The following is a 53,204-nucleotide window of genomic DNA, read 5'->3' on the forward strand; positions in this document are numbered from 1 at the left end:
CCCCAGGGGCGGGCTGGCGCCCTGGCAGATCATGTTGTTGACCAGCATGCTGACGAGCCTGGTGGTGCTTTCGCCGCTTATCTGGTGGATGTCGCAGCGGTTGGCTCGTCCGATCCGGCGCTTCGCCCATGCGGCCGAGCGCCTGGGCGCCGATCCGGACGCGCCGCCGCTGAAGCCGACCGGTCCCAATGAGGTCCGGCTGGCTATCACCGCCTTCAACGACATGCAGGCAAAGCTGAGGGAGCATATCGAACGCCGCACCCACACGGTGGCGGCGATCGCGCATGATCTGCGCACGCCCCTGACGCGGCTGAGGTTCCGTATCGAGATGATGCCGCCGGAACAGCAGAGGCAGGCCATTCGCGATATCGAGGAAATGGATCAGCTGGTCGCCCAGGCGATGCAGTTCGTGAAGGGCCAGTTCGACGTCGGTCACGCCGAAAGCCTGGACTTCGGCGAACTGGTTCAGGACATGGCTGAGCGCTATACCGACACGGGGGCCCATATCGTCGTCGTGGCCCAACCGGGGCTGGAGGTTTGCGGCGATCCGGGCGTTTTGAGGCGCGGGCTGTCGAACCTGTTGGACAATGCGATCGCGCACGCCGGCGCGGTCACCGTGCGGGTCGAGGCCGCAGACGGGCGCGCTGTGGCGCGGATCCAGGATAGCGGTCCGGGTATCCCCGAGGCGGACCTGGAACGGGTGTTCGAGCCCTTCTTCCGGCTGGAGGCGTCGCGCAACCGCACGACGGGGGGCGCGGGTCTGGGCCTTTCCATCGCCCGTCACGCCGTGCGCGCTCACGGCGGTGATCTCACCCTGGCCAATGCGCCCGAGGGCGGGCTTGTCGCCACCCTGTCTCTGCCGCTGATCGAGGCCGAAGCGGCGTAGCCGATCCTCCCGTCTGTGATCCCGCCGTCTGTCAGGCCGCCGCCGGCAGGCGGACCTCTGCGGTCAGGCCGTCGTTTGACTTCAGCCGGATCGCGCCGCCGTGAGCGAGGATGATCGAGCGGCTGTTGGCCAGACCCAGGCCCATGCCTGAGGCGTCGCTGGCGACCGCATGGGGCGCGCGGTAGAAGGGTTTGAACACCCGTTCCAGTTCGCTGTCGGGCAGGCCGGGCCCAAAGTCACGGACGGTGGCGATCGCCTCCGCCCCGTCCTTGTCCAGTCGCACCACGGCGCGGCCGCCGTATTTGACGGCGTTGTCCAGCAGATTGGCGAACACCCGGTTCAGGGCGACGGGGTCGGCCTGAACCTCTATGCCCTCGCCGGGCTCCAGGGCGACATCGGCGCCGCCGGCGACGGCGTTCTTCACCGCCTCGTCCAGCAGGGTGCGCAGGTCGAGGCGTTCGCGCGCGCCGCCCTCCGCTTGATCGCGCATGAAGGCGAGGACCGAGCTGATCATGGCCTCCATCTGGTCCATGTCGCGCTCGAAGCCCGGTTTGAGCGTGTCAGGGGCGGCCTCCAGCCGGAACCGCATCCGGGTCAAGGGGGTGCGCAGGTCGTGGGAGATGGCCCCGATCATGGCGGTGCGGTCGTCGACATAGCGCTTCAGCCTGGCCTGCATCAGGTTGAAGGCGGCGGCGGCGCGGGTGATCTCGGCCGAACCGCCCTGGACGGTGGCCGGTGCGGACGGGTCGCGGCCCAGCCGTTCGGCGGCGTCGGCGAAGCTGCGCAGGGGGGCGGTCAGGCGACGCACGAACAGCCAGCCCAGAGGGCCGACCAGGACGAAGGACAGCACGAACCAAAGCATGACGCGGCTTTGCCAGGCGGTGGGGAAGCCCTCTGGCTGGGGTTTGACCACGATCCAACGGTCTCCGACCCGCTGCGCGGCGATGAAGTCGCCCTCGATATAGCCGGCGGAGACCGGGGCGAAGAGGCCGCGTCGCACGGGCGTCGGGGGCGCAGCCTCGGCCGCCGGGATCAGGTTTGCGGTCTCGACCTGGGAGGCGGAGGGGCGGGGGGGCGCGGCTGGCTGAGGCGAGCTCGTCGGGGCGTCTACAGATCCGGCGGCGGGCTGGACCGAGACCCGGGTCTTCGTGGGTTTAGGAGAGGCGACCGGCGGCGTCCGGTCTGGGGCCGGAGCAAGGGCCGCGGGGGGAGAGGAAGAGGCGGGCGAAAGGGTGGTCGAGGCGCTCGCCATCGTCATGACGCCATAGGTCGGGACAGAGCTGTGGCGGCGGGCCACCATGGCGGCCGCGAGGGCGCGGCCCATGCCGACCCCGCCCGGCTGCAGCGCCGCGCCGTCGCCCGTACGTCCGTTGGGGCGCGCCAAGCCGGCGTCGCCGGTGGTCGGCAGGCTGAGGCGCGAGGCCGTGGGGCGGCTCAGGCGGGTTTGGTCGCCGGCCCAGGGCGAGGTCCGCGCGCCGCTCAGGGTTCGGTCCGCAACGGGGCGCGAGCGGTTCCAGGCTTGGCGTCCCGCCGAGGCGTTGAAGCCGCCGGACTGAAGGCTGGCCCCGGAGCGGCTGAGGAATGGGGCGGTCTGAGCGCTGGGCTGGCGGTTGCGGATCAGAGCGGGATTGCCGAGGCCGACGGGCAGGAAGGCGGCTGCGACGATCCGCGGCTCGGCGGCCTGCGACGGCTTGCTCTCCGGGCGGCCCTGGGGCGGTTGCGGGGCCATCGGCTGGGCGCCGGCGGGAAGCGGCACATAAAACATCAGGACGACGTCCGACGGATCAGCGTTCAGAAGGTCGGCCAGGCGGTCTCGTGGGCCGACAGGGCTAAGCCAGCCCGGCCCTTCGGCGTGCGGCGCCTTGTCAGTGACTTGGCGCATCAAGGGGCGGGCGTTCTCTGCGGCGACGGACTGACCCCGCATCGCCTTGGCGATATCCTCAAGGCTGTGCTGAGGCGGCGGCTGGGGCGGAAAGGCCAGGGTCAGGACCAGGGTCGCGCCCTGGGCGACGATCAGAACCCCGACGACCAGCATCATCGCATGCCCGGCGATCGGCATCGGGGGCAGACGGAACCTGTCCCTCATGCGCGCACGATCCTGAACTGGTTTCGGACTGCCTGCCATCCCCTAACCTTCACCTTGGCGCCCCTCGGCGATTCAAACGAAACAGCCGGGCCTCGACCATTGCAGAAAAGCGTGGCCTTGCGTCAGGGTGAAGGCCGGTTTGATGCGTAGTTGCAATGAATCGGCGCCGTTGTGCGGCGCAACAGAGAGCAGGGTTCATCCACAGCCGGGCGAATCTGGTGTGTTCCGTCTTTGTTCTCTTTGTGCTCTAAGGCCTCACGGTCGGCGGCGCGACGGAGGAACAGATGAACGACGGAATTCTGGCCGACATGATGGCCGAGTTGGATGCGGAACTGGCGCGGGCCGAGACGTCCCTGCCGGAACATCCCGAACAGACACGCCAGATCGAAGTCATGCGCGCCCTGGCCCTGGGCCTGGGCAACTTCGAGCGGATGAGGGCGCACGAGGTGCATCTGCTGGCGGCGCGGCTGTCGCCCCGCCGGGGGTGAGGGAACGGCTGTCGGGGAACTGGCGGAAAGCAAGTTCCTCTATCAGGTGGTCCTGTCGGACGACTTGGTGAAGTTCCCGACCGATGCGGCGGCCCTGTCGCCCGAAGCCGAGCAACTCTAAAGGCCGTCGAAGAAGGCGGGCAGGACTTGCGTCGCAGGGCCATAGACCCCCTCGTCGAACAGGCGCGCGCCCTGCGTCGGCTCCAGATTGATCTCCACCGTCCGCGCCCCGGCGTGACGGGCCAGCTGCACGAACCCCGCCGCCGGATAGACCGCGCCCGACGTGCCGATGGAGATGAACAGGTCGCAGGCCTCCAGCGCCCGCTCGATCCGCTCCATGGCCAGCGGCGTCTCCCCGAACCAGACGATGTGCGGTCTTATCCGTCCCTGCGGATGATTCGGCGAGGCCTCGTCCGCCGCCATGTCGCCGGGCCAGTCCATCACCACCCCCGAGCGGGTGCAGCGGCCTTTCAGCAGTTCGCCGTGCATATGGATCAGTTCGAACCCCGCCGCCGGCGGGATCTCGGCGTGCGCCCGATCGTGCAGGTCGTCGACGTTCTGCGTCACCAGCAGGAAGTCGCCGTCCCACCGCGCCGCCAGCTCGGCCAGGGCGACATGCGCCGCATTGGGTTGCACGTCCGCCAACTGCCGCCGCCGCTGATTATAGAAGTCCTGCACCAGGGCGGGGTCCGCCGCATAGCCCTGCGGCGTCGCCACATCCTCGACCCTGTGCCCGCACCACAGACCGTCTTCGGCGCGAAAGGTGGGCACGCCGGACTCCGCCGATATGCCGGCGCCGGTCAGGATGACGAGGTTCATGGCTTGGCTTTTCGAGAACGACGCTTGTGGCTCATGTAGCTTTCGGACGCGGCGTATTCGGGCGGGAGCAGAAACTTGCCTCTCCGGTCGTAATCCCGCGCGCTCTTATAGTTGCTGGCGCGGATAAGGCGGGCGGCTCTCCAGCCGACGAAGGCGATCCACGACACCCAGAATGCTGCGGCCACGACCAAGGAAGACGAGACGGCCCATCGGGGGACAAAAGGCGCCCAGCCCAGCAGCGCGGGAATGAAGAGGATGATGAGGCTGACGATAAAAGGACGTTCGCGGACGTGCCGGCTTTCGCTGGAGAGCTGGGCATCAACCCAATGTCGCATCTTAAAATAGGTGGCGCGCGGGTTCATCGCTGGTCAATCTAGGGGTTCGTCCCAGCTTGTCGATAGCGACAGCTGGGAGTGTTCATCGCCTGACCTTTGGCTCGCTCAGCAAGCACCGAAGTTCGCCAGATAGGCGGCATAGTCGGGCCAACGAAACCCCATCGGCGCGCGACGGTGTTCCAGCCGTTCCGGGTCTTCCGTCGGAGCGGGGACCATACGGCCAGCGACGCACTGCATCTGTGTGCCGTATCGCTGCGGGCGGTTTTCGGCGACGGCGATGCGGTCGTACATCATCGCATACTGCCACTTCAGCGCCTCTCCACGGTCAGCCATCGTTTCCAGCGCAGGCAGAAACCTTTTTTGCAACGTCGTGTCGGCGTGCTGGATGACCAGGAAGGCCCCGGTCGCCGCCTCCTGGCCGTAGGTGGCGTTGGAGAACCAGCCTTCGGGCGGAACCAGCGACAGGACGGTGGCCACAGTCTCCTCGCTGATGGCGTCCAGTCGCGCCTCCGCCTCGGTTCGGGCGGCGAGCCGATCCGCCTTGGAAAGGGCCGAGAGGTCAACCCTATGCATCGCCATCAGCGGTTCCTGATCCAGGCTTAGCGCCAGCTCCAGCCGGTCGCGGGGCGTGGGATGCTCGGGCAAGGCCGCCTGTTTGGCGCGCGCGGTCGCGATGGCCTCGGTCAAGGGACGAAGCGCCGCTTCGGCGGCGGGGGACAGGTCGCCCAAGCTCAAGGCGGCGGCGAGGACCCAGGCCAGCATGAAGCGCTTCTCCGTTGCCGGGTCAGACTATCCTTGAATGTGGGTGATGCAATCTCGTCGTGTTTCAAGCCGCCAGGCTGGCGCGCAGATGTTCGACCATCAGCCGCACCTTGGGTGGAACATGGCGGCGGTGCGGATGGACGGCCCAGACGCCTTCATCGGGCGGGCGGTGCTCTGTCAGCAGGGCGGTCAGGGTGCCGGCGCGAAGCGGCTCGGTGACATAGAAGTCCGGCAGTTGGCACAGGCCCAGCCCTTGGATCGCAGCATCCAGCACGGCGGCGCCCGAGTTGCAGCGCCATCGGCCCTGGGGGCGGAAACTGGTCTCGCGCCCGCCCTCGCTGAAGCGCCAGTGTTCCGATGATCCGGTCAGCAGATCATGGGCCGGCAGTTCGGACAGGTCGCGCGGCGCGCCCCGCTGGGCCAGGTAGGCTGGCGCGGCGCACAGGATCAGCCGCCGTGACGCCAGTCGGCGGGCGATCAGTCGCGAGTCCGTCAGATGCCCGAACCGGATCGCCAGATCATAGCCGTCGCCGACAAGGTCGCGTAGCCGGTTGTCCAGGTCCAGTTCGATCGACAGCTCGGCATGATCGCGGGCGAACCGGTTGACCGCCGGGGCCACGAAACGCTCGCCATAGGAGACCGAACAGGTCATCCGCAGCAGGCCGCGCGGGGCGCTGTCATCCGGCTGAACGGCCGCCAGGGCCTCGTCCCTTTCGTCGATCAGTCGGCGACACCGCGCCAGGAAGTCGCGTCCCGCATCGGTCAACTCGACCCGGCGGGTCGTGCGGTTCAGCAGCCGGGTCTGTAGTCGGTCCTCCAATCGCGCGATCTCTCGACTGACCGCCGAGGTCGACAAGCCCAGCCGCTTTGCTGCTGCCGAGAAGCTGGCCTGTTCGGCCACCGCCGTGAATTCGTCGATCCCGTCCCAACGACTGCTCATGCGGAAGGTGCAGCACGATTGTCCCTGATGGGTAATAATGTTTTGCGTTTATCGCCGTTTCATCGATGCCCGGAGCGGCCTAGAACAGGCTCAAATTATCCCGCCTTATCCCTGATGCAGCGAGCCGCCGTGCGGCGAGCGATAGGGATGTCCTAAGGACCAGAAGCATGAAGACCCGCGCCGCCGTCGCCTTTGAAGCCAAACGCCCGCTTGAGATCGTCGAGGTCGATCTGGAGGGGCCGCGCGCGGGCGAGGTCCTGGTCGAGATCAAGGCCACCGGCATCTGCCATACCGACGCCTATACGCTGGACGGCCTGGACTCAGAGGGCCTCTTCCCCTCGATCCTGGGCCATGAGGGCGCGGGCGTGGTGGTCGAGGTCGGGCCGGGCGTGACCTCGGTCGCCGTCGGCGACCATGTCATCCCGCTGTACACGCCCGAGTGCCGCCAGTGTAAGTCGTGCCTGTCGCGCAAGACCAACCTGTGCACCTCGATCCGCGCGACCCAGGGCAAGGGTCTGATGCCCGACGGCACCAGCCGCTTCAGCTACAAGGGGCAGGCCATCGCCCACTACATGGGCTGCTCGACCTTCTCGAACTTCACCGTTCTGCCCGAGATCGCGGTCGCCAAGATCCGCAAGGACGCCCCGTTCGACAAGGCCTGCTACGTCGGCTGCGGCGTGACCACCGGCGTCGGCGCCGTGGTCAACACGGCCAAGGTCGAGCCGGGCGCCAACGCCGTGGTCTTTGGTTTGGGCGGCATCGGCCTGAACGTCATCCAAGGGCTGAAGATGGTCGGGGCCGATATGATCATCGGCGTCGATCTGAACCCGGACAAGGAAGAGTGGGGCCGTCGCTTCGGCATGACCCATTTCGTCAATCCGAAGGAGGTCTCGGACGTGGTCGCCCACCTGGTCGAACTGACCGGCGGCGGCGCCGACTACACCTTCGACTGCACCGGCAACACCGTGGTCATGCGTCAGGCGCTGGAGGCCTGCCACCGGGGCTGGGGCGAAAGCATCGTCATCGGCGTGGCCGAAGCCGGCAAGGAGATCGCCACCCGACCCTTCCAGCTGGTCACCGGCCGCGTCTGGCGCGGTTCAGCCTTCGGCGGCGCGCGCGGCCGCACCGACACGCCACGCATCGTCGACTGGTACATGGACGGCAAGATCGAGATCGACCCGATGATCACCCACACCTTCGGTCTGGAGGACATCAACAAGGCCTTCGACCTGATGCACGCGGGCGAGAGCATCCGGTCGGTGGTGGTGTTCTGATCCAACGCATCCACGTCACGGGTAATGCCGGCAGCGGCAAGACCACCCTAGCCTCGGAGATCGGCCGATTGTTCGATCTGCCCGTCTTCGGGCTGGATGCGGTTGTCTGGGAGGCCGGATGGCGCAAGGCTTCGTCGGAGAAGCGCGAGAAGGCCGAGCGAGATTTGATCGCTAGGCCGGCCTGGGTGATAGACGGCGTGTCCGCGCGAGTGCGCGAGGCGGCGGATGCCGTCATCTTTCTGGATGTGCCGCGCCGGACCTGCCTGCTGCGCTGCGCCAGGCGGAACTGGCGTTATCTGTTTCGCAGTCGCCCCGGTCTGCCGGACGCCTGTCCTGAAATCCTGATCGTTCCGCAACTGGTCAGCATCATCAGGAGGTTCCCTGAGCGCGTGAGGCCGGGCATCCTCTCGGACATCGAAAAACGGCCTGACGCGAGATTTCATGTCGTGACGGCAGCGGACCGAACGGCTGCACTCCAATCTCTATCGGCGCGGATCGCCTGAGCGCGGCTTGCGTCCAGGTCAGTTAGTTGTCTAAGAAGACGGACTTGGATCGGGAGGTTTGACCATGTTCACCCACGTCACCGTCGGCGCAAACGACATCGAGGCGTCGCGCCAATTCTATGATGCGGCGCTTGGCGCCTTGGGAGTCGACCCTGGGCAGGGCCCGGACCCCAAGGGCCGCTACTGGTGGCGCACGCCGCGCGGCGCCTTTGCGGTCGGCGCACCGATCGACGGCGAGCCGGCCTGTCACGCCAACGGCGGCACCATCGGCTTCGCCGCCCAGACGCCCGAGATGGTCCAGGCCTTCCATGACGCCGGCGTCGCCGCCGGCGGTCGCGCCATCGAGGATCCGCCTGGCGAGCGTCAGGGACCGTTCGGCACGCTGGTGCTGGCCTATCTGCGCGATCCCTCGGGCAACAAGATCTGCGCCATGCACCGGGTAGGGTGACCGGCTTGTCGGGATGATAGCGCTGCGCTATCATCCCGACATGGCTCAGGTTCTCGTCCGCGATCTGGATGACAGTATCGTCGCCCGCCTCAAGGTGATGGCGAAGGCTGAGAACATCTCCCTGGAGCAGAAGTTCAGAGACATGGCGGCGCGCGAGGCCATGGACATTGAGGCCCGCTTTGAGAGAGCCTCCCGACAGTCCCGCGAGCAGACTCGAGGCTCGTCGCTCGACTCCACTGCTCTGATCCGCGAAGACCGTGATCGGTGAGCGCGGTCTTCGACGCCAGTGTCGTCGTCAAATGGTTCGTCGATGATCCGCTTGCGGATGCCGCGATAGAGGCGCGTCGGACCCACGGTCCGGCGGTTGCGCCTGATCTGATGATGATCGAGGTGGCGAACGCCTTTCGTCGTTATGTCGTTCGTGGCGAATTGCAGTCGTCGTCCGCAGCGGAGAACCTGTCCATCATCCCGCAGGTGGTCGATCTGGTGGATCACCGGGGGCTGATCTCCGAGGTCTTCACCCTGGCCTGCGACCTGAACCATTCGATGACCGACTGCCTGTATGCCGTTATGGCGCGGCGGCGGGGTCTGCCGCTCATCACAGCCGACCTCAAGCTGGCTCGAAAGCTGGCCAAGGTCGAGGGGATGGATGTTCGCCTCTTGAGTTCGCCGGAAACCGCCGCATGACCCTCGAAACCACCAAGACCCATATCGTCCACGGCGGAACCCTGCGCTATCTGAAGCACGATAGCGCGACCACGGGCACGCCGATGACCCTGTCGGTCTTCGTTCCAGGCGGGGAGGGGCCGTTCCCGGTGTTGATCTGGCTGTCGGGCCTGACCTGCACCGAGGACAACTTCACCACCAAAGCCGGCGCCTACCAGGCCGCCGCCGAACATGGCGTCATCATCGTCGCGCCGGACACCAGCCCGCGCGGCCTCGATCTCAAGGGAGGGAGCGTCGCCGATGACCCCGCCTATGACCTGGGCCAGGGGGCGGGCTTCTATCTGGATGCGACCCAGGCGCCCTGGGCGGCGCACTTCCGCATGGAAACCTATGTGACCGGCGAACTGATCGATTTGATCGACGCCCAGTTCCCGACGACCGGCGCCCGCTCGATCAGCGGCCATTCGATGGGTGGGCACGGGGCCCTGACCCTCGCCTTGAACCATCCGGACCTGTTCCGATCGGTCTCGGCCTTCGCACCGATCTGTTCACCGACCCGCTGCCCCTGGGGCGAAAAGGCCTTCACCGCCTATCTGGGCGAAGAGCGGGCCGCATGGGACCGCCACGACGCCGCGAAACGGATCGAAGCGGGCGCCGCGCAGGGCGTCTATGACGACATCCTGATCGACCAGGGCGACGCCGACAGCTTCCTGACCGATCAGCTTAAGCCCGAACTGCTCCAGGCCGCCGCCGACGCGGCCGGCCAGAAGGTCACGATCCGGATGCAGCCCGGCTACGATCACTCCTATTTCTTCATGACCAGCTTCATCGCCGACCACGTCGCCTTCCACGCCAAACGTCTGAAGGCCTGAAACGATGACGCGCTGGGGTTCCGTCCTGCGGGGACTGGGGCTGCTCGCTGTCTTGGCGGCGTGGCCCGTTGCGGCGCAGGAACAACAGGGCGATCTCGATTGGCGCCCCCAAGTCGCCTCTCCGGCCTATGCAACTGACGGGCCGCTCATCCGCGTCGATGAAGGTCATGGCGGCGTCCAGACCATTGACGGCCGCTATGCGGGGTTCGCCGCCCTGATGCGGGCGGACGGTTATCGGGTCGATGCGTGGCGTGGAAGGCTGGATGCTCCCGGTGCGCTGGACGGTATCGCGGTGCTGGTGATTTCTAACGCCGCGAGTCCTGCTGACGGCTCGCGGATCTCTGCTTTTGACGAAGCCGAGATCGAGGCCGTGGCGCATTGGGTTGAACGGGGCGGCGCTCTGCTGCTGGCGGCCGATCATGCACCACATGGGACTGCGGCGGAGGCGCTGGGTGCGCGGTTCGGCGTGACGATGGGCAAGGGTTACGCCTTTCAGCCCTCGCGAGGCGACGTCACCGCCAATCTGGTCTTTCCGCGACAGGCTTTGGGTGATCATCCGATCATCGCCGGTCGCAACGAGAGCGAGGACATACAGGTCGTGGAGACTTTCACCGGCCAGTCTATCGCTGGGCCGGAGGGGGGCGCAGTGTTGCTGGCAATGAGCGACAATGTGCTGGAGGCGCCTGACCTAGCGGCCCTTCAGACCATTCGCAGGCGTCTGCGTGCGGGAGAGAAGACGGATCTGGTAATGGCGGAACTGGCGCGCCCCGCCTTGTCGGCCCAGGGGGTGGCCTTTCCATTCGGCGGTGGCCGGGTCGTGGTTCTGGGCGAAGCCGGCATGCTGACTGCCCAGATCGTCCGGTTTCCAGACCAGCCGGAGCGCGAACCCTACCGCTTCGGGTTGAACACTGAGGGGCATGACGACCAGCAGTTCGCTCTCAACTTGATGCACTGGCTGTCGCGCATCCTGCCGTAATGCTAGAGCGACGGCATGAACGCCCCTGATCCCTATGAACCGATGTTTTCCGCCCTTTGCCGCGAGGTGGGTTATTGCCTGCACGAGAAGGGGCAGAAGCGCGTCATCGCGGCCCTGCCGAACGGGCTGGACGCCGCCGTGCGCGCGGTGTTCGCCGCCGAGGGCGTGGACGAGCCCAATGCGCCGGGCGACGTAAAGCGGGCCGTGCGCGAATGCCTGAAGGCGAACTTGCCAGCTTAACCGTTCCGGGCCGATAAATCGTAACCAATCCGGGCGATGGTGCTTGGGTTATGCAAACGGGCGCCTAGATGAAGGGCGTCGGAAATCTGTCGCGAGAGGAAACTCCCCATGGCCTTCACCCTGCCCCCGCTGCCCTACGCCTATGATGCGCTGGAGCCGGCCATCGACAAGGAGACGATGACCTTCCACCACGACAAGCACCATCAGACCTATGTCGATAACCTGAACAAGGCCGTCGACGCGGATTCGGAACTGCAGGGCAAGTCGCTGGAAGAAATCTTCACCAGCATCTCCACCGCCCCCAAGGCTGTGCGCAACAACGGCGGCGGTCACTGGAACCACAGCCTGTTCTGGGAACTGCTGGCCCCCGTCGATCAGGCCGGCCAACCCTCGGCCGCACTCGCCGCCGCCATCGACAGCGACTTGGGCGGCATGGACAAGTTCAAGGAAGACTTCAACGCCGCCGGCGCCGCCCAGTTCGGCTCGGGCTGGGCCTGGCTGATCGTCCAGAACGGCAAGCTGAAGATCACCTCCACGCCGAACCAGGACAATCCGCTGATGGACGTCGTGGAAGAGCGCGGAGAGGTCGTTCTGGGCGCCGACGTCTGGGAACACGCCTATTATCTGAAATACCAGAACCGCCGCGCCGACTACCTGAAGTCCTTCTGGTCGGTGGTGAACTGGAACAAGGTCAACGAACTGTACGCCGCCGCCGTCTAAGGCGACCGGCTTGCGACATGACGACGCCCGCCGGATGGACCGGCGGGCGTTTTTCATGGGCTAGACTCTACGACAGAGCCTGATCAGATCGGGGCCGACCCTCGCGCTCTTTCGGCCATGCGCTGCTCATGATGATGCCGCAGGGCTCTTCGTTGGCGCAGCATCTCGTGGATGCCGTCGGCCAGATCCAGCAGTTGACTGTCGGACAGGGATTCGACCAGGTCGGTCAGGGTCTTCTTCAAATCGTCGAACGCGGCCCTCGACAGGCCTGTCGTCGTGACGGATTGCGCCATTTCGTCCTCCATGATGGGATGGGACAGGCTCCACCGAGTATTAGAAGACCGACCTGCGATCTACGGTTCCGGCCCATCGTGCTTAACGCGCCGCACGGCTTGACTCTGGCCGGTTGTGTGGCGATAAGCGCCGCCTTCCACGTTTCCGGTTCGCCGGACGCGGGGATTGATGACGGAAGATGCGTGGACCGCCGTTGAGATCGCATTCCCAATCGAGGGGATGCCGGGCCGTATCGTCGAAAAGAGAATAGAATGTCCAAGCGCCACAGCGCCAAATACAAGATCGACCGGGCCATGGGTGAGAACCTGTGGGGCCGCGCCAAGTCGCCGGTCAACAAGCGTTCTTACGGTCCCGGCCAGCACGGTCAGCGTCGCAAGTCGAAGGTTTCGGACTTCGGTCTGCAACTGAAGGCCAAGCAGAAGCTGAAGGGCTACTACGGCAACATCACCGAGAAGCAGTTCGCCAAGACCTATGACGAAGCTGCGCGCCGTAAGGGCAACACCTCGGAAAACCTGATCGGTCTGCTGGAATCGCGTCTGGACGCCATCGTCTACCGCGCCAAGTTCGTCCCGACCGTCTGGGCCGCCCGCCAGTTCGTCAGCCACGGCCACGTCCTGGTCAACGGCAAGAAGGTCGACATTTCTTCCTACCGCGTGAAGCCGGAAGACGTCGTCACGGTGAAGGAAAAGTCACGCAACATGGCTCTGGTGCTCGAAGCCCAGCAGTCGTCGGAACGCGACGTGCCGGATTATCTGGAACTGTCGGATCGTTCGTTCTCGGTCCGTTACGTTCGCGTGCCGGAACTGACGGACGTCCCGTACGCCGTGAAGATGGAACCGAACCTGGTCGTCGAATACTACGCCTCGTAAGGCAGGTCTTTCTGATGCGACGGTCGTCCGACGGACGACTTCGGTCGCGGCAGAGATATTGAGTTTTAAAGGGCCTCGGACTCGTCCGGGGCCCTTTATCTTTCGGCCGGTTCCCCTTCGGGGCGAACAGGTGCATTCTCGGGCTATTCAGGGTTCGACAGAAGCAGGGGAGGCCGCTCACGCCATGCGCGCCGTCTTCAAATCTCTAGCGGTCATCGTCGGATTTTCGGCCGCTGTGTCGGCCTGCGCGGGCGGCGTCGAAGCGCCCAGCGTCTCGACCGCAGGAATGCCGGGCGCGCTTGAGCCGATCCACGCCGCCGCCTTCACCAAGGACGCGGCCGTCTTCTGGGTCAGCTCCAATGGTTGCACCAGCAAGGACGATTTGATCCCCATCGTCAGCATCAAGGACGGTGATGCGGTCATCACCCTGCGTCGGATTGATGAGGACACCTGTAAGGAGACCTTGGCGGACGGCGTGGAGGTGAAATGGTCGTTCGAAGAACTGGGCCTGGCGCCCGGCTCGCCGGTCAGCGTCAACAACCCCTACCAACTGCCCCAGACCTGAGAAACCGCCCGGCAGAGGCCCGACCGCCTCAGCGGCCGTAGCCCGGCCAGTGCCCCTTGCCGGCGCGCGCATATGGCGGCGGCAGATCTTCGTCTTGCTCCAGGGCGACGGCCGCATGGTGGGCCCAGTTGGGGTCGTCCAGCGCCGCGCGGGCGATGGCGACGAAGTCCGCCTGACCCGAAACGACGATGTCTTCGGCCTGTTGAGCGTCCACGATCATGCCCACCGCCATGACGGTGGCCTCGGGGACAGCCGTCTTGACGGCCTCGGCGAACCGAACCTGGTAACCCGGTTCCGCGCCGGGAATGTCGGCGCGCGCGACGTTGCCGCCTGAGGTCAGGTGCAGGTAGTCATAACCCATCTCGTGCAGGGCGCGGCCAAAGCCGATCACCTCGTCCAGCGCCACCCCGCCCTCAACCCAGTCCGAGCCGTTGAAGCGCACGCCCAGGGCCTTGGTTCGGGGCCAGGCGTCTCGCAAAGCCTGGGCGACACGCAGCGGGAACCGCGCCCGCGCCTCCGCAGACCCGCCGTAGGCGTCAGTGCGATGGTTGGACAGCGGCGACAGAAACTCGCTCAGCAAATAGCCGTGGGCCGCATGAAGCTCGACCAGATCGAAGCCGGCGCGATCAGCGCGACGGGCGGCGTCTTCGAAGGCGGTGACGACGCGATCCATGTCGGCCTCGGTCATTTCCTTCGGCGTATGCCAATCGTCCCGGAAGGGCAGGGCGGACGGGCCGAAGGTCTGCCAGGCGCCGTCTTCCGCGGTCAGGGCGCGACCGCCTTTCCACGGCGCAGAGGTCGAGGCCTTGCGCCCGGCATGGGCCAGCTGAATTCCGACAGGGGTCTGGGAATAGGTGCGCAGACCCTTCAGGAGGTCGGCGAGTACGGCTTCCTGCGCGTCGTTCCACAGTCCGAGGTCGTCGGGGGTGATGCGGCCGGCGGCCTCGACCCCGGTCGCCTCTATGATCACCAGGCCGGCGCCCGACAGGGCTAGGCGCCCCAGGTGTTGGACGTGCCAAGGCTGGGCCACGCCATCGACCGCCGAATACTGGCACATGGGCGCAATGGCGATACGGTTCTTCAGCGTCAGGGGGCCGATGCTGCGAGGCGAGAAGAGCTGGCTCATGGGGGGGCGTCCGGGGGAAGGGGACAGTAGCTATGCCTGTTGCTGTCCCGATCAAGGACCGACCTTTCCGATTGTTCACCTGGCTTGCTGAAAATTCACGTGCCTGAACGCCCGCCGCGCGTCACAAAAGCCTCAAGCTTCATTAGGGGATCACACCAATGCTTCGTCTCGCTCTCGCTCTCGCCATCGCCATCGCCGCCCCCCTGCTGTCGGGCTGCATCATCATCGCCACTGAAAAGCCGACCACCCGCGTCATTACCGCGCCCCCGGCCGAGGCCCAGTGATGACGGGGGCGCTCAAGGTGCTGGCGGCGGCGGCCATGGCCGCTCCGCTTCTGTCCGGTTGCTTGATCTACAGCAACGAGGCCGGGGAGAATGTTCGCGTCAATCTGAAGGACAAGGACACGCCGCCGTCCGAAGCGATCCGTTCGGCCCGATTTGAGGATGGCGCCCTGATCGTCCGCGTCGATTCCAACGGCTGCACACAGGCGTCGGATTTCGAGGTCGCCGTACACGACGGTTCGCCGGCCGAGATCACCCTGCGCCGCACCAAGGAAGACATGTGCCGCGCCCTGATTGCGGACGGGGTTGAGTTGCGTTGGACCTACGCGGATCTGGGGATCGAGCCCGGCGCCCCGACGCGGGTCCTCAATCCGCTGAAATAGCGCTGAAGACCGTCGCCATGGCGGATGGGATGCGCTGCGGCCTCAGGGTCGCGGCATCGACCAGGCACCATTCGGAGACGCCCTGGGCGCAGACGCGGCCCTGGGCGTCCTCGATCCGGACATAGCGGTTGAAACGCGGACCCTGGGGGTCGCCGACCCAGGTGCGGGCGACCACACCTGTCGCGCCCGGCTCGATGGCGCGCAGATAGTCGATCTCGTGCCGCAGAGCGACCCACGAGCATCTTGCGCGCGTCTCTGCGTCGAACCGGGCCGTCCAGTGCGCCGTCCCCACGTCCTGAAGCCAGCCGACATAGACGACGTTATTGACGTGGCCATTGTCGTCGATGTGCTCGGGACGGACCTCAAGCGGGACGACGAAAATCTCGCGGTCCTCTCGTGGCGTCAGGACCGGCCGGGCCATCAGGCTTCGCCGAGCGGCACGCCCTTTTCGGCCATCAGGGCCTGAAGCTCGCCAGCCTGGAACATCTCGCGGATGATGTCCGATCCGCCGACGAACTCGCCCTTCACATAGAGCTGGGGGATCGTGGGCCAGTCGGTGAAGGCCTTGATGCCTTCACGCAGGGCTTCGTCTTGCAGGACGTCGACGCCGACGAAGGACGCCCCGACATGGTCGAGAATCTGGACGGCGTTTGAAGAAAAGCCGCAACGCGGCTGGTCGGGCGTACCCTTCATGAACAGCACGACGTCATGCTGGGCGACGGTGTCGCCGATGAAGGCGTGGACGGGATCGGCGGAAACGGTGTCGGTCACGGGAGAGGCCTTTCGTGAAGCTCGTCAGCTAGGGAGAGCCGGCGGCTGGGTCAAGGCGTGGGTGTGTCGATCAGGCAAGATCAGGCGGCGGCCGAGGCTGTGACCCGGCCCATCTCGATCTGTGCGGCGAGGCCTGGCGGCAGGTCGCGTTCGGGCGTTGCGGCCAGCATCTCCAGCCGCTCCGTGTCGTTGGCCCGGATGATCACGCTCGAGATCGTCGGATCCGTCAGCACATAGCTGAGGCAGATCGCCTCGGCAGGCCAGTTCGGCGTGCGATACAGGAAGCCGAAGGCGTCGGCCTGTCGCGACTGGGGCGGGCGTTTGGGTGCGCCGCCCAGGCCGAACAGACCCTTCTTTGCGGCGGCCTGGGGCCCGCGCGGCTTGGAGCGCCGGTCGGTGAAATAGTCGTAGGCGAAGACCGCCATGTCCTGTTCGCGGGCGGCCCGCACGCGGTTGCGCAGCTTCCAGTCGGCGTTGATGTCGAACGGCGTCAGCAGGACGTCGAAGGCTCCGGTCGAGACATAGGTGTCCATCACATCGCCGCCGCCCGCAACCCCCAGCAGCTTGATGCGACCGGTGGCGCGCAGGGCCTTCAGCGCGTTCAGTGACGATTGCGGCAGTTCGTGCTCGCCCGGATCATGCAGCACGGCGAGGTCGATCCAGCCCAGGCCGGAGAAGTTCAGGGCGCGGTCGATGGCCGCCGTCATGCCCTCGGCCGAAAAGTCGCGCGTCCCTTCGCGATCCGCTCCGATTCCCAAGGTCAGGCCGACGCAGACCAGCTTGCGATCGACATGGGCCAGGGCCTCGCCCAGCACCTCGGCGACGACCGGGTCGGCCGTCTCCAGCCGGTAGGAGTTCACCCCGGCCTCAAGGGCGGAATACAACAGGTTCAGCGCGGCTTCGCGACCGCGCGCCAGACTGTCCAGGCCGAAGCTCAGCGTCAGGTTGGAGATGGCGGCGCCGGATACGCCGAAGGGGCGATAGCGCATGGGGTTAGCCCTCCTTGGGCGGCGCGGCGGTTTCCAGCGCCAGGGCGTGCAACTCGCCGCCCATCTGTCCCTTCAGCGCCGCATAGACCAGCTGGTGCTGGCGCACGCGCGGCATGCCTTCGAAGGCGCTGGAGACGATGCGGGCGCGATAATGGTCGCCGTCTCCGGCCAGATCGTCGATGGCGATCTCGGCGTCGGGAAAGGCCTCGACCAGATGCTGGCGCAGCGTTTCGACGGACATGGGCATGGGCGGGCTCTCGGATCGTTCCCGACGAGAATGACTGATAAACCTTAATGCCGGACTACGCCTTTTTCGGCCGTTCAAACAGCTGAACCGCGCTGTCCTTGTAGGTCGTCGTCGCATAGGGGCTGTAGCCGACCCGTTCCGCCAGCCGAATGGAGGCGAGGTTCTCCGGGGCGATCATGCAGACGGTTCGGACGGCCGCCAGGCGCACGTCGGCCCAGCCCAGAACCGCCTGCACGGCCTCGAGGGCGAAACCTCGGCCTTGGAAGGCGGGTGAGAGGCCCCAGCCCAGCTCGGGTTCAGTCAGGGGAGGATCGATCAGCCGCCGATGATCCAGGATCGAGACATTGCCCAGATAGGCGCCGTCGGTCGCCAAACGGACGGTCCAGCTGCCGTAGCCGGCGACGTTCCATTGGCCCAGGTCTCTCAGCAGTCGAAACCAGACTTCTTCGCTGGTCATCGCTCGACCAGTGATGTGACGGGTGAATTCTTCGTCGCTCCATAGGGCGATCAGAGAGTCCAGATCACTCACGGCGACCGGCGTCAGCACCAGCCTCTCGGTCGTCAGAATCTCAGCGTTCACATCAGGCCCAGTTGCTTGAAGCTGGCCACCCCGTCGCGGCCGACGACCAGATGGTCGTGAACCTCGACGTTAAGGGCTCGGCCGGCCTGCACAACCTGTTTCGTCATCTCGATGTCGGCGCGGCTGGGGGTCGGATCGCCGGACGGGTGGTTGTGCACCAGGATCAGGGCGCTGGCCGAAAGCTCCAGCGCGCGGCGCACGATTTCGCGGGGATAGAGGGGCGCGTGATCGACCGTGCCGCGGTTCTGCACCTCGTCCAGAATCAGTTGATTCTTTTTGTCCAGATACAGGACGCGAACCTGCTCGCGGGGCTCGTGTTGCAGGGCGACGCGAACATAGGCCAGGAGCGCCGTCCAAGAGGAGATGACGGGTCTTTTGGCTGTCGGCTCACGCGCGATCCGCCGCGTCACGTCGAAGATCAGCTGTAAGTCCAGCGCCACCGCCCGGGTGGCCTTGCCGGCGACATAGCCCAGCGACCGCGCCACCTGATTCTCAATGGCCTCATGGCTGGCCGCCCCGATCCCCTCCAGCCCGCCAAATCGCGCCAGCAGGTCCTTGGCCAACGGCTTGGTGTCCTTGTACGGAACGCTGCGGAACAGCAGCAACTCCAGCAACTCATAGTCGGGCAGGGCGCCCAAGCCCCCCTTGGCCGCCCGCTCGCGCAGCCGATCACGATGGCCGCTATGACGCGGCTTGGCTTTAGGCGCGGGTGTCAGATCGTCCGGCATGTCCCCTCCAGCTTTCGCAACCTGTGCGGAAGGCGGGCGGGGATCAAGGGTTCAGTTCGGGCGGAACAGTCCGGCGGGTGATGCGGTGAAGATTTCCAACCCGTCTTCCGTCACCCCGATCGTGTGTTCGCACTGGGCCGACAGGGACTTGTCGCGGGTCACGGCGGTCCAGCCGTCGGACAGAACCTTCACGTGCGGCTTGCCCAGGTTCACCATGGGTTCGACGGTGAAGAACATGCCGGTCTTCAGCACCGCCCCCTCGCCCTTGCGGCCGTAGTGCAGGACATTGGGGCTGTCGTGGAAGATGCGGCCGATGCCATGGCCGCAGAAGTCGCGGACCACGCTCATGCGCTGGGCCTCGACGAACTTCTGAATGGCGAAGCCGATGTCGCCGAAGGTGTTGCCCGGCTTGATCTGCGCCAGACCCAGATCCAGCGACTGATAGGTGACGTCGATCAGCTTCTTGGCGCGGGCGTTGATCTCGCCGACCGCATACATGCGGCTGGAATCGCCGTGCCACCCGTCGACGATGACGGTGTGGTCGATATTGACGATGTCGCCGTCCTTCAGCGCCCGGTCGCCGGGAATACCGTGGCAGACGACGTGGTTGATCGAGGTGCAGACGGTCTTCTCATAGCCCTTGTACCCCAGGCAGGCGGGCAGGCCGCCGTTGTCGAGGGTGAACTCGCGGACCAGATCGTCGATGGTGCTGGTCAGCACGCCTGGCTTCACATGGGCGGTGATCATGTCCAGCGCTTCGGCGACCAGACGGCCGGCCTTGCGCATGCCTTCGAAGTCCTCCGCCTTATGAATGCGGATGGCGCTGGAGCGGACCAGGGCGTCGGTTTCCAGTTCGGGCGTTTCGTACATGGTTTCAATCAGCAGCGGCGTCGGGATCAGATGGCGATCCTATCATGGATACGCAAGGCGATTGTGCGGCGGTGACGGATTCCTTTCCCATAGGGAACGCTGAACTGTGTGTTGCGCGTCACGCCTCACTTGCGGAATGAACTTGCCCCTACGTCACCTCTCGCCGGTGTGATCGTGTGCAGTTTTTCAGACACAGTTTCGCCCGTTTCCGGGCGGAGACCGGCCACGCATGCAACGCTTTCCTGACGAAAGCGCTGGGTGCGATCGATCTCCCCGATACCCACCGCTGAGTAAATGGCGGGGGAAAAACTATAGGAATGGCTTATGACTCCCAGGAATTTCGCTCGCGCGGGCGGCCTTGCGCTGACGACCGCTCTGTTGGCCGGCGTCGCCGCTCCGGCCATGGCCGGCTCCTTCTATGTTCAGGAACAATCGACCCGCGGCCAGGGCCGCGCCAACTCGGGCGAAGGCGCCGACAAGGGCGTGCAGTCGCTGTGGTGGAACCCCGCCGCCATCGCCGGAACCGAGCGCCAGGTCTATGTCGGGATGCACGGCCTGGTCCTGGACTCCGATGTCGACGACACGGGCTCCAGCCTGACCTACAATATCCCCGGCGTCGGCTCGACGACCGAGACCGTGAACGGCGACCCGCACGTCCACAACGTGGTCGAGAGCGGCATCATCCCTAACTTCGCCGTCGCCATGCCCATTGGTGATCGCTTCAACATTGGCCTGGCCGTCCAGGCGCCGTTCAATTTCACGACCAAGTACGAGCCCACCGACTTCGCCCGCTACGACGCCCTGACGTCGGAACTGCGCTCCGCCAACGTCAGCCTGGTCGCGGCCATGACGGTCACCGACTGGCTGGATATCGGCGCCGGCTTTGACGCCCAGTACGCCAAGGCGACCCTGAGCTCGGCCCTGCCGAATGTCGCGATCCCCGGCGTCTTCGCATCGACCTACGCCGTCTCGCCCAGCACCGACGGCCGCAACCAGCTGGAAGGCGACGGCTGGGACTATGGCTGGAACGCCGGCGCGCAGATGCATTTCGGCAAGCTGGACCTGGGTCTGTCCTATCGTTCCAAGATCGAGCACGAGCTGGAAGGTGAAGTGAACATCTCAGGCCTGACCGGGATTCTGGCCGCCGCCAATGTTTCGGCTGACGGCGTGGCCTCGTTCAACACCCCCTGGTATGCGACGGTCGCGGCCCGCTACGCCGTCAACGACCGCCTGACCCTGAACGCCCAGGTCAACCAGATCGGCTGGAGCGAGTTCGACGCCATCCGCGTGACCTACGGAACCTCCGGCTCCTCGACCATCGTGCAGGATTATGACGACGTCACCACCGGCGCGATCGGCTTCGATTACAAGATCGATCCGACCATGACGGTGCGCGCCGGCCTGGGCTATGATCCGACCCCGACGCCGGATGATCACCGCACCGCTCGTATCCCGGACGGCGACCGGTTCCTGTACTCGGCCGGCCTGTCGAAGACGGTGGGCGACATGACCTTCGACGGCGCGGTGACCTATATCGACATCGATACGGCGACGATCAACGACACGCGCGACGTCTATGGCAACGGCCTGGTCATCTCCAACCTGAGCGGCGAGGCCAAGGGCTATGGCGTCGGCTTCTCGATGGGCGCGACCTGGAACTTCTAAGCTCCAGCGCCATCGCCTGACACGAGAACGGCGGCTCCTTTGCAGGAGCCGCCGTTTTTATTGCCGATTGGCGGTCTGTCGCCCCCGGCCTGACTGGGACCGCCCAAGGGCAGGGGGGGAGGGTTCCGTCAGCCGCCCGTATCCACCCTGGCCACCACCGACATGCCCGGCGCCAGCCGGTCCATGCCCGCCTGACCGGGCTCGATCCTGATCCGCACGGGAATCCGCTGGGCGACCTTGGTGAAGTTGCCGGTGGCGTTGTCCGCGCGGATGACACTGAATTCGCTGCCGGCGGCGGGGGCGATGCGTTCGACGCGGCCGCGCAGGGTCTGGCCGCCTAGAGCATCGACAGTGATCTGGACCGGTTGGCCGATGCGGATGTCGCGCATCTGGGTCTCCTTCATATTGGCCGTGACCCAGACGACGTCGGGGACCAGACCCATCAGCTGGGTGCCGGCGGTGACATATTGGCCCTGGCGCACGCCTATCTCGCCCAGGCGACCGGGGCGGGGGGCGGTGATCCGGGTGTTGGCCAGGTCGATCTGGGCCAGGCGAACGGCGGCGCGGGCGTTCTCGACGGAGGCGGCCAGACTGTCGCGGTTGACCACGGCGGAGGTGACGCCGGTCTGGGCCACGCCCTCGGCGGCTTGGGCCTGGGCCAACTGGGCCTGGGCGCTGCGCAGGGACGCGACGGCGATGTCCACATTGGATTGCGACACCCAGCCGCCGGCCTTCAGGGTGCGGGCCCGGTCGGCGTCGGCCTGGGCCTTGGTCAGGGCGGCCTGGGCGGCGGCGATCGAGGCGCGTTGTTGGGCCACCGTGCCGCGGGCCGAGGCCTGGCTCTGAGTCGAGTTGGACAGGGCCGCCTCGGCCGAATGAAGCGACGCCACAGCCTGCTCCAGCTTCTGGCGATAGGTGCGGTCGTCGACCTGGGTCAGTAGTTGGCCTGGTTGCACCGTCTGGAAGTCTTGAACCGGGACCTGGACCACATAGCCGCTGACCTGGGGGCTGATGATCGTCACCTGGCCGCGCACATAGGCGTTGTCGGTGCGCTGAACATGGCCGGTGAAGGGCGGTAACTGCCAAGCATAGAGCACCAGGCCGACGGCGAAGACCGCGACGATGGCCGCCACCACGGCCCAGAGGACGCGTTTGCGGGGTTCAGGCGCGGCAGGAGCGGGGGCAGGGGCTGTGTCGGTCATCGGCGTGCGGGGCTTTCGGAGTTCAGTCGGCTGCGGCGGCGACGGTTGCGGCGTCCGGCGTGGGGGCGGCGGTTAGGCGAGCGTTGTGTCGCGCCTGGCGGCGGGCGCGGATGCGCGGACGCAGGTGGACCACCGTGACCCAGGCGCAGCCCAGGCCGGCGATGCCGGCGATGATCAGGAAGACGTCGTTGTAGGCCAGGATATTGGCCTGCTGCGTCACCTGGCGCGCCAGCAGGATCGGGCCCTCGGCGTTCAGCAAAGCCGGGTCGGTGAGGGTGGAGGCGTAGGCGCCGGACAGCTGGTGCATCCGCAGCACGACCTGAGGGTCCAGGCTGGTGATGTCGGCGGACAGCTGGTTCGAATGGAATTTCTCGCGCACCACCTGGATCGTGCCGACCAGGGCGCTGCCGGCCAGGCCGCCCAGGTTCTGAAGCAGGCTGAACATGACGATGAAGCTAATGATGTTGCGCGCGCCCTGTTGCAGCACCTTGCCGACGCCGATCAGCAGGGCCGGGCCGACGAACATGGCCGAGGCGAAGGCGATCAGGGCCTGGCTGACATAGAGCTGGGCTGGGCGGGTCAGGATCGTGGCTTGGCTGTCCATCAGGGCGCCGACGGCGATGAGGCCGAGGGCGATGGCGATGGGCTTGTTCAGCTTGGTCAGGTTCAGGGTCAGGGCGCTGACCGCCATGCCGGCGACCATGGCTACGAAAATGACCAGGAACAGGCCATGAAGCTGGTCCGGCCCCAGTCCCACGATGCTGAGAAAACCGACCGCGCCCGAGGTCTGTTCGGACAGGGTGATGCGGATCAACAGGATGGCGCCGAACAGGCGCAGGATGTCCGGGCCCGTCAGCCAGCGGACATTGATCAGCGGATTGCGGCGATCATATTCGATCATCAGGGCGGCGGTCAGAAGCAGGATCGATCCCGCCAGGGCCCACCCGATCCAGGCGGCTTCAGTCCACCAGACGATCCGTCCGAGCCCAAGCACGGCGGCCAGCAGGGCTACGCCCGGCGCGAACAGTGCGAAGGTGAGGAAGTCCAGCGGCTCGAACAGTTTCAGACGCTCTGAGGGGGGCAGCCGCAACACCTGGACGGCCGCCCAGGCCAGAAGCGCCATGCCCAGCTCGAAGGTGTAGAAGGCGCGCCAGCCGTCCAGCTGAAGCAGGTCGGGCATGATCAGCCGGGCGATGGGGGTGGCGAAACTGGACAGGCCGATGCCGATCACCAGCCCCTTCAGCCGGTGGGCCGCCGGGAAGGCCTGGATCATATAGAGAAAGCCCAGGCTGGACAGACCCGCCGCCGCCATGCCGGCCACCGCGCGGACGAACAGGGTGGACTCATAGTTGTCGACCACCAGGTGGGCGGCGCAGGTGACGACGAAGGCGGTCAGGCAGATCTGGGTGAACAGGCGCAGGCCGTACTGCTGGCGGAACTTGAACAGGATCAGGTTCATGCAGGCGTTGGTCATGACGAAGACGACCGGCAGCCAGGCCGACTCGGTGGAGGTGACGCCCAACTCGCCCTGAAGATTGCTGAGATTGGCGATCACGGCGGCGCTGCCCAGGCTGCCGACCAGGGCCACCAGCACCCCAGTCAGGGCGTACTGGACCCGGAGCCAGCCCGAGAGGTCGGGCGTGGCCGGCGAACCGGGCAGGGTGGGCAGTTCGTGCGGCTTCAGCGTGGCGACATACTGGTCCCACGGCAGATGCCAGTTGTGATCGGGGCGTCGGGCCATCAGGACACCGCAGACCGGGGCCGCAGCCCGTCAAGGATGAGGACGCGGGTGCGCTGCGACACCGCCTGACGTTCGGCCTCGTCAGCGCCCTGGAAGCCGGCCCCCAGCAGGGTGGCGATCAGGCGAATATCCATCGGCCGCAAATCCTCCCGCACCAGACCCGCCGCCTGGGCCCGCGCCAGGGACGCGGCGCCCGCCTCCATCAAGCTCTGCCGCAGGGGTGTGAGCGCATCGGGCGACCTGACGTTCCGGACCATGCCCGCCATACCGGCGTTACGTATCATCTGGTCGGCGAGTCGATCCAGAAACCAGAAGAAGACCTCCGGCGCCTCGCCCTGTTCGGCGGTGCGGCGGCCCAGGTCGGTCACATCGGCCTCGAGCACGGCCATGGCCAGTTCGGTGCGATCGGCGAAATGACGGTACAGGGTGCCGCGCCCGACCCCGGCCTTTTCGGCGATCAGGTCCAAGGGCGCGTCCAGTCCCTGGTCGGCGAAAACGGCGCGCGCGGCTTCGAGCAGGGCGGCGCGGTTGTGGATGACGTCCTTGCGGAGGGGTTTGGGAGGGGTGCGCGACATCTTGCGCCTAAATGGACGCTGGTGTCCGTTTTGCAAGGGGGTGTTCAAAGATCCCTCTCCCGCTGGGAGAGGGGCACGGCGGTGCGAGTTGGCCCGCCGGCGGTCCCTCATCCGGCCCTGCGGGCTTCCTTCTCCCATGGGAGAAGGAAGGGAAGTTTACAGCCCCTTCTCCAACACCACGAACTCCAGCTCCGGCCGGGGTGGATCGACGGGGAAGGGGCGGGTTTCGCCGGTGGGAGCGTAGCCTCGCCGTTGGTACCAGGCGATCAGTTCAGCGCGGCGGTGGATGACGGTCATCTCCATCCGGCGGGCGGCGAAACGGGCGACGGCCTCGGTCTCGGCTGCGGCGAGGAGAAGGCGGCCCAGGCCGGAGGCTTGCAGGCTGGGCTCGACGGTCAGCAGGCCGAGATAGGTCCGGTCGTCGCCGACGCGGGCGACCTGGACGCAGCCGATCAGGGCGGCGTCCCGATGGGCCAGCAGGATGACGCGGTCGGGATCGGCGATCAGGGCCGACAATTCTTCGGCGCTGGTGCGGGTGTCGACCAGCAGGTCCGCCTCGTGCGTCCAGCCGGCCTTGGCCGTCTCGCCGCGATAGGCGCGTTCGATCAGGGGATGGAGGGCGGCGACGTCGTCGAGGGTCGCCGCGCGGAAGGCGATCTCGCTCACCGGGAAACGCCCAACTCCCGCACCAGATGATCCATGCCGTAGACGTCGCGCAGGGCCACCGTGACGGCTTGGGTGGTGACGATGACGCTGCGGTTGACGGCGCGGTCGTAGCCATAGGCGTTGCGCTGGGTCAGGACGGTGGAGTCGAAATTGGCGCCGATGATCTCACCCTTGGCGTTGATGGCGGGCGAACCCGACGAGCCGCCGATGGTGTCGGTCGAGACGGCCATGTCCATGACGGCGTTCGGGTCGATCCGGTCTTTCGCCGCCAGCAATTTGGGCGCGACGGCGAAGGGCTCGGCCCCGGTGGCGCGGTCCCACAGGCCGGCGAAGGTGGTGAAGGCGGCGAACCGCTGGCCGGGAACGTCCGAGCCTTCGACCTGGCCGTAGGTCAGGCGCAGGGTGCCGGTGGCGTCAGGATAGACGGCGTCGCCATAGGCGGCGAAGCGGGCGGCGGCCAACTGTTCCGAGGCGCGGTCGGTCGGGGCCTGGACCCGCGTCTCCCAGGCGTCGCGGACGGCGCGGGCGTCGGCGTCGATGGCCAGGGCATAGCGGATCATCGGATCGGTCGAGGCCTGGACGGCGGCCAGACCGCCGGTCCACAGGGCGCGGCGCACGGCCGGGTCGGCCAGGGTCGTGCCGGCGACGACGCGGGCCGACAGGCCTTCGGGACTTTCCTTGCCCAGCAGGGTGCGGACCGAGGGGTTGTCGACCGTCAGCCATTCGCGCGTCTTGGACAACCACCACTCCAGACGGATCTGCTCCAGCTCTGGATAGGTGGGGCGTTCGGCGAACAGGCGAGATTCGACGCCCGACAGGCGGCTGTCGGCGAACTCGGGCAGGCGCTGGTCAGACGGCTTGGCCCGCTCCTGGGCGCCGCGCACCAGGGTGCGGGCATAGGCGAACAGCTGCGACCCGCCGGCGACCGAGGTCGTGCCCAGGCCTGTGCCGCCTTCCAGCAGGGCCATGGAGGGATAGAGTTCACGGGCGACCGGCTGGACCGTGCTGAGCGTGGACCAGGGATCGACGCCGGACCCGGCGGCGCGGGCGCGGAAGTCGGTTTCCTGCGCGGCCTTGGTGGCCATGAAAGCCGGATCGATCAGGGCGGCCATCCGGCCGCGCCCGCGCTTGTAGGTGTTCTCAAGACCCACGATGGGGTCCATGGCGATGAAGGCCTGCTCCTCGCCCTCTTCGGAATAGCGGATCAGCCGGCCGCGCAGCTCGGAGGCGATCAGTTGATCCAGAGGCAGGACCACGTCGCGGATGGTGGTCAGTTGGTCCTGGGTCAGCAGGCGCTGGGTCGAGCCGGGGTTGCCGGAGATGAAGACGGCCTCGCCCTGCGTCGGCTTGTTCGGGTTCCAGGTGAAATGGGTCGGGGTCTCGACCGGCTTTCCGTCCTCGTACAGGCGGATGAAGGCGGCATCGATGGCGAAGCGGGGGAAGGAGAAATTGTCCAGATCGCCGCCGAAGGTGGCGGCGCGATCCTCGGGCGCCCAGGCCAGGCGGACGTCGGAATATTTGCGGTACTTGTAGAGTTTGAACTGACCGCCCCGGTACAGGCTGACGACCTGGCAGCGGATCTTGGGGTCGTTTCCGCAGGCTTGGCTTTCGATCCGGCCGGCCTCGGCGTCGCGAGCCTGGGTGAAGGCCTGGCCTTCAAGACCGGCGCCGGCCTTGTGCATCCGCTCGGTCACATCGCTGATGTCGGTCAGGATTTCGGCGGTGGCGCCGGGGCATTTCAGCTCCTCCTCGCGCGACTTCGGCGTGAAGCCGGTCTCGGCGTAGTTGACCTGGGGCGTGGACAGGTTGGCGACGCAGGTGGCGACGCAGTGGTTGTTGGTCATGACCAGGCCCTGGCCCGAGATCACGCCGGCCGAACAGCCCCCGAACTTTACCGACGACAGGCGGACACGGTCCAGGAAGGCCTGGTCGATGTCGGTTCCCAGCGCCTGATTGGCGCGGGCGATGGGGAAGTTGTCGTAGGTCCACATGCCTTCTTCAGCGCGGGCGGAGCCGGCGGCGAAGGCGACGACGGCGGCGGAGGCGAGAATGGCGAGGCGCATGGGGATGGTCCTATGTCTCCTCCCTATTCGCGCAGCGAATGGGGAGGTGGCGCGGCGCGACTTCGCGCCGTGACGGAGGGGTTCTGCGATACATGACAGGCTCCGGTGCGGTGGTGAAGAGCCCCTCCACCCCCGGCTTCGCCGGCGGTTCCCCTCCCCATTCGCAAGAGGCGAATGGGGAGGAGACGCATAGACTTACCGCCGCACGCCCAGTTCGCGCAGCAGGCGGGGCTGGTTGTAGACGTTACGGAGAGCCTCGGTGATGGCGGCGGTAGAGACCGTCACCGTGCGGTTCAGTTCGCCGTCGTAGCCGAAGCTGCCGCCCAGCGAGTGGATGTTGCCGTCGAAGGCGGCGCCGATGACTTCACCCTTGGCGTTGATCACGGGCGAGCCCGAGTTGCCGCCGATGATGTCATTGGTCGAGACGAAGTCATAGACGGTCGACTTGTTGACCTTGCCTTCGGCCGCCACCCAGTCCTCGGCCGCGTTGAAGGGCTCGGCGCCCGTGTTGCGCTCGTACAGGCCGCCGATCTCGGTGAAGGGCGTCACCGTCACGCCGCGATAGGCCCAGCCCTTCACCTGGCCGTAGGACAGGCGCAGGCTGAAGGTGGCGTCGGGATACAGGTTGTCGCCGTAAACCGCGAACCGGGCCTGGGCGATCTTTTCGCCGGCGCGGCTGGTCGGGCCGGAGACGGCCGATTCCCACTGGGTGCGGATGGCCTGGGCCGAGTCGTCATTGGCCAGGACGAAGGCGATCATCGGATCGCCCGAGGCGGCCAGCTGTTCCGGCGTCATGGCCAGAGCCTGGGCGCGGAAGGCCGGATCGGCCAGGCGGGTGCCGTCCACCAGACGTTCGGCGATCTGTTCCGGGCTTTCCTTGCCCAGCAAGGCCTTCACATTGGCATTGTCCACGGTCAGATATTCGCGGGTCTTGGACAGCCAGAAGTCGAGATAGATCTTCTCCAAATCGTTCGAGATCGGGGTCTCGGTCGCCAGGCGACGGCCCAGCGAAGCGATGTCGGCGTCCGAATAGCCGGCGCGACGTTCGGCGACCGGCTTGGCGCGTTCCTTGGCGGCGCGGACGATCGATCTCGCGTAACTGTAGAGGGACGAGCGCTGGCCGGCGGCCGATTCTAGCTGGCGGTAGGGCAGGTAGAGGTCGCGCTGGGCGGCGGAGACGCGTTCCAGCTCGGCCCAGGGATCGCCGATGCGCTGGGCCAGGGCCGGGTCGGCGGCGACGCGCTGGCGCAGTTCCTGTTCGGCCGCGCGCTTGGTCGCCATGAAGGCCGGGTCGGTCAGGGCGCCCTGCTGGCCGTAGGTGACCTTGAAGCCGTTCTCCAGGCCGAAGATCGGATCGACCGAAACCCGCTTGGCCTCTTCACCGGTGGTCGAATATTCGAGCAGGCGGCCACGCAGTTCCGACGACTGGATCAGGCCGATGGGCAGTTGTTGGTCCCTCAGGACCTCCAGCTGGGCCATGGTCAGCAGGCGCGAGGTCGAGCCGGGGTTGCCGGCGACGAAGGTGACATCGCCTTCCTTGGGCGCATTGGGATTCCAGGCCAGGTGGTTCGGCGTCGCGACCGGCTTGCCGTCCTCGTAGATGCGCAGGAAACCGGCATCCAGGGCGTAACGCGGGAAGTTGAAATTGTCCGGGTCGCCGCCGAAGAAGGCGGCCTGGAACTCGGGCGCGAAGACCAGGCGCACGTCCTCGTACTTGCGGAACTTGTACAGCTTGTACTGGCCGCCGCGGTACAGGCTGATGACCTGGCAGGTCAGTTTGCGGTCGTCGCCGCAGACTTCCTTCTGGATCTTGTCGATCTCGGCGGCGCGGGCGCGGACGAAGGCGGCGCCTTCAAGCCCGGCGCCGGCGCCGACGACCCGGTCGGTGACGTCAGTGATGTCGGTCAGGATTTCGGCCGTCTGGCCGGGGCATTTCTTCTCTTCCTCGCGGGTCGCGGGCATCCAGCCGTTCTTGACGTAGTCGTTCTGGGCGTCCGACAGGTCCTGGACGCAGCCGACGACGCAGTGGTGGTTGGTCAGGATCAGGCCCTCGCCCGAAACCAGCGAGGCCGAGCAGCCTTGCAGGCGCACGGCGGCGTTGCGCACGCGGTCCAACCAGGCTTGGTCGAGGTTGGCGCCGTATTTCTCGTTCACCGTCGCGATGGGGAAGTTGTCGAAGGTCCACATGCCCTCGTCAGCCTTGGCCGGGGTCGCGGGGGCGGACAGGACGACGGTCGCGGCGCCCAGGGCGGCCAGCGAAGCGGTGAGACGAAGGGACGGCAACGACATTCAGGGTTTCCTTCAGAAAACGGAACGCGGCGCTCCGTCTGTTATCTTGTAACTAGCGCCGTTTCGCCGGCGTCGCCAAGAGGGTGAGACGCCATAGAGGCTCGCTCCATCCGTCGCAACGCGGCGAACTGTCAGCCTTACCCCGATTTAACTTGGCGGTGAGGCCGTGCTCGCTCAGATAGACAGACGTATCGGGGGTTTATCGGCAATCATGTCGCTTGCGCTATCTACGCTGCTGTTCGAGTGGCGCCGCTATATGGCGGCCGTCATGGCCCTGGCCCTGTCGGGTCTGCTGGTCCTGGCGATGACCGGTGTCTTCATCGGCATCGGCAAGGGGTTCACCGCGGCGATCGAGCGGTCGCGGGCGGATGTGATCATCATGCAGCCGGGCGCGACCCAGTTGTTCGGCGGGGGGATGGCCGTGCCGCGGCGCTTCATTCCCTTGGCCTACAACCACCCCGAGGTGCTCGAGGTGAAGGCCATGGAGATCAATGGCGGCAGTCTCCAGAACGTCCGTGAAATCGATCCGACCATGAGCCAGGCGGACCGGGCCAGCCAGAAGGCGCCGCGCTCCAAGCAGGTGATGGTCAATGTCATCGACACCCAGCCGGGATCGGTGACGATCCCTGTCGACTATTCCGATGAGCTGGTCGCCGCGCTGCGACAGCCGTTCACCATTGCGGTCGATGAGTCCGCGCTGACCACCCTGGGCGTGAAACTGGGCGACCGCGCCATCTATGACGGCCAGACGGTCACGGTGGTCGGGGTGTTGCGCGGCTATCCCAACATGATGCAGCCGACCATCGTCATGTCACGCGACTCGCTGCGGATGCTGGGGCAGTCGTGGGGCAACACCATGGGTGGGCCGCTGATGATCAAACTGCGCGACCCGTCGAAGGCCGATGTGGTGGCGACCCAGTTGAACACCATCGGCAAGGGCCAGTGGAAGGCCTGGACGCGGCAGCAGCTGGCGGACGCCAACGCCAAGTCGATGTTCGAGGAAGGCATTCTGGTCATCATCATCGGCGGCTGCGTCGTGTTGGGCGTCATCATCGGCGTCGCCATCACCTGGCAGACCCTGAGGGGCGCCATCATGGCCAATATCAAGGAGTTCGCCTCGCTGCGCGCCCTGGGCGTCGGGATGGGCAGTCTGCGACGTATCGTGCTGGAGCTGAGCTTCTGGGTCGGGGTGGTCGGGGTGGCTGCAGCCATCCTGCTGACCTGGCTGCTGTCTCTGCTCGCTGCGATGGGGGCGGTGATCATCGCCCTGCCGTTCAGCCTGCTGCTGGTCGTCGGGATCGGTCTGATCCTGATCGCCATGGTGTCCGGCCTGCTGTCGCTGGGCATCCTCAAGAACAGCCAACCGGCGGACCTGCTGCGATGAACGACATGTCATTCGGTCACACCAAGGTTCACGGCAAGCATGGCGATTTCGCCATTGAGGCCAAGGGGCTGGTCAAGCGGTTCAAGTCCGGCAAGTCGTGGGTCGAGGTGCTGAAGGGCGTCGATTTCGACGCCAAGCATGGCGACCTGACCATGGTCATGGGGCCGTCGGGTTCGGGCAAGTCCACCCTGATCGCGGCCCTGTCCGGCCTGCTGCGCCCCGAAGAGGGACGGGTCGATGCGCTGGACGTCGACGACCTGTGGAAATACTCGTCCGGACGGATCGACAAGTTCCGGCTGGATAACTGCGGCTTCATCTTCCAGGGCTTCAACCTGTTCCCGGCCCTGACGGCGCTGCAGCAGGTCGAGACCGTGCTGAAATTCCAGGGTCTGTCCTCGGGTCAGGCGAAGAAGCGCGCCACGACCGCTTTGGAAGAAGTTGGCCTGGGCCATCGCCTGCACCAGCGGCCGGCGGCCCTGTCGGGCGGCGAGAAACAGCGGGTGGCCATCGCCCGCGCCCTGGCCAAGGACCCGAAGATCCTGTTCGCCGACGAACCGACTTCGGCCCTGGACGGCGAGAATGGCCAGGTGGTGATCAGGCTGCTGCGCCGCGCCGCCACCGAACATGGCGCCGCCGTGATCTGCGTGACCCACGACCCGCGCCTGGAGGCCTGGGCCGACCGGGTCATCCATATCGAAGACGGCAAGATCCTGGACGATCAGCGCCGCATACCCGATCCGAACGCCATCCTGGCGTCCCACTAAACACCGACGATTTCCCTTAGGACGATACGCCCATGCCCGGCTTTCTGAAGAAAAAACGCACCTGGCTCGGCCTGCTGCTGGTCATCGTGCTGGTGGTCGGCTTCATGCTGTTCCAATCCTCGGCCAAGACCAAGAAGGCCGAACAGGAGAAGGCCGCCGCGACCAAGGTCGAAAGCCCCTATGCGGCCATCGCCAACGGCAAGGTCGATGTCGAGGGCGGCATCATCCAGATCGCGGCCCGTCGCGGCGGCATCGTGCGCGAGGTCCTGGTGCAAGAGGGCGACGCTGTCGTCGCCGGTCAGATCCTGGCCCGCCAGGAAGACGACGAACCGCGGCTGGCGGTGCAGAGCGCGGTGGCCGCCGTGGCCCAGGCCGAAAGCCAGCTGGCCCAAATCCGCGTCGACATCCGCACCGCCCGGCGTGAACGCGACCGTCTGCAACGGCTGGTCGCCACCAATTTCGTCGCGGCCCAGAAGATCGACCAGGCCGACGACCAGATCGCCGTGGCCCAAGCCCGCCTCGCGTCCCAGACGGCGGCGGTCCAGACCGCCCGCGCCCAGCTGGATCAGGCGCGCTATAATCAGGAACTGACCATCATCCGGGCGCCCAGCAACGGTCGGATCGTTCGCCGTTACGCCAACCCCGGCGCCGGCGCCTCGACCCTCAACGTCTCCAACATGTTCGACCTGGAGCCGGACGCCCCGCGCATCGTTCGCGCCGAAGTGGTCGAAAGCGACCTGCCCAATCTGACAGACGGCCAGGCGGTCGAGATCACGCCGGAAGGCGACACGACCAAGGTCTATGTCGGCGCCGTGATGCGTCGGGCGGCCGTGTTCGGCGCCCGCAAACTGGCTTCGGACGATCCCTCGCAGCGCACCGATGAGCGGGTGGTCGAGGTCGTGGCTTCGGCCGGCGACGCGCCTCTGCTGATCGGCCAGCGCGTTTTGGTCAAGTTCATGAAGCCGGGCGAGACCGCCGGGGCCAAGCGCGCGGTCGCGGTCGGCGTCGGCCCGAACGAGGCGATGACGCCACAGTAGGACGGATCAGCGGCCGGTGAAATCGCCCGGCCGTTTTTCCAGCACGGCGTTGACGCCTTCCAGGTGGTCCTCGGTCATATGGGCCAGGGCCTGCATGGCGGCCGACAGCTCAAGGATCTGTTCGAAGGTCTGGTCCCGCCCCTGTCGCATCAGGGTCTTGGCCATGCGCAGGGCCTGGGGCGGCTGGGCGGCGATTTCACCGGCCGTGATCAGGGTTTCGTCCATCAGCCGGTCGTGCGGCACGACCCGATTGACCAGGCCCCAGCGTTCGGCCGTCTCGGCGTCGAAGCTGCGGCCGGTGAACAGCATTTCGGCGGCGCGAGCGTAACCGACGTCGCGCGGCAGGCGCCAGGCGCCGCCGTCGCCCGGGATGATGCCCAGCTTCAGGAAGGGCACGCCGAAACTGGCGCGGTCCGAGGCGATACGAATATCGGCCGTGGAGGCTATGCCGCAGCCCAGGCCCATGGCCGGACCGTTGACCGCCGAGATCAGCGGGATCTCCAGATCATAGAGTGACCGGACGATCCGATGGACGACGCGGCGGTAGCGGGCGCGGATTTCGGCGCCGGATCCCTCGAACAGATCGCGGCGGTCGCGCATGGCGGTCAGGTCTCCGCCGGCCGAGAAGGCGCGACCGGCGCCCGTCAGGACCACGCATTTGACCGTCATGTCCGAATTGGCGCGGGCGCAGGCCTGCGCGAACTCGTCGCCGTCCGAGAGGTCGGGCAGGGCGTTCAGCCGCGCCTCGCGGTCCAGCGTCCAGATCAGGATCGCGCCGTGGCGGGTTTCAGTGATCAGGCCCATAGGTCGTCTCCGTCGTGCCTCGTCGTCATCGACCGCGAACCCCGCGTCAGGCAAGTCCGGAATTGCAAAAGCCCCGGCCGGGCCGGGGCTTCCGCAGCATCAGGCTTTCGAGGCCGTCAGCGTTTCTTGGGCGTATAGGGTACGAAGTTGGACGGGTGGCTGACCACGCGCCCCGAGTTCGACGGCATGTGCCGACTATTGACCAGCATCCCGCCCCATAGAGCAAAGGACATCATGGCGTGTTGGAGGTTACGCTCCTTATCGTTCATCTTGGCGTCTCCTTTCCCAGAACGATGAAAAGAGACGCGTCGTACCTTTGGGAATTTCACCCTCAGTCGTTTCGCGTCAGAGGCCAAGATAACCGATTTTGAGATAATTGCAAATTTTTCGATCAGGAAGCGGAGTATATTTCGTGAGGGTGTCACATTGAGCGAGCGGTCCCAACCGGCGACGCCCCGTCCCGGGCCGCCCAAGGCGATCGCCACCCCCTGCGTCATGGTCTGCGCCGTGGACGGCGCCAGCGGCCTTTGCCTGGGGTGTTTTCGCAGTTTGAGCGAGATCGCCGGCTGGCGCGCCCTGAGCGACGCGGAGCGGGCGGCGGTGATGGCCGAGCTGCCGGCCCGGCGCGACCGGATCGACCCGGCGAAACTGGGCTAGGGTCGGCGGGCCTTAAGGTTTCGTCAGCCAAGTCGTTTCACCCCATTCCAACCTGGGGCGGATATGCAGGGGGCATGATCCGCATCGACCTTCAGTCCGTCGCCGTGTTGAGCGTCGCCCTTGTGGCCTCGTTCGCGACCGCCCTGACGATCCGTCATCTGGACGGAGGCGAGGCTGCGATGGCGGCTTCGACAGAGATCGCCGCGCCGGCCTCGGGGACCGCGACCCAGGTGGTGAAGGGGCCGGACGGCCACTATTGGGCCCAGGCCAAGATCGACGGCCGTGCGGTGCAGGTGCTGGTCGACACCGGCGCCAGCGTGGTGGCCTTGACCCGAGCCGATGCGCGCCGGCTAGGCGTCGATCCAGCGCCGGAGGCCTTTACCGGCAAGGTTCAGACGGCGTCCGGCGTCGTTCGCGCCGCGCCAGTCGAGTTGAAGACCATATCGGTCGCAGGGGTCCGGGTGGACAATGTCGAGGCCCTGGTGGTCGAGGAAGGCCTAGCCTATTCGCTGCTGGGCATGAGCTATCTGGGCCGCCTGTCCGCCTTCGAGGCGACGCCGACCGGGCTGACGCTGCGACCCTGAGCCGGGGTCAGAGATCCCGCATCTGGCGGCGGGCTTCGTGGAAATACTGCCAGCCGGTCCACAGCGTGATGACGGCGGCGAACCAGATCAGGAAGACGGCGAAGGATTCGAACGCGGGCTGCCAGGCCAGAGGCGAACCGTCGGGATACTGAAGCCCGAAGGCGCTCCACAACAGGGTCAGCTGAAGCGCGGCGAGGGCCACCATCTGGACGGTGGTCTTCCATTTGGCGGCCAGGGTCACGGGCAGTTCTATCCGGCCCGCCATGGTCTCGCGCAGAGCCGAGACCGCGAATTCACGGAACAGGATCAGGCCGCAGGGCAGGGCGATGCCCGGCAGGGAGCCGGAGGCCAGCACGCCCAGGATGGCCCCGGTGATCAGCACCTTGTCGGCGATCGGGTCCAGGATGGCGCCCCAGCGGGTGGTCGAGTTCCAGCGTCGGGCCAGGAAGCCGTCGACCCAGTCGGTCGAGGCGGCGATGACGAAGATCCAGAAGGCCCAGACCCCGAATTTCAACTGAACCTCAGGCGACAGCCAGGCGTCCAGCGCCCCGGGCGCCGCCCCGGCCATCATGGCGAACATCACCACGCCGGCGAACAGGCGGATGCCGGTCAGGATGTTCGGAATCGGATTGGCGCGGTGCGTGGGGGCGGTCATGACGGGGTCTCCAGCAGGGACGCAAGCAGGGGGCGGAGCGTCTCCGCGAACGGATTGGCGACGGTGACGCCTCGATAGACGAAGCCGTCCTGCATGTCTTCGGAAAGCAGAAGACCGCAGCCGGCTTCGGCGGCGATGGTCAGGATCAAGGCGTCCCAAATCTGTAGATTGAAGAAGGCTGCCGCCTCCAGAGCGGCGTCCATGGTCGTGGCCGTGGCGGCGGTCAGCCCAATGCCCGCGCTCCAGTCCAGAACGATCTTTCGGGCGACCTTCGGCGGGTGTCCGCCCTTGCGCGTCAGTATATTATAGAACTCTCCCGCCACCTGTGTCGGGATGACGAGGTTCTGCTTGGCGAGGGTCTTCAGCAACCCTATCGCGCGCTGACGCTTGGGTTCGTCATCACCGATGCCGGCGGCGTAACCCAGGACGTTGGTGTCGAGCGCCAGTTTCAAGCGTAACCGTCTTCACGCGTGATGCGTCCGGGCGCACGGGCAGGCAGGGCGGCCAAATCGTCCACCAGGGCGTGCAGCCGGGCGACGCGTTCATCGTCTGTCTGCTCGCCGGCGTTTGCCGGCGTGATCCGCACCAGCGGCTTGCCGCGCGCGGTGACGACATAGGACTCGCCAGACGCCACCTCACGAAAGATGCGCGAGAACTCGCGATTGGCTTCGGTAGCGGTGATGGTCCGTTCCATGGTGCAATAGTAGTGTTTCTCACTACTTTGTACAAGTCACGCCAGGGGTTCGAACCTCGACTTGTTGGTCAGGGCGCGCAGGACGCCGTCGGCGATGCCGAAATGAAGGCCGGTCAGGGTCAGTTCACCGGCCGCCTCGCGCTCCGCGATCCAGGGGAAGGTGCGAAGGTTCTCGATGGACAGGCGGACGACGGCCTCTTCGGCGGCGCCTTCGACCTGGTCTTCGGACACTTCCTCGGCGACGCGGCGGACGACCGCCGAGCCTTGGGCGACCCAGGGGGCGACGAAGTCGGCGCAGGTGTCGGGCGCGCCGTTCAGCATGGCGTTGACCCCGCCGCAGTGGGCGTGGCCCATGACGACGATGCGCTTGACGTTCAGCACCTTGACCCCGAACTCAAGCGCCGCCGAAACCCCGTGCAGCAGGCCGTCGGGCTCATAGGGCGGAACCAGATTGGCGACGTTACGCACCACGAACAACTGCCCCGGCGCGGCGTCGAAAATCAGGGCCGGATCGGCGCGACTGTCGGAACAGGCCACGATCAGGGTGTGCGGCTTCTGGCCCTGGGCCAGGGCTTCATACTCGGCCCGGGCGGCGGGCCAATGCTCGGTACGGAACCTGCGATAGCCGGCGGTCAGTTCGTCGTCGATGTCGCTCATGAGGCGCCAGTAGCGCTTTGGGCGGCGCTGATAAATGGTGTATACGTGTGTATACGAAGGAGCGCGCCATGCCGATCACCAGTCGAACATTCCGTAGCGGCAACAGTGAAGCCGTGCGCCTGCCCAAGGAATTTGCGTTCGGGCCGGGCGTCGAGGTCGAGATTGATCGCAAGGGCGACGTCGTGACCATTTCCCCCAAGCGAAAGCCTGTCAAAGAGATGTTGGCCAAGCTGCGTAGCCTGCCCAAGCCGGCCAGCATCGGTATTCGTCACGAGGTCGAGATCCCCGAACGTCCGGGTCTCTAGGCGTGGCCTATATGCTTGACACCAATGTCGCCATTCATCTGCGGGATGGCGACGCGCTGGTCGACGACCGAGTGGACGCCCTTGATCCTCCGCTTCTGCTGTCCGTCATCAGCCGCGTGGAGTTGGAAGCGGATCTTGGCCGGCTAGACGCAAGCACGGCTGAACGGCGGGCGCGGTTGGATGCTCTGCTGGAAGTCGTGCCGGTGCTTCCATTCGGATCCGACGAGGCGCAGGCGTACCGGGTCATCGTCGAAACCTGTGGCTTCTCGCGTCGCAAGGTGTTGGATCGGATGATTGCGGCGCAGGCGATCACTTCGGGTGCGACCCTGGTGACCTGCAACGGCGACGATTTTCGCGACATCCCCGGCCTGACCCTGCTGGAATGGTGAGGCGGTCTACGGCTGCCTGAAGAAGGCGTGGATACGTTCGGCCAGGGGCTGGTTGATGCCGTCCACCTTGACCAGGTCCGACACCGACGCCCGACCGACGCCCTTGGCGGAGCCGAAGGCGTGGAGCAGGGCCTTCTTGCGGCCGGGGCCGACGCCTTCGATCTCGTCGAGGGGATTCTTCTTGATGTCCATCGAGCGGCGCTTGGCGTGGGCGCCGTTGGCGAAACGGTGGGCCTCGTCGCGCAGCCGCTGGAGATAGTAGAGGGCCGGGGACTTCAGCGGCAGCATGAAGGGCGGCTTGCCGGGCATGAAGAACTTCTCCATCCCCGCGTCGCGGTCCGGCCCCTTGGCGACGCCGACCACGGCGATGTCGTCCAGGCCCAGGTCGGCCAGGACCGCCAGCACCTCGGCCAGCTGGCCCGCGCCGCCGTCGATCAGCAGCAGGTCGGGACGGACGGCGTCCTCGCCCTCTTCCTCGTCCTTGACCAGGCGGGCGAAGCGGCGGCGCATCACCTCGCGCATCATGCCGTAGTCGTCGCCGGGCGTCAGATCCTCGCCGCGGATGTTGAACTTGCGGTACTGGGACTTCTGGAAGCCGTCGGGCCCGGCGACGACCATGCCGCCGACCGCATTGGTGCCCTGGATATGGGCGTTGTCGTAGATCTCGATCCGCTCGGGCCGGGTCTCCAGGCCGAAGGCCTCGCAGACCTCGTCCAGGATCTTCCCTTGGGCGGAGCTTTCGGCCAGGCGGCGGCCCAGAGCCTCGCGGGCGTTGGTCAGGGCGTGGTCGACGAGGGCCAGTTTCTCGCCGCGCATCGGGCGGACGATCTCGATCTTGCGATCCGCCTTCATCGAGAAGGCCTCCTCCAGCAGCTCCAGCTCGTGCGGGCGGACGTTGGACAGGATCAGGCGCGGGATCGGCTTGTCCTCGTAGAACTGGCCCAGGAAGGCGGCCAGGATCTCGGGATCGGTGTCGGTCTTGTCCACGCGCGGGAAATAGGCGCGGCCGCCCCAGTTCTGGCCGGCGCGATAGAAGAAGACCTGGACGCAGGCCTGGCCGCCGTCGGAGTGCAGGGCGAAGACGTCGCCCTCGGCCACGCTGTCGGCGCTGACGGAGTTTTCCATCGAGATGGCGGACAGGGCGCGGATGCGGTCGCGCACGCGGGCGGCCTGTTCGAAATCCATCTCGTCGGAGGCGGCCTGCATCTCTTGCGACAGGCGGCCGATGACGGCGCGCGACTTGCCACGCAGGAACTGTTCGGCCTCGGTGACCAGTTCGCCATAGTCCTCAAGCGAGATCAGGCCGGTGCAGGGGGCCGAGCACCGCTTGATCTGGTGCAGCATACAGGGGCGGGTTCGGGTCTCGTAAACGCTGTCCGAACAGGAGCGCAGCAGGAAAGCCTTCTGCAAGGTGTTCAGGGTCCGGTTGACCGCCCAGGTCGAGGCGAAGGGACCGAAATAGTGGCCGGGGGTGACATGGGCGCCGCGATGCTTGCGCACCTGCGGGGCGCGGTGGTCGCTGCGAATCATCAGTTCGGCGAAGGACTTGTCGTCGCGCAGCAGGACGTTGAAGCGAGGCTTCAGCTTCTTGATGAAGTTGGATTCCAGCAGCAGGGCCTCGGTCTCGGACGCCGTGACGACCAGTTCCATCGACCGGGTCTGGGCCACCATCAGGCCGATGCGCTGGGTGTGGAACCGGCCCTGGGCGTACTGGACGATGCGCTTCTTCAGTGACTTGGCCTTGCCGACGTACAGGCATGACCCGTCCTCGCCATACATGCGATAGACGCCCGGCTTGTCGGGCGCCCGACGCGCCTCGTCGGCGATCAAGGCGGCGGCCGTCAGGTTCGAATCGAGCGTCTCCTCGGTCATCCGGGTGGATATAGGGGCGCGACGGCGTCTGCGTCACCTCTCCGCACGCGAAGGCGCGGTGGGAGGACAGATCGCGTAGCGATCAGGAGGGGGCGACTCGGGCAGTGGTGATGACCTTCCCAGCTTCAGACACTGGGTCGCCCCCTCCTGGCGCTCGCTGACGCGATCGCTGGTCCTCCCCGTTCGCCTGCGCGAACGGGGAGGTGAGATTTTACGACCGGCGGACCAGCAGCACGCCTGCCAGAACTAGGCCCACCCCCGCGATCCGGCCCAGGTTCAGCGGCTGGCGCGGCACGCCCAGGGCGCCGAAATGATCCAGGACCAGGCTGAGCAGCAGCTGGCCGCCGACCATCAGGGTGATGGTCATGGCCACGCCCAGGCGCGGCACGCCCCAGGCGGCGGCGACCACGAAACAGGCGCCGTAAACCCCGCCCATCCAGGCGTACCAGGGCAGGGCGCGCGTGGCGGCGAAGTCGGGGCGGGTGTGCATCAGGGCGGCGACGATCCCCAGCACCGTCGTGCCGACGGCGAAGGAGATAAAGGCCGCATTGACCGGCGAGGCGACGGCGGTCGCCAGCTTGGCGTTGGTCGGCGCCTGGAGGGCGGTGGCGCCCCCGGCCAGGACGACAATCAGAATGGCGATCAGCGAGGGGTTCATGCGCTCTGGCTAGCACGACCGTCGCCGATTGTTAGCCCGAGATGAAGCGGGCGGCGCGTTCGCCCTCGGGGTCGCCGGCGACGCCGAAGCCGCGGTTGATGGTCATGTGGCTGTCGTCGGGGGCGGCGACCACATCGGCTCGACTGCCCACGCGGGTCAGGGCTTCGGCCAAGCCGCGGCTCTGGACGGCCGAGTCCTGACGCCGGGCGACATGGAAGATCAGGAAGGGCGGATAGGCGACGCCGGGGCGGACCCGCAGGGTGGGCGACAGGGCGGCGGCCTGGTCGCCGAAGGCCTGATCATAGGTCTGGTCCAGCCACTGGTCGATGCGGCCGTCCCCGCGCGGGGCGGTGGCGTCATAGCCGGCGCCGTCCAGCAGGATGACCCCCGCCAAGTCCGAAGGCTTCAGACCGACCGCGCCCAGATAGTCGGGGTCGATCCCGACCAGGGCGGCCAGATGGGCCCCGGCGGAATGGCCCAGCAGATAGAGGGGGCGGCCCGGCAGGCGGCGTTTCAGGTCGGCGACGGCGGCGGCGACGTCCATGGCCGACTCGCGGGCGCTGACGGCGGGGGCCAGACGATAGCTGGTCGAGGCCAGGGTCAGGCTGTGGCGCTGGGCATAGGCAGGCAGTTCGCTGACCATCGCCCGTTCACCGCGCGACCAGCCGCCGCCGTGGACGAACACCAGGATCGGCCCGGTTCCACGGTCCGCATAGACGTCATAGGCCTGGAGCGGATCGGGGCCGAAGGTCCAGGTGTGGGCGGGCGCCACGGCGCTGTGGCCGGACTCGTTCCGCCGCCGCGCTAGACGGCGCTGGGCCAGGGCCGGGGTCGATAGGGCGGCGAGCGTCAGGCCCAGCAGGGCGACGCGACGGGAAACGGGCATGGGACGTCCTTTCGTGATCCCTAGAATAACGCCGTCCTGCGGGCGATCCGTCTCACCAATTCGTATCGGTCTCTACGTCGTCGAAGATTTCGGCCAGGCGGGCGCGCGTCCCTCGGTTGGTGTCCGGCGGCAGGACGGCGGGGTGGAACCAACCGATCTCGGCGATCTCGCCCTCGCTGGACCGCTCGCCAAGGTCGAAGGCGTCGATGCGGAAGACCAGCACATGATCGCCGGGGAAGAACCGCTCGTTGGAATGGATCGAGATCAGGCGCGGCGGGGTGCGGGCGATCAGGCCGGCCTCTTCCCTCAGTTCGCGCACCACGGCGTCCTGGGTGGACTCGCCCTTGTCCACCCCGCCGCCGGGCAGCCACCAGCCGGCCAGATAGGTGTGTTTGACCAGCAGCACCCGCCCGCCCGCATCGACGGCGACGCCGCGCACCCCCAAGGTCTTGCCGCGCGTCAGCCGCGACCAGACGAAAAAGAGGGGACGGGTGAAGGGTTCGATGTGGGTGCGCCAGGTGCTCATGCCGAGACCATGGCATGATGGATCACCGCTAGGTCAAGGACCGCGCCGCCGCGCCACGGTTGCGCATCACATACAGGGTCATGTCGCGCAGGCGGGGCAGGCGTTCCTTCAGGCGACGGCGCAGGGACAGGGTTTCGGCGTTGACGCTGGGGGACAGGTCGGGCTCGACCCCGTCCAGAAGCCGCATCCAGGTGCGGTCGGGCTCGTAACCCTGGGCGATCAGTTCGGCGCCGAGGTCGCCGTGACGACGCAGCTGGCCCTGGAGCCGGGGCAGGTGGCGGCGCCAGGCGCCCAGGCTGGACGGACAGACGGGACGGATCTGGCGCATGGCGGGCAGCCATTCCGCGTTCGGCCGGTCCACGGCGAGGTGATATTCTGAGAAGCGGCGCAACGGACGCAACCATGGCATGGCCGTCATCAGTTCGGCCTGGACCCGGTCGGGCTCGGTCACCAGACGGTGGTAGTCCACCACGTGAAAGCGCGGATGGTCCTTGGCGCGGGCCGCGGTGCGCGCGGCCCGGCGCCAGACGCGCAGATTGGTGAAATATCGGCCGGGATAGGCCGCGTGTTCGCTGGTGATCACCTCTCGCGGATCGCGGGCGACATAGATGACGTCCAGGCGCGGATCCAGTTTCAGGATATCGACCGCCGCCTCAACCTCGCCCGGACATTTGGTGCAGACCAGGCGGCGGTCGCGCGGGATCGGGCGACGCAACCTCTGTTCCGCCTCGATCGGTCCGTCGATGTCGAAACAGGTCAGGACCATGACATGGAGCAGGGTGGTGCCGCTGCGGGGCGCGCCGGTGATGTGCAGGCGTCTCGGGCGGGGTGCGTCGTGCATTCGGATCCTCTTGAAAGCGAGGCGCCAGTGAAGCCGAGCATTGCGGAGGTCGTTGGGTGATCGCGTATCGACGGTGTTTCAGTCCGAGGGCGGATGTTTCTCGGGTGAGACGCGGGTAGGGCCGGCAAGCGCCGCTTGAACCCCGCCGCCACTCGCTCTAATCCTGAAGATCAACAGGAGCATAATCATGCTGGCGCTCGGCATCATCTTCGGCTTCGTCGCCGTCATCGCCCTCATGAACCTGGTCGAGTTCGGCCGGGTTGACTGATCAGGGGCCCAGCGCCGTGCGGGGCGTCGCCCTGGTCACGGGCGGGGCGCGACGGATCGGGCGGGCCATTTGCCTGACCCTGGCCAAGGCCGGGTTCGACGTCGCCGTGCACCACCATGCGTCGGGCGAGGACGCCCGGACCCTGGCGGACGAGATCGCGGCCCTGGGGCGGCGGGCGTGTCTGTTGCAGGCGGATTTGACGGACGAGGCCAAGGTGCGCGCCCTGGTTCCGGCGGCGGCCGAGGCCCTGGGGCCGGTGACGGTGCTGGTCAACAACGCCTCGGTGTTCGAAGACGACCGTGTCGGCGGCCTGAGCCGCGAAAGCTGGGACACCCATCTGGAGACCAATCTGCGGGCGCCCCTGGTGCTGGCCGAGGCGTTCGCCGCCCAGACTGTAGAAGGGGCGATCGTCAATCTGCTGGATCAGAAGGTGCTGAAGCCGGATCCGCGCTTCTTCTCCTACAGTCTGTCGCGCAATGGCCTGTGGTGGGCGACAAAGACCCTGGCCCAGGCCCTGGCGCCGGGCATTCGGGTCAATGGGGTGGGGCCGGGACCGACCCTGCCGTCAATCCACCAGACCCCCGAGGAATTCGCCGCCGAAGCGCGGGGCACCCTGTTGCAGACGCCGGGCAGCCCCGAGGCGGTGGCCGAGGCCGTGCTGTGGCTCATTGACGCGCGGATGGTGACGGGCCAGATGATCGCCGTCGATGGGGGCCAGCATCTGGCCTGGCGCACCCCGGACATCCAGGAGTAGTCGCGTGGTCCAGTCGTCTCAGGTGTCGCCGTTCCCGGCGGACGAGCCGCTGCGCTACGAGCGGCTGAGCGTCTTCGTGCGCGGGCTGGAGGTCGAGGCCGGGATCGGGGTCTATGACCACGAACAGGGGCGGTTGCAGCGGCTGGTCATCGACGTGACCCTGGAGCTGGCGCCCAAGCCGATCGAACGTCTGGGCGACACCATCAACTACGAGACCGTGGCCAATGCGGCGCGCGCCATCGCCGCCGAGGGGCATGTGGGCCTGGTCGAGACCTTCGCCGAACGCCTGGCGCGCGCCTGTCTGGAGGACCGGCGGGTGCAGCGGGCGACCGTGCGGATCGAGAAGCCGGGCGCCCTGGCCGCCGTGATCGCGCCGGGCTGCGAGATCGTGCTGGCGCGATAGGTTGCGTCGGGCCTTCCGCACGGCCATTGTCGGTTAACAGTCCGGCCGTTTCGACGGCGTGAGAAAAGCGTTCGATATCATGGCCGAACCCGGCGATCCGAAGGGCCCCGACGCCCACGACGACGATCACGATCATGACGCCCATGTCGGTTTCGTCTCGCCGGCGTGCCTGATCGGCGTGCCGCGTGCGCCAGAACCCCAGGCTGACGCTTCAGCCCAGCCGGAACCTGAAATCCAGGCCGAAGCGCGTCCGCCGGAGCGGGAGCGCGATCTGTTTGATCCACCGGAGCCCGCGCCCGTGACCCCCGCCTTCGCCCCAACGTCGGCGCCGACGCCTCGTTTCGCCGCCGACGTCCGGCCGGCGCCGATGAGCCTGTACGCCGTCTATGTCCTGATCCTGCTGGCCGTCCCGACCCTGGGTCTGTCGGCCCTGCTGGCCCTGCTGGCGGTGACGGGGCGTGACGGACCGGACGAGCCCCTGGCCGGCAGCCATTTCGTCTATCAGCAACGCACCCTGTGGAGCGCGGCGGTGGCGGCGGTGCTGGGCGGCCTGCTGGTGATCGTCAACATAGGCGTCTTCGTCCTGTTCCTGCTGGCCCTGTGGGTGCTGGCGCGCGGCGCCTTCGGCGTCATGCGGCTGAAGGCTGGACGACCGATCGACAATCCGCGCAGCTGGCTGTTCTGAAAGGGCGACCATGACGACTGAACCCAACTTCACCACTGGCCAGGAGCCGGAAGGCAAGGTCGCCGCCCTGATCGCCTGGGCCCTGTTCATCCTGTCGATCCCCAGCGCTAATGTGCTGGTGCTGGTCGGGCTGGTCGTCTCCTATGTGGCGCGCGCGACGGCGGTGGGCGTGGCCCGCCAGCATATCGAGGCTCAGATCGCCCTGTTCTGGTCGGTCTTCTGGTGGACCATCGCCGCCTGGGTCGGCATCTTCGTCAGCGCCCTGCTGTCGGTGATCCTGATCGGGATTCCCTTCCTGCTGCTGTTCGGCCTGATCTGGTTCCTGCTCAGCGTCTGGTTCACGGTGAAGAGCGTTCTGGGTCTGATCAATCTGCTGCAAGACAAGCCGATCTGACGCACCCCTCCGATGGAACATCCCGCCCCTCAAGCTGTTGAAGCGAAAAGGGAGTTGAGCATGGATCCTAGGGAAAAGTCCTAGAAGACGAGGTGTGGGGTGTGCCCCGCTATCCCCCCGAAGAGCCGCCGATGACGGGCAGGATGTCGTCGCCGGACGTCTGGTCCTTGGCGTCGAAGCGGTCGTCCATGACGGGTCTCCTGAAGACTGTGGAGGTCTTCAGGACAGCGATCCAGACGCCGAGCCGTTCCCGGTCTTTAGCCGACCCGACCGACGATGGTGCGGATGGTCTCGGCCCGGGTCGGCAGGTCGGCGGCGAGACGGGTTGCGATCTCGCGAACGCCGACCGGATAGGCGTCGCCGCCCGAGGCGATGTCCTTGGCCTTGTCTGCGACCTGGGTCAGCAGTTTCTCGAACTGTTCGATCTCTTCCAGCGCCAGGGCGTGGGCTTCCAGTTGGAGGCGCTGAACCCGTTCGGCTGTGGTCTCGGGCGCGCGCATCAGATCATAGACGGCGGCCTCGGCGCCCACGAGGCGCAGGTCGGGTTTGGAATCGGTGCTGGTCTTCTTGATCATGGAATCGGTCCACAGCGACGGCTGAAAATCGAAAGTGGTCGCAGCGCAGCTTTTCGTCGAGCTTGACCGTAGCGGTTATGGCGACGCTGTGGCCGCCGTGCATCGGTTTCGCCGTTCTTACAGCTCCGGCGCGCGGGCCGGGACCATGGCCGGGGCCGCGACCGGGGCCAGGACGCCGCCGGCGACGGCACGCAGCGGCGAGCGGGGCGTGTGGAGGACGGCCGGGTTGACGCTGACGCCGTCCTGGGCCGGGGTGACCAGGAAGCCCTTGGCCGCCAGCCTGTCGCCCGAGCGAACCCGCGAGGTCCAGACCGTGATCGGGGCGGCCAGCAGCAGCGGCAGGACGATCGGGGCGAACCAGGTGGCCAGGTCGGGGCGGACGCACAGGGGGATGATGAAGCCGACGCCGGCGATCATCTGCCAGCGCATTGCGCGGAAGGCGTCTGACCAGGCCAGGCCGTCGGCCTCGCGCTGCTGGGTCGACCAGCCGGTGTCGTGGCCGGACAGGATCTGGATGAAGGCCTTGGTGTTGGCGACCATCAGGATGGGGGCCAGGATGGCCGACAGGGCGATCTCGGCGGCCATGCCCTTGGCGATGGCGCGACGCCCGCCGAAGGCGCGCAGCTCGGCCGGGCGGCTGAGGACCAGGGCGGCGCCCATGAACTTGGGCCCGATCAGCAGCACGCCCGACAGGAAGGAGGCCAGCATGAAGGGAGTGAACTGGGGGTTCAGGATGTAGAAGAAGCTGGTCCAGTCGACCGGATAGAACATCTGGATGAACAGGCCGACCATCAGCGACGCCAGCCACAGGGGCGAGGACAGATAGGCCATGCAGCCCATGGCAAGTTGCAGGCGGCTCATCGGCGACAGGCCCTTGGCGCCGATCAGGCCCAGGTGCTGCAGATTGCCCTGGAACCAGCGGTGGTCGCGGCGGATGAAGTCGGTGATCGACGGCGGGGTCTCTTCCCACGATCCGTCCAGGGCGGCGGTGACGTGCACGGCCCAGCCGGCGCGGCGCATCAGGGCGGCCTCGACCACGTCGTGGCTCATGATATGGCCGCCGAAGGGCTTCTTGCCCGGCAGATGGGGCAGGCCGCAGCAGGCGGCGAAGGCGCGCGTGCGGATGATGGCGTTGTGGCCCCAGTAGCTGGATTCCGAACCGGTCCAATAGGCTAGGCCGGCGGCGGCGACGCGGCCGTACAGGCGCACCGAATACTGCGACACGCGGGCGAAGATGGTGCGGGCCTTGATGATGACCGGCGCGGTCTGCAGCATGCCGACGCCGGGATTGCGCTCCATGGCGTCGACCATGCGCAGCAGGGTCTCGCCGGCCATGGTGCTGTCGGCGTCCAGGACGATCATGGTCTCATAGGCGCCGCCGAAACGACGGACCCATTCGGCCAGGTTGCCGGCCTTGCGCTCGGCATTGTCCGTGCGGCGGCGGTAGAAGGTCTTGCAGCCGGCGGTCAGGCGGAAGGCCTGGAAGACCGAACGCTCGGAGGCTGCGGCCTCTTCCTTGGTCGAGTCGCTCAGCACGAAGATGTCGAAGGCCGAGGCGGCGCCCAAACGGGTCAGCGAGGCGTCGATCATCGCCAGGCGGGCGAAGGAGGCGCGAGCGTCCTCGTTGTACAGCGGCATCAGCAGGGCGGTGCGGGTGCGCGGCAGGGCCGGGTGGGGGGCGAAGGCCAGGTCGGCCTGGTCCTTGCCGCGCAGCATGACGAACAGACCCATCAGGCCGCTGACGAACCAGCAGGAGATGGCGGTGATCAGCAGCATGAAGATGCCGAACGCCAGGATCTCGGTGCCGTCCCAGCCCTTGCGGGCGTACAGGTAGAAGGGCGTGATGGCGGACAGGCTGGTCAGGGCGACGGTGCCGGCCAGCAGCATCAGACGGCGCAGGGCGACCGTCTGCGGCGAGGTGGCCGGGATGGCTTCGGCCACGGCGTCGGGCGCGGCCAGGGACTGCACCGGCATGGCCAAGGGCGCCTCGTCGGGCAGCCAGGACCAGGCCGGGCCTTGCGGCGCCGGGTTCATCGTCTCGATTTCAGCCTGTTCGACAGGCCGGATCGCCAGCTTGTTCATGCCGCTCTGGACGCCCCCGTGTTGACCGACCGCACTTCCGAAGGCAGGAAGCAGGCGGCGCGCTGCATTGCAGCACGAGCCCTATAGTCGATCACATTCACGCGATTTTCAATCACGCAATGTTGATATAGCCAAAAAATATGGGGGATTTTTACCCTGGGCGCGTCGCCGGGTGGGCCGCAGGGTCTCCAGAGGGCGAATCCGCCGCGTCCTGCAACAGTTTACGGTCCAAAACCCAGGCGGCAATCCCCACCCAGCACACCAGGACAATGGCGTAGGCGCGCTCCCACCAGCCGACATTGGCGTCATTGACCGTGCCGGGGAAGACCAGGTGTTTTGTTACAACGGTCAGGATCGCCATGACCACGAAGGTGATCGCGAGGAAGAGCTTCAGACGCGGCAGATCCCGGCGTGACGCCAGCCCCCACAGCAGCAGAACAGGCGCCAGCTGGATGCCCAGGGCCAGGTTGATGATCATGTGGCGCGGGTCCGGCCACGGATACAGGGTCGAGGCCGACATGCCGGCGCCGGCCAGGACGAAGACCACGGCGATCACGGCCCCGGCGACCCGCTTCTCCGTCAGGGCGTAGACGGCTAGGCCGAAGCCGATTCCCGCCAGGGCGGCCATCACCCCGGCGACGAAGACGCCGCCGTTGAAGATGATCGGCGCCTGGGCCGTCGCCCCGCCCAGTTCGCTCAGATACTGGGTGGCGTTGTCGAAGCCGGGATAGGCGGCGATGGCGGCGGCCACCACCGTCAGGGCCAGAAGCGGGGCGGCGACGCCGACCGCCAGCAGGCGGCGACGGCGGTGATAGCGCGCGGTCGGGCGCCGCAGAGCCTCCAGGTCCAAGGGCCAGGGCCGGCCGTCCAACGGTTTCAATCCCCACAGGGGCCGGATGGCGGGGATGCGTTTGACGACCTCATAGACGGCGAAACTGCCCAGGAAGGTGGTCAGCAGCAGGGACAGGGCCTCCAGCCCCACCGGCAGGCGGGCGGGACGAATGATCCAGACCGCCGCGACCAGGATCGTCTGGTGCGCTAGATACAGGGGGAAGGTGGCCTCGGTCAGATAGGTCAGTACCGGCCCGCCGCGCGAGCGCAAATGCCGGCTGCCGAAGCCCAGAATGGCGACGATCACCGCCCACTGGTCCAGGCCGTAGACCATGGCCTTGGGCACGCCCCAGAAGGCCCGCCCGCCCGGATGCCAGACCTGGGCCATCATGATCGGCAGGGCGACCGCAGCCAGGCCCAGGGCGACCCAGCGATACCGCTCCATGTCGCGCCAGATCGTCTCGCGGCCCACGATGCTGAAACCGAACACAAAGGCCCCCAGCGACAGGGCGTGATTGTACCAGTCCCAGTGCAGGATGTTCGTCACCCCGAACCAGGGAAACAGCAGGATGCGGATGGCGATCAGATAGAGGATCGGCAGGATCAGCACGCGCGGCCCCGCCAAGGCCTTTTCCAGGGTCGCGCCGATCCGGTCGATCAGCCCCGGCACACGCCACAGCAGCACGGTGACGACGCTGTAGGCGGCGATATAGACGATGAACCAAAGGTGGTTGACCGGCACGCCGTCGGCCAGGCCGTTGAAGCCGAACTCATGCACCATCCAGGCGGCGAAACCGGCCAGGCCGCCCGGCCAGCCGGCCTTGTCCATCGCCTCGATCCAGGACTGGATCGGCACCAGGATGATCGCGCCGAACAGCAGGGGGGGGACGAGGCGCGCAAACCGGGCGCGAGCGACCTCGCGCGGACTGCGCCGGAAGGTCATGAACCGCAGCGCCGCCCCGGACACCAGAAACAGCAGGGTCAGCCGCCAGGGATTGGTGACCAATATGGCTTCGCGCATCCACTCGAAGGTGTGGACGCTGTGCACGTGCCAACCATAGACCCCGTAGACTAGGCCTACATGGTACAGGATCAGCAGACTGAACGCCCCGACCCGGATCCAGTCCAGATCATAACGGCGCGCGGACGAGGGGGCGGAGGGGGTCACGGCCGCGTCTATGATCCGGCGCGGGGCGTCAGGCAATACGGCGGATGGTCTCGGGGGGGCGGTCAGGCCAGGGTCTCGGTCAAGCCCAGCGCCTTCAACGTCGCGGCGACCGAGGCGTTCTGTTCGGCCTTGTACAGCGCCATCTCGTCCAGCACCGCACGGCCCAGGGCCTGTTCGAAATCAGCCTTGGCCGGATCGACCGCATAGGCGGTCCCGCGCGCCTCAGCGCCCAGGTTGGACTGGAAGATGCCGGCGGCGCTGACGGGCAGGAAATCTTCGTAGGTGATCGGTTCGGCGACGACGTGACCCAGGGCGATCAGGGCCTCCAGATCGGTCGTCTCGGGGCACCCGGCCAGGCCTTGCGACGTCGCGCGATAGCGGAACCAGGCCAGGCCGCCCCGTCGCAACGCCGTCCAGTCGTCGGGCAGGGCCGAGAAGTCCTTGCTCGCCAAGGCCGCGTCATACAGGGCGCGACCGGCGGGGGTCAGGGCGCAACCCCGCTGTTCGATCTCGCCGAAGCGGGCGGTGTGCACCCCCTGGACGGCGCCGTCCGCGCCGGGGAAGGCGATGGCCTCCTGCAAGGCCTTGAAACTGGTCTGGCGCAACAGGATGGGGCAGGCGCGGGCCGGCGGGCCCTCGATCGTCTCCTTGGGCGTGATGCCGCGTTCGGGCATGGCGGCCTGGGCGGCGTCGATGTCCAGGGTGCGCGGCGTCAGGTGGTTGATGTGCGGCCCCTTGAAGCTGACCACGTCGGCGATCAGCCGGTGGGCGGCGACCAGCCGTTCATAGGTGGCGGCGCTGACCGTCGCCTCGGCATGCCAGCGGAAGGTCTCCAGCAGTTCGGCCACGAACCGGTCGGCCTGGCCCTCGTCCAGGCCGCCGGCGGTCTCGGCCGTCTCGATCAGGGCCCGCGCGCCGGGGGTGAAGATGTCGCGTCGGGCCAGGGCGGCGGCCGCCTCCGCCCGCAAAGCCTCGTCCTCGATCAGCTCTAGCCGCAGCAGGGAGCAGAAGACCCGGAAGGGATTGCGCGCCAGGGCCGCCGGATCAACGGGGCGGAAGGCTGTGGAATGGACCGGCACTCCCGCCGGGGCCAGATTGTAATAGCTGACCGGCGCCATGCCCATGACCGCAAAGGCGCGGGCGATGGTGGCCAATTCATCCGCCGTACCGACGCGGATGGCGCCGTGGCGTTCCTCCGATAGCCGCGCCATTTCGCCTGCGGCGGCCAGACGCTCGGCTCCCGCCGGATCGGCCTTCAGCGTCTCTGCATTGATCTCGGCCACCAGGGCCAGCAGCTCGCCGTACTGGGGCACCTCGGCCCGGTACAGGGCCGACAGGGCGGCCGAGAAACGGCTGCGGATCTCATCAACGTGGACGAAGGCGGACATGACGGGCTCCCTGGACCTTTTCGCCGTTCCCTACGCCTGTCGGCCGCCGACGCCTAGCCGGCGGCCACAGGACATTTCGCCCGATACGGTGTGATCAGGCCTCGACGCCGACCCCGATGGGGCAGACCACGCCGGTGCCGCCTATGCCGCAGTAGCCGGCCGGGTTCTTGGCCAGATAACCCTGATGATAGTCTTCGGCGTAGAAATACTCGCCCGCCGGTTCGATCTCGGTGGTGATCGTCCCACGTCCCGCCGCCGTCAGGGCCGCCTGATAGGCGTCCCGCGACGCTTCGGCCTCACGCTGCTGCGCGTCGTTCAGCGTATAGAGGGCCGAGCGATAGGTGGTGCCCACGTCATTGCCCTGGCGCATGCCCTGGGTCGGGTCATGGTTCTCCCAGAAGGCCTTCAGCAGCTCGGCATAGGTGATCGCCTGCGGGTCGAACACCACCTTGACCACCTCGGTATGGCCGGTGCGGCCGGTGCAGGTCTCCTCATAGGTGGGATTGGGCGTGATTCCGCCCGAATAGCCGGCCGAGGTCACCCACACGCCCGGCAATGACCAGAAAATCCGCTCCACGCCCCAGAAACAGCCCATGCCGAAGATCGCGGTCTGGAAGCCCTGGGGATATGGTCCCTTCAGCGGATGGCCGCTGACATAGTGGTTGACGTCGGTGGCCAGGGGCTCGGCGCGACCGGGCAGGGCGGTCTCGGCGGTGGGCAGTTCGGCGGTTTTCGACAGCAGCATGGGGGTTCCTTCACAAGGAAAATGACTTCGGCGCCTATATGGGGATGTCAGAGGCGCTTGCCGAGGGGGCGAACGTGTTCTATCAGGCCCGCCTCCCGCCGGATCGACCTCCGGCGGCGCGCAAGACGTGGCGTGAAACGGACAGGTGGCGGAGTGGTCGATCGCGCACGCTTGGAAAGCGTGTGTAGGTGAAAGCCTACCGAGGGTTCGAATCCCTCTCTGTCCGCCACCCCCGCCGATTCTACGCCATGACGCGATATCCTGCGGAATAGCTACGCAAACACCGCCAATAGTTGCGCGTTCGATGTCCTTGATATTCTATCGCGATGTTTTCGGTTGTACCGGGCGAGCCGACAGTGCGTACCGTGAAGCGTAGCCGCCAAACTGTCCGAACAGCCGGCGTCGCCTCAGGGCCTGCCGGTTCGCATCCTTCTGACGGGAGGCGAGCGCAATGACATCCCTCAGATCGAGCCTTTGTTCGACGGTCTCAGGACCGGCTTCGTCCTGGCCGATAAAGCCTATGACGGCCGACGCTACTACGGCGGCCGGAGCGATACCGGTCGTACCTCGCCGCAGCACCACTGCCGCTTGGCGCCGCTTCGAGGCGACGCCTTATAACGAGCGCAACCAAATCGAACGACTGTTCAACAAACTCAAGCACTCACGACGTATCGCCAAGTGTTCAAGCCGTTAGAGCGCGAGTTCACCTGTTTCAGCAGAAACGGAGAGGCAGGCTATGCGAACTTTTCACGTCCTGTAGAATAATGCTTGTGCGTCCATTTGCTATTTGCGGAGATGACAGGAGTGTTTCCGTCAAAAGTATATTCAGGGAGGATAGATCTTTTGTCGCCACCTTAATTATCATGTCAGGTGATCCAGTAAGTAATTGGCACTCCAGTACCTCATCAAGCAGTATAAGACGTTTACGAAAATCTGATGCGGCCTGTGGATCAGAAGATGTCATGGTTAGCATTACGTAGGCCATGATGCCTACGTTTAACGCCGCTGGCGACAGGTGGGCATGGATGGAACGAATGACGCCGTCTTTGCGTAAAATTTGGAGTCTGCGCGAAATTTGAGACGGCGAAAGTCCAACGATCGGCGCCAGTTCACTTGGGCCCGCGTCGCCGGCTTCTTGCAGGGCCGCCAGAATTTTTCGGTCAAACACATCGAGGGATGTCAATTCTGAGGTCTCACACGAAGCGATCATCCGAGCGCGGAATGAGGTGTTTTTTTGCGATAGTCGGCCAATTGTCAACTGACAATGCACGGACTTTGC

The 53,204-nt window shown here is 66.6% G+C and carries 64 protein-coding genes, 1 tRNA gene and 1 pseudogene (1 of these 66 running past the window's edge); 29 read left to right on the forward strand and 37 right to left on the reverse strand.

Going from position 1 to position 53,204, the window contains the following annotated elements:
* Nucleotides 1-886 carry the 3' portion of a sensor histidine kinase gene (locus OU998_RS04425; RefSeq protein WP_267515632.1) on the forward strand. The gene continues 509 nt to the left of window position 1, outside the view, so the window shows 886 of its 1,395 coding nt (coding positions 510-1,395); the start codon falls outside the window, past its left edge; the stop codon is at nt 884-886.
* A gap of 31 nt (nt 887-917) precedes the next feature.
* On the opposite strand, the gene OU998_RS04430 is transcribed toward OU998_RS04425, so the two are convergent.
* Entirely contained in the window at nt 918-2,972 is a 2,055-nt protein-coding gene (locus OU998_RS04430) for an ATP-binding protein (protein ID WP_267515633.1), read from the reverse strand.
* A 284-nt stretch (nt 2,973-3,256) separates the two neighbouring features.
* On the opposite strand from OU998_RS04430, the gene OU998_RS04435 reads away from it, so the two are divergent.
* Together OU998_RS04435 and OU998_RS04440 are read left to right on the forward strand one after the other, a co-directional pair.
* Nucleotides 3,257-3,460, forward strand: coding sequence for a hypothetical protein (locus OU998_RS04435; RefSeq protein WP_267515634.1), 204 nt, complete (start codon nt 3,257-3,259; stop codon nt 3,458-3,460).
* A gap of 7 nt (nt 3,461-3,467) precedes the next feature.
* Nucleotides 3,468-3,575: pseudogene (locus OU998_RS04440) on the forward strand (OmpA family protein); the annotation flags it as partial.
* Nucleotides 3,576-3,577: 2 nt separating this feature from the next.
* Here OU998_RS04440 and OU998_RS04445 read toward each other — a convergent pair.
* The 4 genes from OU998_RS04445 to OU998_RS04460 form a co-directional block, all read right to left on the reverse strand.
* Nucleotides 3,578-4,279 (reverse strand): NAD-dependent deacylase, encoded by a 702-nt coding sequence (locus OU998_RS04445; RefSeq protein ID WP_267515635.1) that lies wholly within the window; start codon nt 4,277-4,279, stop codon nt 3,578-3,580.
* The gene (locus tag OU998_RS04450; RefSeq protein WP_267515636.1) at nt 4,276-4,641 is read right to left on the reverse strand and encodes a hypothetical protein; all 366 of its coding nucleotides are present in this window, start codon (nt 4,639-4,641) and stop codon (nt 4,276-4,278) included. Before OU998_RS04450 ends, OU998_RS04445 begins: the two co-directional genes overlap by 4 nt.
* Before the next feature lie 78 nt (nt 4,642-4,719).
* Nucleotides 4,720-5,376 carry a DUF6624 domain-containing protein gene (locus OU998_RS04455; protein WP_267515637.1) on the reverse strand — a complete coding sequence of 219 codons (657 nt, stop codon included), beginning with the start codon at nt 5,374-5,376 and terminating at the stop codon, nt 4,720-4,722.
* Between the two features lie 64 nt (nt 5,377-5,440).
* The gene (locus OU998_RS04460; protein ID WP_267515638.1) at nt 5,441-6,316 is read right to left on the reverse strand and encodes a LysR family transcriptional regulator; all 876 of its coding nucleotides are present in this window, start codon (nt 6,314-6,316) and stop codon (nt 5,441-5,443) included.
* Nucleotides 6,317-6,483: 167 nt separating this feature from the next.
* Between OU998_RS04460 and OU998_RS04465 the strand changes: the two genes are divergently transcribed.
* From OU998_RS04465 to OU998_RS04505, 9 genes are all read left to right on the forward strand, one after another.
* Nucleotides 6,484-7,590 (forward strand): S-(hydroxymethyl)glutathione dehydrogenase/class III alcohol dehydrogenase, encoded by a 1,107-nt coding sequence (locus tag OU998_RS04465; RefSeq protein WP_267515639.1) that lies wholly within the window; start codon nt 6,484-6,486, stop codon nt 7,588-7,590.
* Nucleotides 7,591-7,658: 68 nt separating this feature from the next.
* Nucleotides 7,659-8,093 carry a hypothetical protein gene (locus tag OU998_RS04470; protein WP_267515640.1) on the forward strand — a complete coding sequence of 145 codons (435 nt, stop codon included), beginning with the start codon at nt 7,659-7,661 and terminating at the stop codon, nt 8,091-8,093.
* Nucleotides 8,094-8,157: 64 nt separating this feature from the next.
* Complete coding sequence (locus OU998_RS04475; protein WP_267515641.1) at nt 8,158-8,541, forward strand: VOC family protein; 384 nt, start codon at nt 8,158-8,160, stop codon at nt 8,539-8,541.
* A gap of 40 nt (nt 8,542-8,581) precedes the next feature.
* Complete coding sequence (locus tag OU998_RS04480) at nt 8,582-8,809, forward strand: FitA-like ribbon-helix-helix domain-containing protein (RefSeq protein WP_267515642.1); 228 nt, start codon at nt 8,582-8,584, stop codon at nt 8,807-8,809.
* Complete coding sequence (locus OU998_RS04485) at nt 8,806-9,228, forward strand: type II toxin-antitoxin system VapC family toxin (RefSeq protein ID WP_166621953.1); 423 nt, start codon at nt 8,806-8,808, stop codon at nt 9,226-9,228. Before OU998_RS04480 ends, OU998_RS04485 begins: the two co-directional genes overlap by 4 nt.
* Nucleotides 9,225-10,079: an S-formylglutathione hydrolase gene (gene fghA / locus OU998_RS04490; RefSeq protein ID WP_267515643.1), complete on the forward strand. Its 855-nt coding sequence runs from the start codon at nt 9,225-9,227 to the stop codon at nt 10,077-10,079. The genes OU998_RS04485 and fghA overlap by 4 nt, the downstream gene beginning before the upstream one ends.
* Before the next feature lie 4 nt (nt 10,080-10,083).
* Nucleotides 10,084-11,055: a DUF4350 domain-containing protein gene (locus OU998_RS04495; RefSeq protein ID WP_267515644.1), complete on the forward strand. Its 972-nt coding sequence runs from the start codon at nt 10,084-10,086 to the stop codon at nt 11,053-11,055.
* 15 nt (nt 11,056-11,070) lie between these two features.
* Entirely contained in the window at nt 11,071-11,295 is a 225-nt protein-coding gene (locus tag OU998_RS04500) for a hypothetical protein (RefSeq protein WP_267515645.1), read from the forward strand.
* Nucleotides 11,296-11,403: 108 nt separating this feature from the next.
* The gene (locus OU998_RS04505) at nt 11,404-12,015 is read left to right on the forward strand and encodes a superoxide dismutase (RefSeq protein ID WP_267515646.1); all 612 of its coding nucleotides are present in this window, start codon (nt 11,404-11,406) and stop codon (nt 12,013-12,015) included.
* 83 nt (nt 12,016-12,098) lie between these two features.
* On the opposite strand, the gene OU998_RS04510 is transcribed toward OU998_RS04505, so the two are convergent.
* Nucleotides 12,099-12,308 (reverse strand): hypothetical protein, encoded by a 210-nt coding sequence (locus tag OU998_RS04510; RefSeq protein WP_267515647.1) that lies wholly within the window; start codon nt 12,306-12,308, stop codon nt 12,099-12,101.
* A 252-nt stretch (nt 12,309-12,560) separates the two neighbouring features.
* Between OU998_RS04510 and rpsD the strand changes: the two genes are divergently transcribed.
* Both rpsD and OU998_RS04520 read left to right on the forward strand, forming a co-directional pair.
* Nucleotides 12,561-13,178 carry a 30S ribosomal protein S4 gene (rpsD, locus tag OU998_RS04515; protein WP_267515648.1) on the forward strand — a complete coding sequence of 206 codons (618 nt, stop codon included), beginning with the start codon at nt 12,561-12,563 and terminating at the stop codon, nt 13,176-13,178.
* Between the two features lie 184 nt (nt 13,179-13,362).
* Complete coding sequence (locus tag OU998_RS04520; protein WP_267515649.1) at nt 13,363-13,743, forward strand: hypothetical protein; 381 nt, start codon at nt 13,363-13,365, stop codon at nt 13,741-13,743.
* Nucleotides 13,744-13,771: 28 nt separating this feature from the next.
* On the opposite strand, the gene OU998_RS04525 is transcribed toward OU998_RS04520, so the two are convergent.
* Nucleotides 13,772-14,869, reverse strand: a complete 1,098-nt coding sequence (locus OU998_RS04525) for an NADH:flavin oxidoreductase/NADH oxidase (RefSeq protein WP_267515650.1) — start codon at nt 14,867-14,869, stop codon at nt 13,772-13,774.
* Between the two features lie 158 nt (nt 14,870-15,027).
* On the opposite strand from OU998_RS04525, the gene OU998_RS04530 reads away from it, so the two are divergent.
* A complete protein-coding gene (locus tag OU998_RS04530; RefSeq protein WP_267515651.1) occupies nt 15,028-15,153 on the forward strand; it encodes a hypothetical protein in 126 nt (41 codons plus the stop codon).
* Nucleotides 15,153-15,533, forward strand: a complete 381-nt coding sequence (locus OU998_RS04535) for a hypothetical protein (RefSeq protein WP_267515652.1) — start codon at nt 15,153-15,155, stop codon at nt 15,531-15,533. The genes OU998_RS04530 and OU998_RS04535 overlap by 1 nt, the downstream gene beginning before the upstream one ends.
* Here the strand turns inward: OU998_RS04535 and OU998_RS04540 are convergent.
* The 7 genes from OU998_RS04540 to map all read right to left on the reverse strand — a co-directional run bounded on the left by OU998_RS04540 (nt 15,517) and on the right by map (nt 19,718).
* Complete coding sequence (locus OU998_RS04540) at nt 15,517-15,954, reverse strand: acyl-CoA thioesterase (RefSeq protein WP_267515653.1); 438 nt, start codon at nt 15,952-15,954, stop codon at nt 15,517-15,519. The genes OU998_RS04535 and OU998_RS04540 overlap by 17 nt on opposite strands.
* Nucleotides 15,954-16,304 carry a Grx4 family monothiol glutaredoxin gene (gene grxD, locus OU998_RS04545; RefSeq protein ID WP_267515654.1) on the reverse strand — a complete coding sequence of 117 codons (351 nt, stop codon included), beginning with the start codon at nt 16,302-16,304 and terminating at the stop codon, nt 15,954-15,956. Before grxD ends, OU998_RS04540 begins: the two co-directional genes overlap by 1 nt.
* 80 nt (nt 16,305-16,384) lie before the next feature.
* The gene (locus tag OU998_RS04550; RefSeq protein ID WP_267515655.1) at nt 16,385-17,293 is read right to left on the reverse strand and encodes an aldo/keto reductase; all 909 of its coding nucleotides are present in this window, start codon (nt 17,291-17,293) and stop codon (nt 16,385-16,387) included.
* Between the two features lie 4 nt (nt 17,294-17,297).
* Nucleotides 17,298-17,540 carry a BolA family protein gene (locus OU998_RS04555; RefSeq protein WP_267515656.1) on the reverse strand — a complete coding sequence of 81 codons (243 nt, stop codon included), beginning with the start codon at nt 17,538-17,540 and terminating at the stop codon, nt 17,298-17,300.
* 55 nt (nt 17,541-17,595) lie between these two features.
* On the reverse strand, nt 17,596-18,120 hold the full coding sequence (locus OU998_RS04560; RefSeq protein ID WP_267515657.1) for a GNAT family N-acetyltransferase: 525 nt from the start codon (nt 18,118-18,120) through the stop codon (nt 17,596-17,598).
* Nucleotides 18,117-18,848 carry a RadC family protein gene (radC, locus tag OU998_RS04565; protein ID WP_267515658.1) on the reverse strand — a complete coding sequence of 244 codons (732 nt, stop codon included), beginning with the start codon at nt 18,846-18,848 and terminating at the stop codon, nt 18,117-18,119. The genes OU998_RS04560 and radC overlap by 4 nt, the downstream gene beginning before the upstream one ends.
* A gap of 51 nt (nt 18,849-18,899) precedes the next feature.
* A complete protein-coding gene (map, locus tag OU998_RS04570; RefSeq protein WP_267515659.1) occupies nt 18,900-19,718 on the reverse strand; it encodes a type I methionyl aminopeptidase in 819 nt (272 codons plus the stop codon).
* A 324-nt stretch (nt 19,719-20,042) separates the two neighbouring features.
* On the opposite strand from map, the gene OU998_RS04575 reads away from it, so the two are divergent.
* Nucleotides 20,043-21,383 carry an OmpP1/FadL family transporter gene (locus OU998_RS04575; protein ID WP_267515660.1) on the forward strand — a complete coding sequence of 447 codons (1,341 nt, stop codon included), beginning with the start codon at nt 20,043-20,045 and terminating at the stop codon, nt 21,381-21,383.
* Between the two features lie 128 nt (nt 21,384-21,511).
* Here the strand turns inward: OU998_RS04575 and OU998_RS04580 are convergent, their stop codons facing one another.
* From OU998_RS04580 to OU998_RS04605, 6 genes are all read right to left on the reverse strand, one after another.
* Nucleotides 21,512-22,585 carry an HlyD family secretion protein gene (locus OU998_RS04580; protein ID WP_267515661.1) on the reverse strand — a complete coding sequence of 358 codons (1,074 nt, stop codon included), beginning with the start codon at nt 22,583-22,585 and terminating at the stop codon, nt 21,512-21,514.
* A gap of 22 nt (nt 22,586-22,607) precedes the next feature.
* Nucleotides 22,608-24,326, reverse strand: coding sequence for an MFS transporter (locus OU998_RS04585; protein ID WP_267515662.1), 1,719 nt, complete (start codon nt 24,324-24,326; stop codon nt 22,608-22,610).
* Nucleotides 24,326-24,901: a TetR/AcrR family transcriptional regulator gene (locus OU998_RS04590; protein WP_267515663.1), complete on the reverse strand. Its 576-nt coding sequence runs from the start codon at nt 24,899-24,901 to the stop codon at nt 24,326-24,328. Before OU998_RS04590 ends, OU998_RS04585 begins: the two co-directional genes overlap by 1 nt.
* A gap of 156 nt (nt 24,902-25,057) precedes the next feature.
* Complete coding sequence (locus OU998_RS04595; RefSeq protein WP_267515664.1) at nt 25,058-25,567, reverse strand: GNAT family N-acetyltransferase; 510 nt, start codon at nt 25,565-25,567, stop codon at nt 25,058-25,060.
* On the reverse strand, nt 25,564-27,630 hold the full coding sequence (locus OU998_RS04600) for a S46 family peptidase (RefSeq protein ID WP_267515665.1): 2,067 nt from the start codon (nt 27,628-27,630) through the stop codon (nt 25,564-25,566). Before OU998_RS04600 ends, OU998_RS04595 begins: the two co-directional genes overlap by 4 nt.
* Before the next feature lie 195 nt (nt 27,631-27,825).
* Nucleotides 27,826-29,919, reverse strand: a complete 2,094-nt coding sequence (locus tag OU998_RS04605; protein ID WP_267515666.1) for a S46 family peptidase — start codon at nt 29,917-29,919, stop codon at nt 27,826-27,828.
* Nucleotides 29,920-30,130: 211 nt separating this feature from the next.
* Here OU998_RS04605 and OU998_RS04610 point away from each other — a divergent pair, with 211 nt between their 5' ends.
* Genes OU998_RS04610 through OU998_RS04620 form a run of 3 tightly spaced genes read left to right on the forward strand, consistent with a single transcriptional unit; the run spans nt 30,131 to nt 33,104 of the window.
* A complete protein-coding gene (locus OU998_RS04610) occupies nt 30,131-31,303 on the forward strand; it encodes an ABC transporter permease (protein ID WP_267515667.1) in 1,173 nt (390 codons plus the stop codon).
* The gene (locus tag OU998_RS04615) at nt 31,300-32,067 is read left to right on the forward strand and encodes an ABC transporter ATP-binding protein (protein ID WP_420709800.1); all 768 of its coding nucleotides are present in this window, start codon (nt 31,300-31,302) and stop codon (nt 32,065-32,067) included. The genes OU998_RS04610 and OU998_RS04615 overlap by 4 nt, the downstream gene beginning before the upstream one ends.
* A gap of 32 nt (nt 32,068-32,099) precedes the next feature.
* Entirely contained in the window at nt 32,100-33,104 is a 1,005-nt protein-coding gene (locus tag OU998_RS04620; protein ID WP_267515668.1) for an efflux RND transporter periplasmic adaptor subunit, read from the forward strand.
* Between the two features lie 6 nt (nt 33,105-33,110).
* Here OU998_RS04620 and OU998_RS04625 read toward each other — a convergent pair whose 3' ends face one another.
* Together OU998_RS04625 and OU998_RS04630 are read right to left on the reverse strand one after the other, a co-directional pair.
* A complete protein-coding gene (locus OU998_RS04625; RefSeq protein ID WP_267515669.1) occupies nt 33,111-33,908 on the reverse strand; it encodes a crotonase/enoyl-CoA hydratase family protein in 798 nt (265 codons plus the stop codon).
* Between the two features lie 116 nt (nt 33,909-34,024).
* Nucleotides 34,025-34,177, reverse strand: coding sequence for a hypothetical protein (locus tag OU998_RS04630; protein WP_183196055.1), 153 nt, complete (start codon nt 34,175-34,177; stop codon nt 34,025-34,027).
* 226 nt (nt 34,178-34,403) lie between these two features.
* Here OU998_RS04630 and OU998_RS04635 point away from each other — a divergent pair, with 226 nt between their 5' ends.
* Both OU998_RS04635 and OU998_RS04640 read left to right on the forward strand, forming a co-directional pair.
* The gene (locus OU998_RS04635; protein ID WP_267516711.1) at nt 34,404-34,565 is read left to right on the forward strand and encodes a DUF1289 domain-containing protein; all 162 of its coding nucleotides are present in this window, start codon (nt 34,404-34,406) and stop codon (nt 34,563-34,565) included.
* 74 nt (nt 34,566-34,639) lie between these two features.
* On the forward strand, nt 34,640-35,149 hold the full coding sequence (locus OU998_RS04640; protein ID WP_267515670.1) for a retropepsin-like aspartic protease family protein: 510 nt from the start codon (nt 34,640-34,642) through the stop codon (nt 35,147-35,149).
* Between the two features lie 7 nt (nt 35,150-35,156).
* On the opposite strand, the gene pgsA is transcribed toward OU998_RS04640, so the two are convergent.
* The 4 genes from pgsA to OU998_RS04660 are packed head-to-tail and all read right to left on the reverse strand — an operon-like array spanning nt 35,157 to nt 37,155.
* Entirely contained in the window at nt 35,157-35,804 is a 648-nt protein-coding gene (pgsA, locus tag OU998_RS04645; RefSeq protein WP_267515671.1) for a CDP-diacylglycerol--glycerol-3-phosphate 3-phosphatidyltransferase, read from the reverse strand.
* The gene (locus OU998_RS04650) at nt 35,801-36,256 is read right to left on the reverse strand and encodes a PIN domain-containing protein (RefSeq protein WP_267515672.1); all 456 of its coding nucleotides are present in this window, start codon (nt 36,254-36,256) and stop codon (nt 35,801-35,803) included. Before OU998_RS04650 ends, pgsA begins: the two co-directional genes overlap by 4 nt.
* On the reverse strand, nt 36,253-36,498 hold the full coding sequence (locus OU998_RS04655; RefSeq protein ID WP_267515673.1) for a type II toxin-antitoxin system Phd/YefM family antitoxin: 246 nt from the start codon (nt 36,496-36,498) through the stop codon (nt 36,253-36,255). Before OU998_RS04655 ends, OU998_RS04650 begins: the two co-directional genes overlap by 4 nt.
* Nucleotides 36,499-36,534: 36 nt before the next feature.
* Complete coding sequence (locus OU998_RS04660; protein ID WP_267515674.1) at nt 36,535-37,155, reverse strand: carbonic anhydrase; 621 nt, start codon at nt 37,153-37,155, stop codon at nt 36,535-36,537.
* 68 nt (nt 37,156-37,223) lie between these two features.
* On the opposite strand from OU998_RS04660, the gene OU998_RS04665 reads away from it, so the two are divergent.
* On the forward strand, nt 37,224-37,460 hold the full coding sequence (locus OU998_RS04665; RefSeq protein ID WP_267515675.1) for an antitoxin: 237 nt from the start codon (nt 37,224-37,226) through the stop codon (nt 37,458-37,460).
* 11 nt (nt 37,461-37,471) lie between these two features.
* A complete protein-coding gene (locus OU998_RS04670; RefSeq protein ID WP_267516712.1) occupies nt 37,472-37,849 on the forward strand; it encodes a type II toxin-antitoxin system VapC family toxin in 378 nt (125 codons plus the stop codon).
* A 6-nt stretch (nt 37,850-37,855) separates the two neighbouring features.
* Here the strand turns inward: OU998_RS04670 and uvrC are convergent, their stop codons facing one another.
* From uvrC to OU998_RS04695, 5 genes are all read right to left on the reverse strand, one after another.
* Nucleotides 37,856-39,721 carry an excinuclease ABC subunit UvrC gene (gene uvrC / locus OU998_RS04675; protein WP_267515676.1) on the reverse strand — a complete coding sequence of 622 codons (1,866 nt, stop codon included), beginning with the start codon at nt 39,719-39,721 and terminating at the stop codon, nt 37,856-37,858.
* Between the two features lie 211 nt (nt 39,722-39,932).
* Nucleotides 39,933-40,379 carry a DMT family transporter gene (locus tag OU998_RS04680; protein WP_267515677.1) on the reverse strand — a complete coding sequence of 149 codons (447 nt, stop codon included), beginning with the start codon at nt 40,377-40,379 and terminating at the stop codon, nt 39,933-39,935.
* Between the two features lie 31 nt (nt 40,380-40,410).
* A complete protein-coding gene (locus tag OU998_RS04685; RefSeq protein WP_267515678.1) occupies nt 40,411-41,265 on the reverse strand; it encodes an alpha/beta hydrolase in 855 nt (284 codons plus the stop codon).
* 52 nt (nt 41,266-41,317) lie between these two features.
* A complete protein-coding gene (locus tag OU998_RS04690) occupies nt 41,318-41,791 on the reverse strand; it encodes an NUDIX domain-containing protein (RefSeq protein WP_267515679.1) in 474 nt (157 codons plus the stop codon).
* Between the two features lie 28 nt (nt 41,792-41,819).
* Complete coding sequence (locus OU998_RS04695; RefSeq protein WP_267515680.1) at nt 41,820-42,632, reverse strand: sulfotransferase; 813 nt, start codon at nt 42,630-42,632, stop codon at nt 41,820-41,822.
* Nucleotides 42,633-42,892: 260 nt separating this feature from the next.
* Here OU998_RS04695 and OU998_RS04700 point away from each other — a divergent pair, with 260 nt between their 5' ends.
* The 4 genes from OU998_RS04700 to OU998_RS04715 all read left to right on the forward strand — a co-directional run bounded on the left by OU998_RS04700 (nt 42,893) and on the right by OU998_RS04715 (nt 45,136).
* Nucleotides 42,893-43,654: an SDR family oxidoreductase gene (locus OU998_RS04700; RefSeq protein WP_267515681.1), complete on the forward strand. Its 762-nt coding sequence runs from the start codon at nt 42,893-42,895 to the stop codon at nt 43,652-43,654.
* 4 nt (nt 43,655-43,658) lie between these two features.
* On the forward strand, nt 43,659-44,057 hold the full coding sequence (folB, locus tag OU998_RS04705; RefSeq protein ID WP_267515682.1) for a dihydroneopterin aldolase: 399 nt from the start codon (nt 43,659-43,661) through the stop codon (nt 44,055-44,057).
* A 79-nt stretch (nt 44,058-44,136) separates the two neighbouring features.
* On the forward strand, nt 44,137-44,742 hold the full coding sequence (locus OU998_RS04710) for a DUF4870 family protein (RefSeq protein ID WP_267515683.1): 606 nt from the start codon (nt 44,137-44,139) through the stop codon (nt 44,740-44,742).
* 10 nt (nt 44,743-44,752) lie between these two features.
* Nucleotides 44,753-45,136 carry a hypothetical protein gene (locus OU998_RS04715; RefSeq protein WP_267515684.1) on the forward strand — a complete coding sequence of 128 codons (384 nt, stop codon included), beginning with the start codon at nt 44,753-44,755 and terminating at the stop codon, nt 45,134-45,136.
* A gap of 257 nt (nt 45,137-45,393) precedes the next feature.
* On the opposite strand, the gene OU998_RS04720 is transcribed toward OU998_RS04715, so the two are convergent.
* The 5 genes from OU998_RS04720 to msrA form a co-directional block, all read right to left on the reverse strand.
* Complete coding sequence (locus OU998_RS04720; protein ID WP_267515685.1) at nt 45,394-45,711, reverse strand: hypothetical protein; 318 nt, start codon at nt 45,709-45,711, stop codon at nt 45,394-45,396.
* Between the two features lie 117 nt (nt 45,712-45,828).
* Nucleotides 45,829-47,793 (reverse strand): glucans biosynthesis glucosyltransferase MdoH, encoded by a 1,965-nt coding sequence (gene mdoH / locus OU998_RS04725; RefSeq protein ID WP_267515686.1) that lies wholly within the window; start codon nt 47,791-47,793, stop codon nt 45,829-45,831.
* Between the two features lie 151 nt (nt 47,794-47,944).
* Nucleotides 47,945-49,792 carry an acyltransferase family protein gene (locus OU998_RS04730; RefSeq protein ID WP_267515687.1) on the reverse strand — a complete coding sequence of 616 codons (1,848 nt, stop codon included), beginning with the start codon at nt 49,790-49,792 and terminating at the stop codon, nt 47,945-47,947.
* Between the two features lie 62 nt (nt 49,793-49,854).
* Complete coding sequence (locus OU998_RS04735) at nt 49,855-51,180, reverse strand: VOC family protein (RefSeq protein WP_267515688.1); 1,326 nt, start codon at nt 51,178-51,180, stop codon at nt 49,855-49,857.
* A gap of 94 nt (nt 51,181-51,274) precedes the next feature.
* Entirely contained in the window at nt 51,275-51,925 is a 651-nt protein-coding gene (gene msrA, locus OU998_RS04740; RefSeq protein ID WP_267515689.1) for a peptide-methionine (S)-S-oxide reductase MsrA, read from the reverse strand.
* Between the two features lie 139 nt (nt 51,926-52,064).
* On the opposite strand from msrA, the gene OU998_RS04745 reads away from it, so the two are divergent.
* Nucleotides 52,065-52,154, forward strand: a tRNA-Ser gene (locus tag OU998_RS04745).
* A 483-nt stretch (nt 52,155-52,637) separates the two neighbouring features.
* On the opposite strand, the gene OU998_RS04750 is transcribed toward OU998_RS04745, so the two are convergent.
* Nucleotides 52,638-53,108, reverse strand: coding sequence for an Lrp/AsnC family transcriptional regulator (locus OU998_RS04750; RefSeq protein ID WP_267515690.1), 471 nt, complete (start codon nt 53,106-53,108; stop codon nt 52,638-52,640).
* Nucleotides 53,109-53,204 lie beyond the last annotated feature (96 nt).

The organism is Brevundimonas sp. SL130, from assembly GCF_026625805.1.
GTDB lineage: Bacteria > Pseudomonadota > Alphaproteobacteria > Caulobacterales > Caulobacteraceae > Brevundimonas.

Bases quoted from the DNA above. Each gene is read 5' to 3' on its own strand.
- OU998_RS04430 (WP_267515633.1), bottom strand. From the start codon at position 2,972: ATGAGGGACAGGTTCCGTCTGCCCCCGATGCCGATCGCCGGGCATGCG.
- OU998_RS04435 (WP_267515634.1), top strand. From the start codon at position 3,257: ATGAACGACGGAATTCTGGCCGACATGATGGCCGAGTTGGATGCGGAA.
- OU998_RS04445 (WP_267515635.1), bottom strand. From the start codon at position 4,279: ATGAACCTCGTCATCCTGACCGGCGCCGGCATATCGGCGGAGTCCGGC.
- OU998_RS04450 (WP_267515636.1), bottom strand. From the start codon at position 4,641: ATGAACCCGCGCGCCACCTATTTTAAGATGCGACATTGGGTTGATGCC.
- OU998_RS04455 (WP_267515637.1), bottom strand. From the start codon at position 5,376: ATGCTGGCCTGGGTCCTCGCCGCCGCCTTGAGCTTGGGCGACCTGTCC.
- OU998_RS04460 (WP_267515638.1), bottom strand. From the start codon at position 6,316: ATGAGCAGTCGTTGGGACGGGATCGACGAATTCACGGCGGTGGCCGAA.
- OU998_RS04465 (WP_267515639.1), top strand. From the start codon at position 6,484: ATGAAGACCCGCGCCGCCGTCGCCTTTGAAGCCAAACGCCCGCTTGAG.
- OU998_RS04475 (WP_267515641.1), top strand. From the start codon at position 8,158: ATGTTCACCCACGTCACCGTCGGCGCAAACGACATCGAGGCGTCGCGC.
- OU998_RS04480 (WP_267515642.1), top strand. From the start codon at position 8,582: ATGGCTCAGGTTCTCGTCCGCGATCTGGATGACAGTATCGTCGCCCGC.
- fghA (WP_267515643.1), top strand. From the start codon at position 9,225: ATGACCCTCGAAACCACCAAGACCCATATCGTCCACGGCGGAACCCTG.
- OU998_RS04495 (WP_267515644.1), top strand. From the start codon at position 10,084: ATGACGCGCTGGGGTTCCGTCCTGCGGGGACTGGGGCTGCTCGCTGTC.
- OU998_RS04500 (WP_267515645.1), top strand. From the start codon at position 11,071: ATGAACGCCCCTGATCCCTATGAACCGATGTTTTCCGCCCTTTGCCGC.
- OU998_RS04505 (WP_267515646.1), top strand. From the start codon at position 11,404: ATGGCCTTCACCCTGCCCCCGCTGCCCTACGCCTATGATGCGCTGGAG.
- OU998_RS04510 (WP_267515647.1), bottom strand. From the start codon at position 12,308: ATGGCGCAATCCGTCACGACGACAGGCCTGTCGAGGGCCGCGTTCGAC.
- rpsD (WP_267515648.1), top strand. From the start codon at position 12,561: ATGTCCAAGCGCCACAGCGCCAAATACAAGATCGACCGGGCCATGGGT.
- OU998_RS04520 (WP_267515649.1), top strand. From the start codon at position 13,363: ATGCGCGCCGTCTTCAAATCTCTAGCGGTCATCGTCGGATTTTCGGCC.
- OU998_RS04525 (WP_267515650.1), bottom strand. From the start codon at position 14,869: ATGAGCCAGCTCTTCTCGCCTCGCAGCATCGGCCCCCTGACGCTGAAG.
- OU998_RS04530 (WP_267515651.1), top strand. From the start codon at position 15,028: ATGCTTCGTCTCGCTCTCGCTCTCGCCATCGCCATCGCCGCCCCCCTG.
- OU998_RS04535 (WP_267515652.1), top strand. From the start codon at position 15,153: ATGACGGGGGCGCTCAAGGTGCTGGCGGCGGCGGCCATGGCCGCTCCG.
- OU998_RS04540 (WP_267515653.1), bottom strand. From the start codon at position 15,954: ATGGCCCGGCCGGTCCTGACGCCACGAGAGGACCGCGAGATTTTCGTC.
- OU998_RS04550 (WP_267515655.1), bottom strand. From the start codon at position 17,293: ATGCGCTATCGCCCCTTCGGCGTATCCGGCGCCGCCATCTCCAACCTG.
- OU998_RS04555 (WP_267515656.1), bottom strand. From the start codon at position 17,540: ATGCCCATGTCCGTCGAAACGCTGCGCCAGCATCTGGTCGAGGCCTTT.
- radC (WP_267515658.1), bottom strand. From the start codon at position 18,848: ATGCCGGACGATCTGACACCCGCGCCTAAAGCCAAGCCGCGTCATAGC.
- map (WP_267515659.1), bottom strand. From the start codon at position 19,718: ATGTACGAAACGCCCGAACTGGAAACCGACGCCCTGGTCCGCTCCAGC.
- OU998_RS04575 (WP_267515660.1), top strand. From the start codon at position 20,043: ATGACTCCCAGGAATTTCGCTCGCGCGGGCGGCCTTGCGCTGACGACC.
- OU998_RS04580 (WP_267515661.1), bottom strand. From the start codon at position 22,585: ATGACCGACACAGCCCCTGCCCCCGCTCCTGCCGCGCCTGAACCCCGC.
- OU998_RS04585 (WP_267515662.1), bottom strand. From the start codon at position 24,326: ATGGCCCGACGCCCCGATCACAACTGGCATCTGCCGTGGGACCAGTAT.
- OU998_RS04590 (WP_267515663.1), bottom strand. From the start codon at position 24,901: ATGTCGCGCACCCCTCCCAAACCCCTCCGCAAGGACGTCATCCACAAC.
- OU998_RS04600 (WP_267515665.1), bottom strand. From the start codon at position 27,630: ATGCGCCTCGCCATTCTCGCCTCCGCCGCCGTCGTCGCCTTCGCCGCC.
- OU998_RS04605 (WP_267515666.1), bottom strand. From the start codon at position 29,919: ATGTCGTTGCCGTCCCTTCGTCTCACCGCTTCGCTGGCCGCCCTGGGC.
- OU998_RS04610 (WP_267515667.1), top strand. From the start codon at position 30,131: ATGTCGCTTGCGCTATCTACGCTGCTGTTCGAGTGGCGCCGCTATATG.
- OU998_RS04615 (WP_420709800.1), top strand. From the start codon at position 31,300: ATGAACGACATGTCATTCGGTCACACCAAGGTTCACGGCAAGCATGGC.
- OU998_RS04620 (WP_267515668.1), top strand. From the start codon at position 32,100: ATGCCCGGCTTTCTGAAGAAAAAACGCACCTGGCTCGGCCTGCTGCTG.
- OU998_RS04625 (WP_267515669.1), bottom strand. From the start codon at position 33,908: ATGGGCCTGATCACTGAAACCCGCCACGGCGCGATCCTGATCTGGACG.
- OU998_RS04630 (WP_183196055.1), bottom strand. From the start codon at position 34,177: ATGAACGATAAGGAGCGTAACCTCCAACACGCCATGATGTCCTTTGCT.
- OU998_RS04635 (WP_267516711.1), top strand. From the start codon at position 34,404: ATGGTCTGCGCCGTGGACGGCGCCAGCGGCCTTTGCCTGGGGTGTTTT.
- OU998_RS04640 (WP_267515670.1), top strand. From the start codon at position 34,640: ATGATCCGCATCGACCTTCAGTCCGTCGCCGTGTTGAGCGTCGCCCTT.
- pgsA (WP_267515671.1), bottom strand. From the start codon at position 35,804: ATGACCGCCCCCACGCACCGCGCCAATCCGATTCCGAACATCCTGACC.
- OU998_RS04655 (WP_267515673.1), bottom strand. From the start codon at position 36,498: ATGGAACGGACCATCACCGCTACCGAAGCCAATCGCGAGTTCTCGCGC.
- OU998_RS04660 (WP_267515674.1), bottom strand. From the start codon at position 37,155: ATGAGCGACATCGACGACGAACTGACCGCCGGCTATCGCAGGTTCCGT.
- OU998_RS04665 (WP_267515675.1), top strand. From the start codon at position 37,224: ATGCCGATCACCAGTCGAACATTCCGTAGCGGCAACAGTGAAGCCGTG.
- OU998_RS04670 (WP_267516712.1), top strand. From the start codon at position 37,472: ATGCTTGACACCAATGTCGCCATTCATCTGCGGGATGGCGACGCGCTG.
- uvrC (WP_267515676.1), bottom strand. From the start codon at position 39,721: ATGACCGAGGAGACGCTCGATTCGAACCTGACGGCCGCCGCCTTGATC.
- OU998_RS04680 (WP_267515677.1), bottom strand. From the start codon at position 40,379: ATGAACCCCTCGCTGATCGCCATTCTGATTGTCGTCCTGGCCGGGGGC.
- OU998_RS04685 (WP_267515678.1), bottom strand. From the start codon at position 41,265: ATGCCCGTTTCCCGTCGCGTCGCCCTGCTGGGCCTGACGCTCGCCGCC.
- OU998_RS04690 (WP_267515679.1), bottom strand. From the start codon at position 41,791: ATGAGCACCTGGCGCACCCACATCGAACCCTTCACCCGTCCCCTCTTT.
- OU998_RS04695 (WP_267515680.1), bottom strand. From the start codon at position 42,632: ATGCACGACGCACCCCGCCCGAGACGCCTGCACATCACCGGCGCGCCC.
- OU998_RS04710 (WP_267515683.1), top strand. From the start codon at position 44,137: ATGGCCGAACCCGGCGATCCGAAGGGCCCCGACGCCCACGACGACGAT.
- OU998_RS04715 (WP_267515684.1), top strand. From the start codon at position 44,753: ATGACGACTGAACCCAACTTCACCACTGGCCAGGAGCCGGAAGGCAAG.
- OU998_RS04720 (WP_267515685.1), bottom strand. From the start codon at position 45,711: ATGATCAAGAAGACCAGCACCGATTCCAAACCCGACCTGCGCCTCGTG.
- mdoH (WP_267515686.1), bottom strand. From the start codon at position 47,793: ATGAACAAGCTGGCGATCCGGCCTGTCGAACAGGCTGAAATCGAGACG.
- OU998_RS04735 (WP_267515688.1), bottom strand. From the start codon at position 51,180: ATGTCCGCCTTCGTCCACGTTGATGAGATCCGCAGCCGTTTCTCGGCC.
- msrA (WP_267515689.1), bottom strand. From the start codon at position 51,925: ATGCTGCTGTCGAAAACCGCCGAACTGCCCACCGCCGAGACCGCCCTG.